The sequence below is a fragment of the Amycolatopsis acididurans genome (assembly GCF_012328925.1).
GTDB lineage: Bacteria > Actinomycetota > Actinomycetes > Mycobacteriales > Pseudonocardiaceae > Amycolatopsis_E > Amycolatopsis_E acididurans.
This window is the reverse complement of the sequence record NZ_JAAXLS010000039.1, coordinates 1-55,630: the sequence shown is the minus strand read 5'-3', so window position 1 is coordinate 55,630 and position 55,630 is coordinate 1. Positions and strand designations below refer to the sequence as shown.

The 55,630-nt window shown below is 70.3% G+C and carries 57 protein-coding genes, 2 tRNA genes and 1 other RNA gene (1 of these 60 cut by a window edge); 19 read left to right on the top strand and 41 right to left on the bottom strand.

Going from position 1 to position 55,630, the window contains the following annotated elements; genetic code table 11:
- From HFP15_RS32820 to HFP15_RS32800, 5 genes are all read right to left on the bottom strand, one after another.
- Nucleotides 1-941, bottom strand: the beginning of a protein-coding gene (locus tag HFP15_RS32820) for a serine/threonine-protein kinase (RefSeq protein WP_168520733.1). Its footprint begins 1,264 nt before the window's first position; 941 of the gene's 2,205 nt are visible here — the first part of the coding sequence; the start codon lies at nt 939-941; its stop codon lies beyond the left edge, outside the window.
- A gap of 149 nt (nt 942-1,090) precedes the next feature.
- Nucleotides 1,091-1,369 carry a hypothetical protein gene (locus HFP15_RS32815; RefSeq protein ID WP_168520731.1) on the bottom strand — a complete coding sequence of 93 codons (279 nt, stop codon included), beginning with the start codon at nt 1,367-1,369 and terminating at the stop codon, nt 1,091-1,093.
- Nucleotides 1,370-1,951: 582 nt separating this feature from the next.
- Nucleotides 1,952-2,024 (bottom strand) — tRNA-Ala (locus HFP15_RS32810).
- 105 nt (nt 2,025-2,129) lie between these two features.
- Entirely contained in the window at nt 2,130-2,909 is a 780-nt protein-coding gene (locus tag HFP15_RS32805; protein ID WP_168520729.1) for a DsbA family protein, read from the bottom strand.
- Between the two features lie 4 nt (nt 2,910-2,913).
- Nucleotides 2,914-3,426: a MauE/DoxX family redox-associated membrane protein gene (locus tag HFP15_RS32800; protein WP_312871871.1), complete on the bottom strand. Its 513-nt coding sequence runs from the start codon at nt 3,424-3,426 to the stop codon at nt 2,914-2,916.
- A 53-nt stretch (nt 3,427-3,479) separates the two neighbouring features.
- Here HFP15_RS32800 and HFP15_RS32795 point away from each other — a divergent pair, with 53 nt between their 5' ends.
- The 3 genes from HFP15_RS32795 (at nt 3,480) to HFP15_RS32785 (ending at nt 7,089) form a co-directional block, all read left to right on the top strand.
- Nucleotides 3,480-4,283 (top strand): glutamate ABC transporter substrate-binding protein, encoded by an 804-nt coding sequence (locus tag HFP15_RS32795; protein ID WP_168520750.1) that lies wholly within the window; start codon nt 3,480-3,482, stop codon nt 4,281-4,283.
- Nucleotides 4,280-6,646, top strand: coding sequence for an ATP-dependent helicase HrpB (hrpB, locus tag HFP15_RS32790; protein WP_168520727.1), 2,367 nt, complete (start codon nt 4,280-4,282; stop codon nt 6,644-6,646). The genes HFP15_RS32795 and hrpB overlap by 4 nt, the downstream gene beginning before the upstream one ends.
- Before the next feature lie 71 nt (nt 6,647-6,717).
- The gene (locus tag HFP15_RS32785) at nt 6,718-7,089 is read left to right on the top strand and encodes a hypothetical protein (protein ID WP_168520725.1); all 372 of its coding nucleotides are present in this window, start codon (nt 6,718-6,720) and stop codon (nt 7,087-7,089) included.
- A gap of 2 nt (nt 7,090-7,091) precedes the next feature.
- Here the strand turns inward: HFP15_RS32785 and HFP15_RS32780 are convergent, their stop codons facing one another.
- Both HFP15_RS32780 and HFP15_RS32775 read right to left on the bottom strand, forming a co-directional pair.
- A complete protein-coding gene (locus HFP15_RS32780; protein WP_168520723.1) occupies nt 7,092-7,874 on the bottom strand; it encodes an ion transporter in 783 nt (260 codons plus the stop codon).
- On the bottom strand, nt 7,871-8,584 hold the full coding sequence (locus tag HFP15_RS32775) for a dienelactone hydrolase family protein (protein WP_168520722.1): 714 nt from the start codon (nt 8,582-8,584) through the stop codon (nt 7,871-7,873). The genes HFP15_RS32780 and HFP15_RS32775 overlap by 4 nt, the downstream gene beginning before the upstream one ends.
- 63 nt (nt 8,585-8,647) lie before the next feature.
- Between HFP15_RS32775 and HFP15_RS32770 the strand changes: the two genes are divergently transcribed.
- Entirely contained in the window at nt 8,648-8,854 is a 207-nt protein-coding gene (locus HFP15_RS32770) for a hypothetical protein (RefSeq protein WP_168520720.1), read from the top strand.
- Nucleotides 8,851-9,459: a hypothetical protein gene (locus tag HFP15_RS32765; RefSeq protein ID WP_168520718.1), complete on the top strand. Its 609-nt coding sequence runs from the start codon at nt 8,851-8,853 to the stop codon at nt 9,457-9,459. The genes HFP15_RS32770 and HFP15_RS32765 overlap by 4 nt, the downstream gene beginning before the upstream one ends.
- On the opposite strand, the gene HFP15_RS32760 is transcribed toward HFP15_RS32765, so the two are convergent.
- The 7 genes from HFP15_RS32760 to hutH all read right to left on the bottom strand — a co-directional run bounded on the left by HFP15_RS32760 (nt 9,456) and on the right by hutH (nt 17,597).
- Complete coding sequence (locus HFP15_RS32760) at nt 9,456-9,677, bottom strand: hypothetical protein (RefSeq protein ID WP_168520716.1); 222 nt, start codon at nt 9,675-9,677, stop codon at nt 9,456-9,458. The genes HFP15_RS32765 and HFP15_RS32760 overlap by 4 nt on opposite strands.
- Entirely contained in the window at nt 9,674-10,804 is a 1,131-nt protein-coding gene (locus HFP15_RS32755; protein ID WP_168520714.1) for an inorganic phosphate transporter, read from the bottom strand. Before HFP15_RS32755 ends, HFP15_RS32760 begins: the two co-directional genes overlap by 4 nt.
- 95 nt (nt 10,805-10,899) lie before the next feature.
- Nucleotides 10,900-12,030 (bottom strand): imidazolonepropionase, encoded by a 1,131-nt coding sequence (gene hutI / locus HFP15_RS32750; RefSeq protein ID WP_168520712.1) that lies wholly within the window; start codon nt 12,028-12,030, stop codon nt 10,900-10,902.
- Nucleotides 12,018-13,307: a formimidoylglutamate deiminase gene (locus tag HFP15_RS32745; RefSeq protein ID WP_168520711.1), complete on the bottom strand. Its 1,290-nt coding sequence runs from the start codon at nt 13,305-13,307 to the stop codon at nt 12,018-12,020. The genes hutI and HFP15_RS32745 overlap by 13 nt, the downstream gene beginning before the upstream one ends.
- The gene (locus tag HFP15_RS32740) at nt 13,304-14,464 is read right to left on the bottom strand and encodes an allantoate amidohydrolase (protein WP_168520709.1); all 1,161 of its coding nucleotides are present in this window, start codon (nt 14,462-14,464) and stop codon (nt 13,304-13,306) included. Before HFP15_RS32740 ends, HFP15_RS32745 begins: the two co-directional genes overlap by 4 nt.
- Complete coding sequence (gene hutU, locus HFP15_RS32735; protein WP_168520748.1) at nt 14,461-16,095, bottom strand: urocanate hydratase; 1,635 nt, start codon at nt 16,093-16,095, stop codon at nt 14,461-14,463. Before hutU ends, HFP15_RS32740 begins: the two co-directional genes overlap by 4 nt.
- Nucleotides 16,092-17,597: a histidine ammonia-lyase gene (hutH, locus tag HFP15_RS32730; protein ID WP_168520707.1), complete on the bottom strand. Its 1,506-nt coding sequence runs from the start codon at nt 17,595-17,597 to the stop codon at nt 16,092-16,094. Before hutH ends, hutU begins: the two co-directional genes overlap by 4 nt.
- A gap of 72 nt (nt 17,598-17,669) precedes the next feature.
- On the opposite strand from hutH, the gene HFP15_RS32725 reads away from it, so the two are divergent.
- Nucleotides 17,670-18,458, top strand: coding sequence for an IclR family transcriptional regulator (locus tag HFP15_RS32725; RefSeq protein ID WP_168520705.1), 789 nt, complete (start codon nt 17,670-17,672; stop codon nt 18,456-18,458).
- Here HFP15_RS32725 and HFP15_RS32720 read toward each other — a convergent pair.
- Nucleotides 18,455-18,601: a hypothetical protein gene (locus tag HFP15_RS32720; protein WP_246272234.1), complete on the bottom strand. Its 147-nt coding sequence runs from the start codon at nt 18,599-18,601 to the stop codon at nt 18,455-18,457. The two genes, HFP15_RS32725 and HFP15_RS32720, sit on opposite strands and share 4 nt — an antisense overlap.
- 241 nt (nt 18,602-18,842) lie before the next feature.
- On the opposite strand from HFP15_RS32720, the gene HFP15_RS32715 reads away from it, so the two are divergent.
- Nucleotides 18,843-19,178, top strand: coding sequence for an ArsR/SmtB family transcription factor (locus HFP15_RS32715; RefSeq protein ID WP_168520701.1), 336 nt, complete (start codon nt 18,843-18,845; stop codon nt 19,176-19,178).
- Nucleotides 19,175-19,645: an SRPBCC domain-containing protein gene (locus HFP15_RS32710; protein WP_168520700.1), complete on the top strand. Its 471-nt coding sequence runs from the start codon at nt 19,175-19,177 to the stop codon at nt 19,643-19,645. The genes HFP15_RS32715 and HFP15_RS32710 overlap by 4 nt, the downstream gene beginning before the upstream one ends.
- A 42-nt stretch (nt 19,646-19,687) precedes the next feature.
- On the opposite strand, the gene HFP15_RS32705 is transcribed toward HFP15_RS32710, so the two are convergent.
- Genes HFP15_RS32705 through HFP15_RS32640 form a run of 14 tightly spaced genes read right to left on the bottom strand, consistent with a single transcriptional unit; the run spans nt 19,688 to nt 32,265 of the window.
- Nucleotides 19,688-20,803: an FAD-dependent monooxygenase gene (locus HFP15_RS32705; RefSeq protein ID WP_168520697.1), complete on the bottom strand. Its 1,116-nt coding sequence runs from the start codon at nt 20,801-20,803 to the stop codon at nt 19,688-19,690.
- A 12-nt stretch (nt 20,804-20,815) separates the two neighbouring features.
- Nucleotides 20,816-21,721, bottom strand: coding sequence for an MBL fold metallo-hydrolase (locus HFP15_RS32700; protein WP_312871869.1), 906 nt, complete (start codon nt 21,719-21,721; stop codon nt 20,816-20,818).
- Nucleotides 21,718-23,106: an MFS transporter gene (locus HFP15_RS32695; protein ID WP_168520696.1), complete on the bottom strand. Its 1,389-nt coding sequence runs from the start codon at nt 23,104-23,106 to the stop codon at nt 21,718-21,720. Before HFP15_RS32695 ends, HFP15_RS32700 begins: the two co-directional genes overlap by 4 nt.
- Nucleotides 23,107-23,160: 54 nt before the next feature.
- Nucleotides 23,161-23,751, bottom strand: a complete 591-nt coding sequence (locus HFP15_RS32690; protein WP_168520694.1) for a dienelactone hydrolase family protein — start codon at nt 23,749-23,751, stop codon at nt 23,161-23,163.
- Nucleotides 23,752-23,762: 11 nt separating this feature from the next.
- Entirely contained in the window at nt 23,763-25,391 is a 1,629-nt protein-coding gene (locus HFP15_RS32685) for a thiamine pyrophosphate-binding protein (RefSeq protein ID WP_168520692.1), read from the bottom strand.
- Nucleotides 25,392-25,404: 13 nt separating this feature from the next.
- Complete coding sequence (locus HFP15_RS32680; RefSeq protein WP_168520690.1) at nt 25,405-26,193, bottom strand: SDR family oxidoreductase; 789 nt, start codon at nt 26,191-26,193, stop codon at nt 25,405-25,407.
- A 10-nt stretch (nt 26,194-26,203) separates the two neighbouring features.
- Nucleotides 26,204-26,944 carry an SDR family oxidoreductase gene (locus tag HFP15_RS32675; protein ID WP_168520688.1) on the bottom strand — a complete coding sequence of 247 codons (741 nt, stop codon included), beginning with the start codon at nt 26,942-26,944 and terminating at the stop codon, nt 26,204-26,206.
- Entirely contained in the window at nt 26,941-27,735 is a 795-nt protein-coding gene (locus HFP15_RS32670) for an alpha/beta fold hydrolase (RefSeq protein ID WP_168520685.1), read from the bottom strand. The genes HFP15_RS32675 and HFP15_RS32670 overlap by 4 nt, the downstream gene beginning before the upstream one ends.
- A complete protein-coding gene (locus tag HFP15_RS32665; protein WP_168520683.1) occupies nt 27,732-28,511 on the bottom strand; it encodes an aspartate dehydrogenase domain-containing protein in 780 nt (259 codons plus the stop codon). The genes HFP15_RS32670 and HFP15_RS32665 overlap by 4 nt, the downstream gene beginning before the upstream one ends.
- Nucleotides 28,508-29,434 (bottom strand): VOC family protein, encoded by a 927-nt coding sequence (locus tag HFP15_RS32660; protein WP_168520681.1) that lies wholly within the window; start codon nt 29,432-29,434, stop codon nt 28,508-28,510. Before HFP15_RS32660 ends, HFP15_RS32665 begins: the two co-directional genes overlap by 4 nt.
- A gap of 23 nt (nt 29,435-29,457) precedes the next feature.
- Nucleotides 29,458-30,516 carry a Rieske 2Fe-2S domain-containing protein gene (locus tag HFP15_RS32655; protein ID WP_168520679.1) on the bottom strand — a complete coding sequence of 353 codons (1,059 nt, stop codon included), beginning with the start codon at nt 30,514-30,516 and terminating at the stop codon, nt 29,458-29,460.
- The gene (locus HFP15_RS32650) at nt 30,516-30,740 is read right to left on the bottom strand and encodes a recombinase-like helix-turn-helix domain-containing protein (RefSeq protein WP_168520678.1); all 225 of its coding nucleotides are present in this window, start codon (nt 30,738-30,740) and stop codon (nt 30,516-30,518) included. Before HFP15_RS32650 ends, HFP15_RS32655 begins: the two co-directional genes overlap by 1 nt.
- A gap of 48 nt (nt 30,741-30,788) precedes the next feature.
- Nucleotides 30,789-31,727 carry a PDR/VanB family oxidoreductase gene (locus HFP15_RS32645; protein WP_168520676.1) on the bottom strand — a complete coding sequence of 313 codons (939 nt, stop codon included), beginning with the start codon at nt 31,725-31,727 and terminating at the stop codon, nt 30,789-30,791.
- Between the two features lie 19 nt (nt 31,728-31,746).
- Nucleotides 31,747-32,265, bottom strand: a complete 519-nt coding sequence (locus HFP15_RS32640) for a cupin domain-containing protein (RefSeq protein ID WP_168520674.1) — start codon at nt 32,263-32,265, stop codon at nt 31,747-31,749.
- Between the two features lie 202 nt (nt 32,266-32,467).
- Between HFP15_RS32640 and HFP15_RS32635 the strand changes: the two genes are divergently transcribed.
- Complete coding sequence (locus tag HFP15_RS32635) at nt 32,468-33,952, top strand: aldehyde dehydrogenase family protein (RefSeq protein ID WP_168520672.1); 1,485 nt, start codon at nt 32,468-32,470, stop codon at nt 33,950-33,952.
- Here HFP15_RS32635 and HFP15_RS32630 read toward each other — a convergent pair.
- Together HFP15_RS32630 and ssrA are read right to left on the bottom strand one after the other, a co-directional pair.
- Complete coding sequence (locus tag HFP15_RS32630) at nt 33,949-34,431, bottom strand: MarR family winged helix-turn-helix transcriptional regulator (protein ID WP_246272233.1); 483 nt, start codon at nt 34,429-34,431, stop codon at nt 33,949-33,951. The two genes, HFP15_RS32635 and HFP15_RS32630, sit on opposite strands and share 4 nt — an antisense overlap.
- A 510-nt stretch (nt 34,432-34,941) precedes the next feature.
- Nucleotides 34,942-35,313: a transfer-messenger RNA gene (ssrA, locus tag HFP15_RS32625) on the bottom strand.
- Nucleotides 35,314-35,472: 159 nt separating this feature from the next.
- Between ssrA and HFP15_RS32620 the strand changes: the two genes are divergently transcribed.
- From HFP15_RS32620 to HFP15_RS32600, 5 genes are all read left to right on the top strand, one after another.
- Nucleotides 35,473-36,138 (top strand): sensor domain-containing protein, encoded by a 666-nt coding sequence (locus HFP15_RS32620; RefSeq protein WP_168520668.1) that lies wholly within the window; start codon nt 35,473-35,475, stop codon nt 36,136-36,138.
- A gap of 8 nt (nt 36,139-36,146) precedes the next feature.
- A complete protein-coding gene (locus HFP15_RS32615) occupies nt 36,147-37,277 on the top strand; it encodes a sensor histidine kinase (protein WP_168520666.1) in 1,131 nt (376 codons plus the stop codon).
- Nucleotides 37,278-37,322: 45 nt separating this feature from the next.
- Nucleotides 37,323-37,967: a response regulator transcription factor gene (locus tag HFP15_RS32610; RefSeq protein WP_168520664.1), complete on the top strand. Its 645-nt coding sequence runs from the start codon at nt 37,323-37,325 to the stop codon at nt 37,965-37,967.
- A 98-nt stretch (nt 37,968-38,065) separates the two neighbouring features.
- Nucleotides 38,066-38,281, top strand: a complete 216-nt coding sequence (locus HFP15_RS32605; RefSeq protein ID WP_168520662.1) for a DUF8847 domain-containing protein — start codon at nt 38,066-38,068, stop codon at nt 38,279-38,281.
- Nucleotides 38,282-38,385: 104 nt separating this feature from the next.
- Nucleotides 38,386-39,651 carry an acyltransferase family protein gene (locus HFP15_RS32600; RefSeq protein WP_168520660.1) on the top strand — a complete coding sequence of 422 codons (1,266 nt, stop codon included), beginning with the start codon at nt 38,386-38,388 and terminating at the stop codon, nt 39,649-39,651.
- On the opposite strand, the gene HFP15_RS32595 is transcribed toward HFP15_RS32600, so the two are convergent.
- From HFP15_RS32595 to HFP15_RS32560, 8 genes are all read right to left on the bottom strand, one after another.
- A complete protein-coding gene (locus tag HFP15_RS32595; protein WP_210718169.1) occupies nt 39,641-40,534 on the bottom strand; it encodes an amidohydrolase family protein in 894 nt (297 codons plus the stop codon). The two genes, HFP15_RS32600 and HFP15_RS32595, sit on opposite strands and share 11 nt — an antisense overlap.
- A complete protein-coding gene (gene smpB, locus HFP15_RS32590) occupies nt 40,534-41,010 on the bottom strand; it encodes an SsrA-binding protein SmpB (RefSeq protein WP_168520658.1) in 477 nt (158 codons plus the stop codon). Before smpB ends, HFP15_RS32595 begins: the two co-directional genes overlap by 1 nt.
- 16 nt (nt 41,011-41,026) lie before the next feature.
- The gene (ftsX, locus tag HFP15_RS32585) at nt 41,027-41,923 is read right to left on the bottom strand and encodes a permease-like cell division protein FtsX (RefSeq protein WP_168520656.1); all 897 of its coding nucleotides are present in this window, start codon (nt 41,921-41,923) and stop codon (nt 41,027-41,029) included.
- Nucleotides 41,924-42,005: 82 nt separating this feature from the next.
- Nucleotides 42,006-42,695 carry a cell division ATP-binding protein FtsE gene (gene ftsE, locus HFP15_RS32580; RefSeq protein WP_168520654.1) on the bottom strand — a complete coding sequence of 230 codons (690 nt, stop codon included), beginning with the start codon at nt 42,693-42,695 and terminating at the stop codon, nt 42,006-42,008.
- 115 nt (nt 42,696-42,810) lie between these two features.
- Nucleotides 42,811-43,911: a peptide chain release factor 2 gene (gene prfB, locus HFP15_RS32575; protein WP_168520652.1), complete on the bottom strand. Its 1,101-nt coding sequence runs from the start codon at nt 43,909-43,911 to the stop codon at nt 42,811-42,813.
- A 54-nt stretch (nt 43,912-43,965) separates the two neighbouring features.
- Nucleotides 43,966-44,466, bottom strand: a complete 501-nt coding sequence (locus tag HFP15_RS32570) for a PadR family transcriptional regulator (RefSeq protein ID WP_168520650.1) — start codon at nt 44,464-44,466, stop codon at nt 43,966-43,968.
- A gap of 152 nt (nt 44,467-44,618) precedes the next feature.
- Nucleotides 44,619-44,692, bottom strand: a tRNA-Met gene (locus HFP15_RS32565).
- Nucleotides 44,693-44,754: 62 nt separating this feature from the next.
- Nucleotides 44,755-47,739, bottom strand: coding sequence for a UPF0182 family protein (locus HFP15_RS32560; RefSeq protein ID WP_312871868.1), 2,985 nt, complete (start codon nt 47,737-47,739; stop codon nt 44,755-44,757).
- Between the two features lie 163 nt (nt 47,740-47,902).
- Between HFP15_RS32560 and HFP15_RS32555 the strand changes: the two genes are divergently transcribed.
- Nucleotides 47,903-48,445: a PPA1309 family protein gene (locus HFP15_RS32555; protein ID WP_168520646.1), complete on the top strand. Its 543-nt coding sequence runs from the start codon at nt 47,903-47,905 to the stop codon at nt 48,443-48,445.
- Between the two features lie 9 nt (nt 48,446-48,454).
- On the opposite strand, the gene HFP15_RS32550 is transcribed toward HFP15_RS32555, so the two are convergent.
- Nucleotides 48,455-49,462 carry a YlbL family protein gene (locus HFP15_RS32550; protein ID WP_376768914.1) on the bottom strand — a complete coding sequence of 336 codons (1,008 nt, stop codon included), beginning with the start codon at nt 49,460-49,462 and terminating at the stop codon, nt 48,455-48,457.
- Between the two features lie 252 nt (nt 49,463-49,714).
- Between HFP15_RS32550 and HFP15_RS32545 the strand changes: the two genes are divergently transcribed.
- Nucleotides 49,715-51,052, top strand: coding sequence for a zinc-dependent metalloprotease (locus HFP15_RS32545; protein WP_168520642.1), 1,338 nt, complete (start codon nt 49,715-49,717; stop codon nt 51,050-51,052).
- Between the two features lie 60 nt (nt 51,053-51,112).
- Here HFP15_RS32545 and HFP15_RS32540 read toward each other — a convergent pair whose 3' ends face one another.
- A complete protein-coding gene (locus HFP15_RS32540; protein ID WP_210718167.1) occupies nt 51,113-51,658 on the bottom strand; it encodes a M48 metallopeptidase family protein in 546 nt (181 codons plus the stop codon).
- A 193-nt stretch (nt 51,659-51,851) separates the two neighbouring features.
- On the opposite strand from HFP15_RS32540, the gene HFP15_RS32535 reads away from it, so the two are divergent.
- The 3 genes from HFP15_RS32535 (at nt 51,852) to HFP15_RS32525 (ending at nt 55,352) form a co-directional block, all read left to right on the top strand.
- A complete protein-coding gene (locus HFP15_RS32535; RefSeq protein WP_312871867.1) occupies nt 51,852-52,877 on the top strand; it encodes a TOMM precursor leader peptide-binding protein in 1,026 nt (341 codons plus the stop codon).
- A 57-nt stretch (nt 52,878-52,934) separates the two neighbouring features.
- Entirely contained in the window at nt 52,935-54,293 is a 1,359-nt protein-coding gene (locus HFP15_RS32530; RefSeq protein WP_168520638.1) for an ABC1 kinase family protein, read from the top strand.
- Nucleotides 54,294-54,413: 120 nt separating this feature from the next.
- The gene (locus tag HFP15_RS32525; protein ID WP_246272232.1) at nt 54,414-55,352 is read left to right on the top strand and encodes a hypothetical protein; all 939 of its coding nucleotides are present in this window, start codon (nt 54,414-54,416) and stop codon (nt 55,350-55,352) included.
- Nucleotides 55,353-55,630: the final 278 nt, after the last annotated feature.

The following is a 55,630-nucleotide window of genomic DNA, read 5'->3' as shown; positions in this document are numbered from 1 at the left end:
CCAAGCCGCGTCAGCGCCAAGTCAGCTTGGCCGCCCATCCCCGATCCGGACAAGACCCACGCATCACCGTCCGGGCCCGCCAGCAGCATCGGCATTTTGGCGAAGCCGCCACCGATCGCTTCCAGGCTCCCGTCGAGATAGCGCAGGACGGCGCCACGACACAGGACAAGGACCGATCCGTCGGGAAGAACCAGCGGCGCACCTTGGCATCCGCTCATCCGCAGAAACCACAACGTCGCTCCGCGAGCCGGGTCGACCTCCACGATGCCCTCATCGGTCGTGACCAGGAGCCTGTTCGGAGCGAGCGCCGCCATGCCGCGAGGCTGGGCCCATCCGTCATCGCCGACCAGTAAGACGTGCGCGTCGACATCGGTACCTGTCGAAATGATCACTTGCCACGGTGGAGGTAGCTGGTCGGCCCGAAACATCCGCGCGGGCGCATCCGCCAGCGGTGGTTCGGCCATCAGGTCAACCAACGCGGTAAACGAGCGTCCAGTGACGAAAGCGTGGTCGAAAGCGGCGTCCAGCAACTCAGAGAGCGTGAACAATCCACAGACCACCGCCTCCAGATGGCCACGATCGAGGAACACCGTGCCGGATCGAAGGGCCGTCTTAGCGCCAGTCGGAGGGGCCTGGAATCCAGTCATACACAGCAACGCGTGTTTCACATTGCCGTGCGTCGGGGTTGTGGCCAGGATCTGACTGAGGCGGTCTTGGCTGAGCGGTTGCTCGGGCCACACGATGTCCAGGAGGTAGTACCCGCCATCCAGGACGAACGTGACCCGGCCGCCGTCGGCGAAGCCCGGAGGCTCGTCAGAACGCGCGTGTACGGCTTGGTAGCCGAGCAGGTCTACGACGAACGCGACGAACTGCTCCTGGCGTTGATCGCCCGACAACCCGGAGTCGAGCAGTTGGCCATATCCGCCGATGAGGTTCAGCATGCTCTCCCAATGTCTGGTCCAGATAGAGGTCGAGGACTCAACAACGCGGTCGGACGGTATCGGAACGGCGGTTACCGGACGCCCGACGGGCCGACTGATCGCTGCATCGTCGCGACCATCTCGGCAGGGCAGGCGTTCAACCGGTTTACCTACGTGGTCCTACCAACGGCGGAGTCGCTAGCGGTGAGTGTAAACGCGAACGGCGACGCCTGGTCGTCGCCAATGAGGTGGCGGAACTCCTCATCAACGGCGATCAGGACATCGTCGTCTTCGGTGGCAGGCGGCACAGGGCCACCGGAGAACAGCAAGTTGGTCCAGCGATTCGCCACACGCGACCAGATCACGAGGTGAGTCTCGGCGAGGAGGATCCACACCGCGTCGATCTCGTTCGGGAGGTCGGATAGCGGCTCGAGGTGGTGCGCGATCACCGGATCGAGGATCTCCGCGTATATGTAGTCAAACGTGTGCGCGATGAGGACTACGTCAAACTCGATGAGCTCTACCTCCGCCTGTTCGTCGCCGCGCGCCGATTCTGCGCTGGCGAATGCACACCTGTTCTAGCGACAGCCGCGGACCCGGCCTGTGCACCAGCACTTCACCAGACGCCCTAACCGAACACCAAATCCAGGACCGCTAGGCACCCCGACCGTGCAGATCGGCCCGTCACGACACGTCACAACCACCAGAAACCGGTCGCCACCGCCGCCAGCCCGATCACCATTCCCAGCCATGCCCACGATGCGCGCCTTGAGCGGCCCGCGCCACACGACACACGCGAACAACGACAAACCAGCCGCCGACAAAAGAAAATGTGCAGAACCGCCCAGTTGGGTGACCCGCCTGGAGCAGTTTCCGTGACCCCGTTTGAAACGGGGTCAAAGCCCTGCTCCAGATTTGCTCCACCTACTGAACGGTAACTGAAACCGAATCCACAATGGACAGATTTTCGGCGCACCTAAAAACAACGCCCGACCTGCGGAAACCGCAGCGCCGGGCGATCAGAAAAACTGTGGAGCTAAGGGGACTCGAACCCCTGACCCCCTCACTGCCAGTGAGGTGCGCTACCAGCTGCGCCATAGCCCCGGGTGCGAAGTGAACTCCGCATCTCGTGAGTACATACGTTACATGACGCCCCGGGCCCCTCGAACGCGGGGGCCCACTCCTGGAACGGGCCCCCGCGCCGGCTGCTCAGGCCTGGTTGATCAGGTTGGTCAGCCAGTTCGGGTCGGTCCAGGTGATCGACTGGCCGTTGTGCAGGATCGTCGGCGTGCCCTGGAACGACGGGTCCGCCGAGATCTTCGTCAGGGCGTCCTGCAGTTGCGCGTTGTACGTCCCGTTGTTGACGCACGTCGCGAAGTTCGGCGCCGTTATCCCCAGGTCGGTGCCCAACTTGATCAGCTGCGTCTTGTCGTAGCCGCGCTGTCCCTCTTCGGGCTGCGACTTGAACAGGCTGTCGTGATACGGCGTGAACTTGCCCTGGTCGGCGGCGCACAGCGCGGCATTCTCCGAATCCAGGGAGTAACCGGGCGGATCCGACCTGCTGTTGAGCAGCGGGATCATGTGGTAGGTCACCTGCACGGTGCCCGCCGCGATCTGGTCCTCGATCTGCTTCCCGGACGACTGCTGCAGCTGCCCGCAGTACGGGCACAGGAAATCCGCGTAGATGTCCAGCTTGACCTTGGCATCCGCCTTGCCCGACACAACCGTGGCGCCCTGTCGCTCGCCCGGGGTGTCGAGTGCGGCACTTGACGTCTGCGGCGCGATGCTCTGGCCCGCTGTGCTGTTCTTCGACGAGTTCGTCCAGATCACCCCGCCGATCACCACGACGGCCAGCACCACGACGGCGACCACGGCGACGATGGTCTTGCGGTTGCCACCCCCACCGCGCGCCTGCGACACCACACGCGCGCCCGAGCCGCGCTGCTGCGTCTGCCGGCGCTTCCGTGCGGAACGTTCCGCTCCACCCACTGCCTCAGGTCCTTTCTGCTTCGGTCACGTATTCGCCCCGCGCGGACCCGGCGCCGAGCCAGCCGTCGACGGCGAGCCTGGTCCTCGCCCGCACGATCAGCCACCCGGCGAGCACCAGGAACCCCACGTCGCGCAGGATCTCCTGCGGGTACTGCGTCTGGCCGTCGGCGACCTGGCCACCGCCGCCGAAGCAGCCGCAGTCGATCGTCAGCCCGCGCGCCCACGACTGCGCGACCCCGGCGATGAACACCACGAGCAGCACAGCGGACACGGCGGCGGCGATCCTGGTCACGAGCCCGAACAGCAGGAACACACCCAGCGCGAGTTCGAGCAGCGGCAACGCGGTCGCCACGGGATGCACAACGCCGTCGGGCAGCACGTCGTAGGCCTTGACCGCGAGGTAGGTCTGCCCGGCGTCGGAGAGTTTGATCGACCCGGAGACCAGCCACACCGCGGCCAGACCCAGCCTGACCAGCGTCCCGACGACGTCGAGCACAGCTTGGGAGGGGCGGAACACACACCTAGGCTAGCGGCGGGTCCTGAGAAAACTGTGAGGTGACTGTGGTGCGGATGGCGGTCGTCGTGCTCCTTCTGCTCGGCCTGACCGCCTGCTCGCACCCCGCGCCGGGCACGCTGGCGGGCAAGTCCGACAACGGCACGCTGACCATCGGAATACGCTTCGACCAGCCCGGACTCGCCGAACACACCCTCGATGGGCGGTTCGTCGGGTTCGACGTCGACGTCGCCGAGTACGTCGCCAGGAAGCTGGGCGTGAAGCCGGAGAACATCACCTGGCGCGAGACCACCTCGGCCACGAGAGAGACCGATCTCACGTCCGGCCGGGTCGATCTGGTCGTCGCCACCTATTCGATCACCGACAAACGCAAGCAGCTCATCTCCTTCGCCGGCCCGTACTTCGTGACCGGCCAGGACCTGCTGGTGCGCAAGAACGACACCGCGATCACCGGTCCCGAGACGCTCAACGGACGCCGGCTGTGCTCGGTGACCGGATCCACGCCCGCGCAAGAGGTCAAGAACCGCTTCGCGCACGCCGTCGAGCTCGTCGAGTATCCGCGCTACCCGGACTGCGTGACCGCTTTGCTTGCCGGACAAGTGGATGCGGTTACCACCGATGGGGTGATCCTCGCGGGATATGTTACGCAGAACCCGGAACTGCTTCGCGTGGTCGGCAAGCCCTTCACCGACGAACGGTATGGAATCGGTTTACGCAAAGGTGATACCGCCGGACAGGCCACTGTGGACAACGCCATACAGGACATGATCGCCGGCGGCGACTGGCTGGCGTCCCTGCAGCGCAACATCGGCCCGTCCGGCTATCCGCTGCCCGCCCCGCCGGTGGTCACCGAACGATGAACCTGCCCGATCTCCCTGTCAAAGCGGTACTCGGCGAGCTGGCCGCGGCGCTGCGCGAGCACCGCACCGCGGTGCTCGTCGCGCCACCGGGCACCGGCAAGACCACCCTCGTCCCGCTCGCGCTCGCCGAGCACGCCGGTGGACGGGTCGTCGTCGCCGAGCCCCGGCGCCTGGCCGCACGGGCCGCGGCCGCGCGCATGGCTTCGCTGCTCGGGGAGCGGGTCGGCGAGACGGTGGGGTACTCGGTGCGCGGCGATCGCAAGGTCTCCGCCCGCACGAAGATCGAGGTCGTCACGTCCGGGCTGCTGGTGCGGCGCCTGCAGGCCGATCCCGAACTCCCCGGCGTGGATACGGTCCTGCTCGACGAGTGCCATGAGCGGCATCTCGACGCCGACCTCCTGCTCGCGCTGCTGCTCGACGTCCGCGCCGGACTGCGCGACGACCTCAAGCTGCTGGCCACCTCCGCCACGGTCGCGGCCGACCGGCTCGCCGCATTGCTCGGCGACGCACCCGTCATCACCGCCCACGCGCGTACCTTCCCGGTGGAACTCGGCTACGTGCCACCGGCACGCGGCGAGCGGATCGAGGCGACGGTCGCCCGCGCCGTCCGCACCGCCTTGTCCGAAGTGGACGGGGACGTGCTGGCCTTCCTCCCCGGCGTCGGCGAGATCGCCAGGACGACCTCCCTGCTGTCCGATGTGGAGGTCGTCCCGCTGCACGGCAGGCTGCCCGCGGGGCGACAGGACGCCGCACTCACTCCCGGCAGGCAAAGGCGTGTGGTGCTGGCGACCGCCGTCGCGGAGTCCAGCCTGACCGTGCCGGGCGTGCGCGCCGTCGTGGACTCCGGCCAGGCCAGGGTGCCGCGCGTGGACCACCGGCGCGGCCTGCCCGGCCTCGCGACGGTGCGGGTGTCGGCCGCGGTCGCCGAACAACGCGCCGGCCGTGCGGGCCGCGAGGCGCCCGGCAGGGCCTACCGGTGCTGGGCACGGCGCGACCAGGCGAGCCTGCCCGCCTATCCCGAGCCGGAGATCCGCACCGCGGAACTGTCCCGCCTGGCGCTGGAACTGGCCTGCTGGTCCACACCGGACGGTGCGGGCCTGTCGTGGTGGGATCCGCCGCCGGAGGGGCCGCTGGCCGCGGGACGGGAACTGCTCGCCACGCTGAACGCCGTCGTGGACGACCAGGTGACCGAGCGCGGCCGCGAGATGGCCGCGCTCGGGCTGCACCCGAGGCTGGCCAGGGCCTTGCTCGACGGCGCGGCGGAGGTCGGCGCGCGCTCGGCGGCCGAGGTCGTCGCGGTGCTCGACGCGGGCGCGAAGGCCACCGACATCGAGGCGGAACTGCGGGCGCCGCGGGACGACCGGCGCCGGACCGAGATCCGCCGGCTGACCAGACTGGTGACCGGCGCCGCGGAGAACCCCGGTCCGGCGCTGGTGGTCGCGCTCGCCTACCCGGAACGCCTCGCGCGGCGCAGGCAGCCCGGCTCGCCGGTCTACCTCATGGCGGGCGGCACCGCGGTCGAACTGCCCTCGGGCAGCGGGCTCGGCGACGCGGAATGGCTCGCGGTCGCCGAGGCCACCCGCGATCCCGGCCGCACCCACGGCGTGATCCGACTCGCCGCGCGGGCCGATCAGGAACTGGCGTTGCGTGCCGCGCCGAATCTGGTGTCCGAAATGGACGAGGTGAGCTGGGACGGCGACGTGGTGGCCCGCTCGGTCCGCCGCCTCGGCGCGATCGTGCTGAACGAACGACCGCTGCGCGATCCGGATCCGGAGCTGGTCCGGCAGGCGCTGCTGGCGGGTCTGCGCAAGGAGGGGCTCGGGCTGCTCACGTGGTCGCGTGAGGCCGAGCGGCTGCGGCAGCGGCTCGCGTTCCTGCATCGCGTGCTCGGTCCGCCGTGGCCAGGCATGGCCGACGAAGACCTGCTCGCAGCCTCCGAACAGTGGCTCACGTCCGCGCGGCGCCGGGCCGATCTGGCGCGCATCGACGTCACGGCCGCGCTGCGCGGACTGCTGCCGTGGCCGGAGGCGTCGCGGCTCGACGAACTCGCTCCCGACCGCATCGAGGTCCCGTCCGGCTCCCACATCCGTCTCGACTACGCCGGCGGTGAACCGGTACTCGCGGTGAAACTGCAGGAGACCTTCGGCTGGGTCGAGACGCCGCAGGTGGCCGGGGTGCCGGTCGTGCTGCACCTGCTCTCCCCCGCCGGGCGTCCCGCCGCCGTCACCGGCGACCTGAATTCGTTCTGGCGCAACGGATACGCCTCGGTGCGGGCCGAACTGCGCGGCCGCTACCCGAAGCATCCGTGGCCCGAGGACCCGTTGACCGCGACGCCGACCCGGCGCACCAACCGGAAGTCCTGAACGAGGGAGACTTTCGGCCCTTCCCCATCGCTCGCGCCGGGAGTGCGCTGAGCAGGGAGAAGGAGTGCGCGATGACCGATTCGAACCAGATGCTGCGCCCGAGGCCGCCGCGGCACGACGCCGGGCACCGGGACCTACACCGCGCGTGGCTGGCTCTGTTGCTCTTGCCCGTCGCCTTCGCCGCCGCGGTCGCTCTCGGCGACTGGCTGGTGTCGATCCAGGGCTACGGCGGAGCGGACACCTCGATCCCGTCCCGCGTGGCGCTGCGGGCCGCCATCCCCGCCTGCCTCGTGCTCATCGCGCCCGCGGTCGTCACGTTCGCCTTCGGTTTGCGAGCCCGGGCCGAGGGAGTTCCCGCCGGGGGCAAAGCCGCTCTCGTCGGCTTCGCGGCGGCGCTCGGCCTGGTTCTGCTGAACCTCGTGCCGCTGTTCGTTCTGCGCTGAGCTCAATGTTCGCGCAGGAGTGTCCGCTGTGGAACGGCGGGCAGGCGGCGTTCGAGATCGTCGTCCTCGGTCTCGTGCAGGCCCAGCTCCACGGCCTGCCGGATCTGCTCCCGGTTCTCCCGCACGACCTCCGCGAAGAACTCGTCGATACGCGGATCGATGAGCACCTCGAGGATGACCCGCATCGATGTGTCCAGAATGGACGTCACCACCTCGTCGTGGAACGGTAGCCGTGACAGGCGGCCCGCTTGACGATCGGCCTTGAGCTTCTCGGCGATGACGCCGCGCAGCATCTCCTGGTTCTCGCCCAGCGAGCGGGCCAGGTTCTCCGGATAGTTCCCGGTTTCGACGACCTTGACCACCTCGTCCAGCACCGCGATGGTGATCGGCTTCTTGATGGCCAGCACGATCGGCCGGGACAGCCGTTCGATGAGCCGCTGCGTGAACAGCTCGCCGAACGCGCGGTCGGCGGTGCGGGCGAGCCGCACCAGTACGGCGATCACCCGCAGGAGCCGGAAGCCGCGCAGCGCCGGGTGCGCGATCGGGATCATGCCGAGGATCTCGTACCAGTTGAGGAGCGGGAAGCGCTTGCTCCAGCCGTGCCGGTGCCAGCGCCACAGGAACTCGGCGAAGAAGATCCCGCAGATCGTGGTGTCCACTATGAACACCCGGTGCGCGGTGGCCGCCGAATGCGGGAAGAACGTGACGTAGACGAGCAGGCCGACGGAGAACACCGCCAGCACGAGCATGGCGATGTCGAGCCCGCCCGGGTGGCGTCGCGTCATCCCGTCGTCACCCGGATGAACTCCAGCACCTGCGGCCACGAGATCGCCCAGGCGTCGGCGTTCTCCGGGTTGCCCTCCTGCGGCTTGTTGCTGAAACCGTGCTCGGCGTTGGGATACACGTGCACGATGCTCGCCCCGGACGGGCGGGACTGCAACGCGGACTGCAGCCGCTGGAAGCTTTCGTGCGGCACCAGCGTGTCGGCGCTGGGGTACATCATCATGGCCGGCGCCTTGATCCGGCCGGTCTCCGCGACGGCGTCGACGGTGTGGTTGGGCGCGGGGGTGCCGGGCACCGTCGGGTGGTAGGCGACGACGTTGGCCAGCCGTTCGTCGCGACCGCCGAGCATGAGCGCGAACCGGCCGCCGAGGCACCAGCCGATGACACCGGCCTTCGCGCAGCCCAGCTCGCCGAAGAGGTGACCGAGCAACGTGTCCAGTTCGCCCAGCACCACGTCGTCGTCGAGCTTGCCCATCATCTCGAACAGTTGCTCGCGCGAGGTGTCCTCGTCGCTCGGGCCGTGCCACGGGTCCCACGTGAGCACGGTCACGCCGGTGACGGCGATGGTGGCCGCGAACTCGCGCACCCGCTCGCCGATCCCGGTGATCATCGGCAGGAGCAGCATGCCCTGGCGGGATCCCCCGGCAGGGCGAGACAGGTGGGCGGTGAGGCCGTTGACGGTGATGTTCGACGTCTCGATTTCAACTGTCATGCGTTGAACCGTAGTGAAATGAGAAGATCGTTCGACAAAGGGACACCGAGGGAAGGCACGCGCATGAGCGACCGCAGTCTCGCCGGGCAACTCGGCAACCTGCCCGACGGCATCGAGGCGTTGCCGGAGGAGCACCAGCAGGACCTCGCGGACGCCGTGCGGGAGGCCCGGCGGCGCCAGGGTGCGGCGCTGGCGAAGGCGGGCAACGACGCCCTGCGGTATGTGCCCGCGCTGTTGCGCCCCGCGGTGCGAAAGGCCGTGGGGCTGTGAGCTCGACAGACGCGGAAATCCGCAAACTCGCCCGCGTGCTCGGCGTGTCCGCCGACCGCTTCGCCTACCTTCGCGACGTGCCGCAGGCGGACGTGCGACGGCTGCGTGACCAGGTCACGACCACGCTGTTCGATGCGCATCTGAATGTGCTGGAACGGATGGCCGGGGCGAGCAGGCTGCTGCCCAATCCGCTGCTGGCCAAGCTGGCCGAGCGGGTGTTCGGGCCGCTGCTGGCGGCGCGGATCGCGGGGCTGGTCGACATCGGCAGGGGCGTGGACATCGCCAAGCGGCTCCCGCCGGGCTTCCTCGCCGACGTCGCGGCCGAACTCGACCCCCGGCGCGCGGCGGGCATCATCGCGGGCCTGCCGGAGCCCGTGGTCGTCCGCGTCGCGCGGGAACTGGCGCGGCGGGAGGACTGGATCACGATCGCGCGGTTCGTCGACACCCTGCCGGAGACGACGATCGTGGCGAGCCTCGACGTCATTCCCGACCACGGGCTTCCGCTGGTCGCCGAGATGCTGGACGAGGTGGCCCGGGTGGCCTACATCGTGGACCTGCTTCCCGACCATCGCGCCGGCACGCTGCCGGACGACCTGGCGGGTTAAGCCACGATCAGGTACACCCCGTAGACGACGACGGCGGCGCACACGGCGAAGCACACCAGCGCCCTGGTGAGTCCCGCCGTCCCCGTGCCGCCGCCTTCGCGGGCGACGGTCCTGGCCGCGAGCCCGCGCACGCCGACGGCGAACAGACCGGTGACCACGGCGACCGCGACCAGTGCGATCACGAAAACGCTGCCGAGGGCAGCCCAGTCGATCTTCATCCCACCCCCACCGGCACCGGCTGCTCCTGCTCGGGCCCGTTCACGTTGTTCGCCGTCACCGGGTTGCGGCGCGACCACAGGTAGATCACCAGCGCGAGCGCCACACCGACCACCCCGACGAGGATTGTGCCGATGCTGCCCGCTCCCGCAACCTCGGACGCGACGGCACCGATGATCGCCGCGGCGGGCAGCGTCAGCAGCCACGCGACCACCATCCGGCCCGCGACGCCCCAGCGCACCTCGGCGAGCTTGCGGCCGACACCCGAGCCGATGACGCCTCCCGCGCACACGTGCGTCGTGGACAGCGCGAAGCCGAGGTGCGAAGACGCCAGGATCGTGACCGCGGCACTGGTTTCGGCCGCGAAGCCTTGCGGCGTCTGGATTTCGGTGATCTTCTTGCCCATCGTCTGGATGATCCGCCAGCCACCGAGGTAGGTGCCGAGCGCGATCGCCAGACCGGCGCTGAGGATCACCCACACCGGCGGCGCGGAACCGCTGGCCAGCGCGCCGGAGGAGATCAGGGTCAGGGTGATCACGCCCATGGTCTTCTGCGCGTCGTTCGTTCCGTGCGCGAGGGAGACCAGCGAGGCGGAAAGCGCTTGCGCGGTCTTGAAGGACTTGGACACGACGTCCTGCCGCGCCCGGGCGGTGATCTTGTAGACGAGGAACGTGCCGACGACCGCGACGACGCCGGCCACCAGCGGCGAGGCCACGGCCGGGATCAGCACCTTCTCCACGACCTTCGAGAAATGCACCGCGTCCGCGCCGGAGGCGATCCAGGTCGCGCCGATCAGGCCGCCGAACAACGCGTGCGAAGAACTCGAGGGCAATCCGAAAAGCCAGGTCAGCAGGTTCCAGATGATCGCCCCGACCAGACCGGCGAAGATGACGACGGGAGTGATCTTGGTGTCGTCCACGATCCCGCCGGAAATCGTCTTGGCGACTTCGATCGACAGGAAGGCGCCGACGAGGTTGAGCACGGCGGAGATCCCGACCGCGACCTTCGGCTTCAGCGCTCCCGTGGCGATCGACGTGGCCATCGCGTTGGCCGTGTCGTGGAATCCGTTGGTGAAATCGAAGGCCAGCGCGGCGACGATGACCACGATGACGATCAGGGAGAGGTCCACACCTTCAGGGTATTGAGGGCTCTTGAACAGCGAGTGAACATCCACCGGTGGTTTATCCCATTTTTACCAAATCGCCGATCTTTCTGTAAGGACTCTCACGTTCGCTGACCGCGGCGCCAGACCGCCCACGTGAGTGGTACGCCCGGGCGGTAGGCCAGGTGCGTGACCGAGGGTGCGTCGAGCACCTGCACGTCGGCGCGCGCCCCCGGCCGGATCACCCCGACGTCCTCGCGCCGCAATGCCTTCGCCCCGCCCGCGGTGGCGGCCCACACCGCCTCCGCCACCGACATTCCCATCTGCAGCACGGCCGTCGCCACGCAGAACGCCATCGAGGTCGTGTAGGAACTGCCGGGATTGGCGTTGGTGGCCAGCGCGACCGTCGCACCGGCGTCGAGCAGGCGGCGGGCCGGGGCGAGCGGCTGACGGGTGGACAGGTCGCAGGCGGGCAACAGGGTCGCGACCGTGTCCGAACCGGCCAGCGCGTCCACATCCGCGTCGGTCAGGTGCGTGCAGTGGTCGACGCTGGCCGCGCCGAGCCGGACGGCGAGCCGCACGCCGGGCCCCGGCCCGAGCTGATTGCCGTGCACCCGCAGGCCCAGCCCGCGAGCGCGCGCCGCACGCAGCACGCGTTCGGACTCCGCGCCGTCGAACGCGCCTTCCTCGCAGAACACGTCGGCCCAGCGCACCTCCGGCGCGACCGCGTCGAGCATCCGGCCGCAGACCAGATCGAGGTAGCCGGGACCGGTGTCGAGGTGCGCGCCGAGGAAGGTGACCTCGTCGGCCACCTCGCGCGCGATCCGGGCCGACCGCAGTTCGTCGGCGACGGTGAGCCCGTAGCCGGTCTTGGTCTCCAGGCAGGTGGTGCCCTGGCGCAACGCCTCGGCGGCGTGGCGGCGCAGGTTCGCGGCCAGCTCGTCGTCCGTCGCGGCTCGCGTCGCCTCCACCGTGACCGCGATTCCGCCTGCCTGGTAGGGCTTTCCGGCCATGCGGGCCTCGAACTCGGCGGTCCGGTCGCCCGCGAACACCAGGTGCGTGTGGCTGTCGACCCAGCCCGGCAGCGCGGCCCGGCCCGCCACGTCGACGCGTTCGTCGGCATCCGGCGCCCGAGCCGCGGGGCCGACCCACGCGATATGCGCACCGTCGAGCACCACGGCGGCGTCGGCGAGCTCGCCCGACGCGGGATCGTTCGTGGTCAGCTCGCCGATACCGGTGATCAGGATTGCCACAGTGCCTCGATCTCCTTCGCCAGCAGGGATTCCGGCTGTTCGAGAAGCTGGTGGGTCCGGTCGCGCACGACCCAGCGGCCGCCGACGAGCACGTCGGTGACGTCGGCCGCCGTGGCCGCGAACAGCACTCCCTCGGGCTCGACGCCGGCCGTGCGGATCGAGCCGAGGCCGATGACGACCAGGTCGGCCGCGGCGCCGGGCGCCAGCGCACCGGCCTCGCCCCAGCCGATCGCGTCGTGATCGGTCGCCGCGGCCAGCAGTCCGGCGGGCGTGAACCGGCCGCGGGCCTCGGCGGCGAGCCGGTCGTCCAGCTCCAGCGCCCGCGCCTCCTCCAGCGGATCGATCACCGCGTGACTGTCGCTGCCGAGGCACAATCCGGCGCCCGCGCCGGCGAGTGCGCGAGCCGGGCCGATGCCGTCGCCGAGATCCCGTTCGGTCGTCGGGCAGAAGCACACCCTGGTGCCCATGCGGGCGAGCAGGCCCGTGTCGTCGCGGGTCAGATGGGTGGCGTGGACCGCGACCGAGTGCTCGCCGAGCACGCCGCCCTCGGCGAGCAAGGTCGCCGGCGTCCGCCCGTACCGCTTGAGGCATTCGGTGTTCTCGGCACGCTGTTCGGACAGGTGAACGTGCAGCGGCCGCTCCCCCGCCCACTGCGCGACCACGGGCAACTGGGTGCGCGGCACGGCGCGCACGGAGTGCACGGCCGCGCCGAGCCGGACGTGTTCTCCGTGCGGTGCGAAGGAATCGACGCGGGCCGCCCAGGCGTCGGCGTTGCCGTCGGAGAAGCGCCGCTGCGGCTGGGAACCGGCCGTGACGTAACACGTGTCGAGCAGCGTCAGCCGGATTCCGGCGTCGGCGGCCGCGGCGGCGAGTGCGTGGCCCATGGCGTTGGGATCGGCGTAGGGCCGGCCGCCCGGTGCGTGGTGCAGGTAGTGGAACTCGCCCACGCTCGTGTACCCGGCGAGCACCATCTCCGCGAAAACGCCGCGCGCCAGCCGCCGGTAGGAGTCCGGGTCGAGTCGTTCGGACAGCGCGTACATGCGCTCGCGCCAGGTCCAGAAGGTGCCGCGGTCGCGGTGTGTGCGGCCGCGCAGCGCACGGTGGAACGCGTGCGAATGACAGTTGGCGAACCCGGGCACCACGAGTCCGTTGAGGACTGTCCCGGCCCGTGGCGCGCCTTTGGTGACCGATGTGATCGTGCCGCGGTCGGCCTCGATCCGGACCGCCGCGGCCACCCCGTCAGGCAGCCACGCCCGTTCGCACCACAAGGTCGTCATGTCGACAAGTCCCGGAGCACGGCGGCCAGCGCTCGCGCGCCGTACTCCACGTCGGCGTCTTCCGCGAACTCCTCGGGTGCGTGGCTGATCCCGGTGGGATTGCGCACGTACAGCATCGCCACCGGAACGTGCGGGGCGAGGATCGCGGCGTCGTGCCCGGCGCCGGTGGGCAATTCCGGCACGTCACCGAGCACCGACCGCAGGGCTCGCCGCAACCCGGCGTCGAAGGTGACCTCGCCGCTGGCGGACTCCTCGACGACCGTCACCGCACATCCCTCCGCCGCCGCGGCTTCCCTTGCCACGGCGACGATCTCGTCCACCGGCACACCACCGCGGGCATCGAGCCACAGGTCCACAGTGGACGCGATGACGTTGGTTCCGCCCGGGCGCGGAACCAGCCTGCCCACGGTGGCACGTGCACCCTCGGCCCGGCAGGCCACCCGCCGGGCCGCGGAGACCACCTCGGCGGCGGGCAGCATGGGGTCGCGGCGGTCGGCCATCGACGTCGTACCCGCGTGATTTCCCTGTCCGGAGAAAGAAAACCGCCATCGGCCGTGCGCGATGACGGTGCTCCCGACGGCCACCGGGCTGCCGAGACCGACCAGCCCGCGTCCCTGTTCGACGTGCAGTTCCACGAACGTGCCGATCCGCGACAACGCCTCGTCGTCACGCCCGAACCGCGCCGGATCGAGCCCGGCGCTTCGTGCCGCTTCGGCCACGGACATGCCGGCCGGGTCCTTGAGCGCGACCGCGCGCTCGGCGTCGATCGAGCCGGTGAGCAGCCGCGACCCGAGGCACGGCACGCCGAAACGCCCGCCTTCCTCTTCGGCGAACACCACCACGGCGGCCGGACCGCGCACCGCGTGGATGGCTTCGAGCGCGCTCACCACACCGAGCGGCCCGTCGAACGCGCCGCCGCCGGGCACCGAATCGAGGTGGCTGCCGGTCACCACCGCACCCGGTCCCGGCATGCCCGACCACGCCCACAGGTTTCCGTTGCGATCGGTCTCGACGTCGAGCCCGCGCCGCCGCGCCTGCTCGGTGAACCACTCGCGCAACTCGGTCTCGGCGGGCTCGAAGACATGGCGCGAGTACCCACCGCGCCACCGATCCCGCCCCACGTCACCGATCTCGGCCAGCAACGAGACGGCGTTCATCGCGGGATCCGGATGCCGCGGTCGTGGGCGACCTGGACCGCGCGCTCGTATCCGGCGTCGACGTGGCGGAGCACGCCCATGCCCGGATCGTTGGTGAGCACGCGCTCGATCTTTCGTGCCGCCAACGCGGTGCCGTCGGCGACGCACACCTGTCCCGCGTGGATCGACCGGCCCATGCCGACGCCGCCGCCGTGGTGAATCGACACCCACGTCGCGCCGGAGGCGGTGTTGACCAGCGCGTTGAGCAGCGGCCAGTCGGCGATCGCGTCGGAACCGTCGGCCATCGCCTCGGTCTCCCGGTACGGCGAGGCGACGCTGCCGGAATCCAGATGGTCGCGGCCGATCACGACGGGCGCCTTCAGTTCGCCACTGGCGACCATCTCGTTGAACCGCAGCCCGGCCCGGTCCCGCTCGCCGTAGCCGAGCCAGCAGATGCGCGCCGGAAGTCCCTGGAAGGCAACGCGTTCCCCTGCCAGCCGGATCCAGCGGGCGAGCGAGTCGTTGCCGGCGAACAGATCCAGGATCGCCCTGTCGGTGGCCGCGATGTCGGCGGGGTCGCCGGACAGCGCCACCCACCGGAACGGGCCCTTGCCCTCGCAGAACAGCGGGCGGATGTAGGCGGGCACGAAGCCGGGGTAGTCGAAGGCCCGTTCACACCCGCCCAGCTTCGCTTCGCCGCGCAGCGAGTTGCCGTAGTCGAAGACCTCGGCGCCCGCGTCGAGAAACCCGAGCATGGCCGTGACGTGCCGCGCCATCGATTCGCGGGCGCGTTCGGTGAACTCCTCGGGTTTGTCCGCCGCGTAGTCACGCCACTGTTCGACGCTGACGCCGACGGGCAGATAACACAACGGGTCGTGCGCCGAGGTCTGATCGGTCACGATGTCGGCCTCGATCCCCCGCCGCAGCAACTCCGGCAGCACCTCGGCCGCGTTGCCGATCACGCCGACCGACAGCGCACACCCCTGGCCTTTCGCGTCCGTGACCCGCCGCACCGCGTCGTCCACATCGGACGCGAGCTCGTCGAGGTACCCGCCTTCGAGCCGCCGCCGCGCGCGCCGCGGATCGCATTCCACGACCAGCGCGACGCCGCCGTTCATCGTGACCGCCAGCGGTTGCGCCCCGCCCATACCGCCGAGCCCCGCGGTCACGGTGAGCGTGCCCGTGAGCGAGCCGCCGAACCGTTTCGCGGCGACGGCGGCGAAGGTCTCGTACGTCCCCTGCAGGATTCCTTGCGTGCCGATATAGATCCAGGAGCCGGCGGTCATCTGCCCGTACATGGTGAGCCCGAGCCGCTCCAGGCGGCGGAACTCCGGCCAATTCGCCCAGTCCCCCACCAGGTTCGAGTTCGCCAGCAGCACGCGCGGCGCCCATTCGTGGGTGCGCAGCACCCCGACCGGTTTGCCGGACTGCACCAGCAGTGTCTCGTCATCGTCCAAAGTGCTCAGGCTACGGGTGATCGCGTGAAAGCTCGGCCAGTCGCGGGCGGCCTTGCCGCTGCCGCCGTAGACGACCAGGTCCTCCGGCCGTTCGGCGACCTCGGGGTCGAGATTGTTGTGCAGCATCCGCAACGCGGCCTCGGTCTGCCAGCTTTTCGCGGTCAGCGACGGCCCCCGAGCAGCTCGTACCATCATGCCTCCCATGCCGTGAGAATCGCTCCTGACCTGACAAGCTCCTCCGCCGCGGCGATGTCCGGCGCCACGTGCCGGTCCGGCCCGGGCCCGGCGACCCGCTCGCGCACGATGTCCCGCGCGGCGCCGGTCACCGGTGCGGGCCGCAAGGGGGCACGCAGATCGAGCGCCCGCGCGGCGGTCAGCAACTCGATCGCGAGCACCGTGGTCAGGCCGTCGACCGCGCGACGCAGCTTGCGCGCGGCCGACCAGCCCATCGACACGTGGTCTTCCTGCATGGCACTGCTGGGAATCGAATCCACGGACGCGGGCACGGCGAGCCGCTTCAGTTCGCTGACCACCGCCGCCTGCGTGTACTGGGCGATCATGTACCCCGAGTCGACGCCGGGGTCGTCGGCGACGAACGCGGGCAGCCCGTTCGAGCGCGCCACGTCGAGCATCCGGTCGGTGCGGCGTTCGGCGATGCTCGCGACATCGGCGACCGGGATGGCGAGAAAGTCGAGCACGTAGGCGATCGGTGCGCCGTGGAAGTTGCCGTTGGACTCGACCCGCCCGTCGGCCAGCACGACCGGATTGTCGATGGCGGCCGCGAGCTCGCGGTCGGCGACCAGTTCGCCGTGACTCACGGTGTCCCGCGCGGCACCGTGCACCTGCGGCGCGCAGCGCAGCGAGTACGCGTCCTGCACGCGGTCGCAGTCGCGGTGACTGGCCACGATCCCGGACCCCGCCAGCGCAACGCGCATGTGCCGTGCGGACAGCGCCTGCCCGGGATGCGGGCGCAGGGCCTGCAGGTCGGCGGCGAACGCGCGATCGGTGCCCAGCAGGGCTTCCACGCTCATCGCGGCGGTCAGATCGGCGGCGTCCAGCAACCGGTGCAGGTCGGCCAAGGCCAGCACCAGCATGCCGAGCATCCCGTCGGTGCCGTTGGTGAGCGCGAGACCCTCCTTCTCGGCGAGGGTGACCGACGTCAGCCCGGTGTCGGCGGCCGGCTTGCGCTGACCGTCCACATCGAACACTTCACCCTCGCCCATCAGCGCGAGCGCGACCGCGGCCAGCGGGGCGAGATCTCCGGAGCAACCGAGAGAACCGAACTCGTGCACCACCGGGATCACGCCCGCGTTCAGCATTTCGGTAAGCGCTTTCGCCGTGTCGGGCCGGATACCGGTGCGGCCGGTCGCGAGTGTGCGTAGCCGCAGGAACATCAGGGCCCTGACGACCTCGGCCTCGACCGCCGGTCCCGCACCGGCCGCGTGCGAGCGGATCAGTGACCGCTGCAGCGCGATGCGGCGGTCCTCCGGGATGTGCCGGACCGCGAGCGCACCGAACCCGGTCGAGATTCCGTATGCGGGATCGGGAGCGTCGGCGAGCGCGTCGATGTGCTGGCGCGTCGTGGCCAGGTTCTTGAGCACGGCCTCGTCGAGCACCACGTGCGCGCCCCCGCGCGCGACCGCGACCACGTCTTCCCGGCTGACCGGTTCCGAGGTCAGCCGCACTGTTGGCACCATCAGCCTATTGCACCTCCGCGCGACCGCGCGCACGATCACCCACCGGACGGTTGTGTCTGGTATCCCAGACATATGGGCGAAAGCAGCGATGTACCGGCGTTGCGGCGCGGCCTCGCGGTCCTGCACGTGCTCGCCACGCACGCCGCCCCGGTCTCGGCGGCGACGATCGCCCGTGAGCTGGAGCTGCCACGTTCGACCACGTACCACCTGCTCGCGGAGCTGGAAGCGGCCGGTTTCGTCGCGCATCTGCCCGCGGAGCGCCGCTACGGCCTCGGGATCGCCGCGTTCGAGCTGGGCTCGGCGTACCTGCGGCACGATCCGCTGGAACGGCTGGCGGCGCCGCTGCTGCGCGCGCTGGCGGACGAGGTGGGGCACACCGCGCAGCTGGGCGTGTTGCACGGCAACGAGCTGGTGTACCTCGTCAAGGAGCGTCCGGCGCGACCCGAGACGCTGGTGACCGAGGTGGGCGTGCGGTTACCGGCGCATTTGACGGCTTCGGGGCGCGCGATGCTGGCCCAGCTGCCCGCCGCGCACGTGCGGGCGCTGTTCCCGAGTACCGCTTCGTTCGTGCTGCGGACCGAGCGGGGGCCGAAAAGCCTCGCGGAGCTGCGGCGGGCGCTCGCGGTGGAGCGGCGGCGGGGCTGGGCCGTGGAGGACGGCCACGTGACCGCGGGATTCGCGTCGGTGGCGTATCCGGTGTTCGACCACGGCGGCCGTCCACTCGCGTCGGTCAGCGTGACACTGCGGCACCACTGCGCGGGCGAACGGACGCCGTGCGAGCAAACCTGGCCCGGTCTCGCCGGGCGCGTCCGGCGCGCGGCGGACGAGCTGACCGCCCGGATCGGCGGTCGCCGGAGCTAGACCCGGACCTTGCCCTGTCCTGGCTCGAGGCCGAGCATTTCGAGCAGTTCGGCGCACTCGGCGGCGTTGACCGAGTGCCCGGCGACGGTGCGCGCCGCCTTGCTTTCCTGGGCGTCACGCTGGACCTTTTCCTCCGCGCGCACACCCGCGAGCCACCCGGTCGGAGCTTCCTCAGCGCTTCTTGCACGGCTTGCACGGGCCATCTGGCACCTTCTTCCGGCTTCGCGTAGTCATCGGCCAATCGGCCACACGCGTTAAGAGCATCGCAGTCAACGCTGACCGGCGTCCAGCATTACCACGTTGCGTAACAAACCGGCCACGAGCCCGGCGATCGAGAACACTTAACCCTTGCGCTAAGTGTCGCCCTCCTGAATACTTAGCCGCATGGCACAGTGTTTGGCGGAACTCGACGGGCTCTTCCTCGCCCTCTCGGACCCGACCCGAAGGGCCGTGATCCAGCGGCTCGGGCGCGGACCGGCGAGTGTCGGCGAACTGGCCGGCGAGGCCACGATGACCCTGCCCTCGTTCATGAAGCACGTGCGGATGCTCGAGTCGAACGGGATCATCCGCACGGCGAAGTCCGGCCGCGTGCGCACCTGCGTGCTCAACCGGGAACGGCTCGCGGCCGTCGACGACTGGCTGGCCGAGCAGCAGCGGGTCTGGACGGAGCGCACCGATCGCCTCGAACAATTCGTCACCGATTCCAAGGAGCAGCAATGAAGCCGGACCTCGACCTTTCCATCGAACGAATCATCCGCGCACCCCGCAAGACGGTCTGGAATGCGTGGACCGACCCGGACAATCTGGCGCAGTGGTGGCTGCCCGCCCCGGCGCTGTGCCGCGTGGACAGACTGGAAGTCCGCCCCGGCGGCGGTTTCGTGACGCGGATGAGCGAGGACGGCGAGACGTTCGTGCCACACCTGAACGCGTGTTTCCTGGTGGCCGACGAATTCGAGCGCATCGTCTTCACCAACGCCATCACCAGCGACTGGCGCCCCGCAGCTCCGGAACCGGTCACGCTGACCGCGGAAATCACGCTCGACGATCACGCCGAGGGCACCGATTACCGGATTCTGGTGCGGCACGGCGATCGCGCCGCGAAGGACCGCCACCTCGAACTGGGCTTCACCGAGGGCTGGGGCACCGTCCTGGGCCAGCTGGCCCGGTTCGCGGAATCCGTCCAATGAGGATCGGCCTCGGCCGCCGCCGCGGCCGAGGCCCACCCGGGCTCACACGGGAGCGCGCCAGGCGTCGTAGCCGTAGATCGCGTCCGCGGCCGCCGAGCCGGTGCCCTGCTTCAGCCAGTTGTTGCCGCGCGAGCCCAGCTGCACTTCCCGTGTCCGGTCCAGGCGCGCCGCCTGGTACGCCTTCAGCGCCGGCTCCGCGTCCGGGTACTCGGCCAGCGCGCGGGCCAGCACCACGCCGTCCTCGATCGCCATGCCCGCACCCTGTGCCATGAACGGCATCATCGGGTGGCACGCGTCGCCCAGCAGCGTCGCACAGCCGGACGACCACGACGGCAGCGGATCGCGCACGTACAGGGCCGATTTGAGCACCGAGTCGCACGCGTCCAGCAGCGCCCGCGCCTCCGGGTGGAACCCGCGGTACAGCTCGCGGAGTTCGGCCACTTCGCCCGGCGTCGTCCACGACTCGTGGCGCCACTGGGTCTGCCGCGTCGTGGCGAAGACGAACACGTCCGCGCCGCGGTTGAGCGGGAACGTCACCAGCTGCGTGTCCGGGTCCGGGCCCCACCACTTGGTGAAGCAGTCCCGGTTCGGCACGTCCACCGCACCCGCGGGCACCACCGCGCGGTAGGCGACGACGCCGGTGAACTCCGGCTGCTCCGCGCCGAACAGGGCGGTCCGCACGGCCGAGTGGATGCCGTCGGCACCGACCACGACGTCCGCCTCGGCTTGGTCCGGACCGAACTCCAGGCGGATCCGGTCCGTTGTGGACAGTCCGGCCAGCTTGTGCCCCAAGCGAAGCACACCGTCGGGCAGCACCCGTTCCAAAGCCGCCAACAGGTCCGCGCGGTGCATGGTCAGCTGCGGCGAGCCGTAGCGGCGTTCGGCCTCGTCGCCCATCGGCAGCCGGGACGTCTCCTCGCCGGTGTCCCACGTGCGGCTGATCCGGTACTTCGGCCGCGCCGCGGTCTCCCGCAACTCCTCGCCCACGCCGAGGCCGTCGAGCGCGCGTACGGCGTTGGGCGTGAGGTTGATGTCCGCGCCGACGCGTCCGAACCCGGCCGCCTGCTCGTACACCACCGGGTCGAACCCGGCCTTCCGCAGAGCGGCAGCGGCGGCCAGACCACCGATCCCGCCGCCCACGATCCCGATTTCGGGCACAGCGAAGCTCCTTCAGCTACCGACCGCGAGGTCGATGAGGTCGTGGCCCACGACAGCGGGGCCGGAGTAGTGCGGGCGGACGCGCCGCAGCCAGCCCTCGTCGTCGAGCTGGGCCGGGTCGGCCGGGCCGAGGTGTGACAGCGCGACCCGCCGGGCCCCGGCCGCGTCGGCGACCCGGCCGACGTCCGCCGGGGACGTGTGCGACGCGGCGAGGAAGTCCAGCAACTGCGGCGAATACCCGATGCGGCGGTAGAAATCCGGCTCCATCGCCTCGTGCACGAGCAGGTCGGCACCCGCGGCCAGCGCGCCGACCGCGTCGCTGCGCGCGGTGTCGCCGGAGAAGGCGACCACGCCGTGCTCGGTCTCGAAGCGGTAGCCCAGCGCCAGCCGCAGCGGCGGATGCGGGACGGCCCGTGCGGTCACCCGCACCCGGTCGTCCTCGTGCACGACGAGTTCCGCGCCGGGCGCCACGTCGAGGTCGGCGGCCCGGATCAGCCCGGCCAGCGGCGGCCGGGTACTGGTCCGTTGCCGCACCGCGACGTCCTGACCGAACGCGGCGAGGCTGCCCGCCACCAGCGCCTCCGCCCCGGCGGCGGGCGGCCCCGGGTCGGTGGGATCCGGGCCGGGGCCGTAGACCCGCACCGGGTCGACGACGCCCTGGTTGGCCGGGCCCCAGCCGAGCAGGAACAGCGTGAACAGCTCGGCGACGTGATCGGAGTGCAGGTGCGTGACGAACACCGCGGCCAGGTCGCGCAGGGACAGCCCGGCGGAGACGTACTTGCCGAGCGTCCCGTAGCCCGCGTCCACCAGGTAGACGCGCCGGCCGACGACGACCGCGTTCGCGCAGCCCTGCCGGCCCGGCGCCGGGTACGGCCCGGCGGCCGTGCCGAGCAGGACCACGCTCAGCGCGTCCGTCACGGCGAGACCTCTTCGAGCGTGCGGCCCTTGGTCTCCTCGGCGAAGAACCCGGCGACCAGCGCCCCGGCGAAGCAGATCGCGCCGAGCACCAGGAACACGGTGCCGAGGCCGGTGCCGCCCGCGTAGAGCGCGCCGACCAGGATCGGGCCGAGGATGAGGCCGAGCCGGTTCAGCACGCCGCCGAGGCTGACGCCCAGCGCGCGGCTGCGGGTCGGGTACAGCTCCGGCGTGTACAGGTACAGGCTCACGTTCACCGCGAAGTTGAACATCGCCGCGAGCGACGACCAGACGAGCAGCTGCGCCGGGGTCCCGGCGCCGAGCGCGCCGAGCACGACCAGCATCGCCGTGGTGCCGCCCAGACCGGCGGCCAGCACGAGGCGGCGGCCCAGCTTGTCGACGACCAGCGCGGCGATCAGGCATCCGGCCAGACCGGCGACCGACGTGGCGGTGCTGTACCACAGCGCCTGGCCGATCGAGAGGTGGAACGAGCCCTTGTACAGCGTCGGCAGCCACGAGGTGATGCCGTAGTTGGCGAGGTAGCCGACGAACCAGATCGTCCACACCACGAGCGTGCGGCGCCGGTAGCGCCCGGCGAACAGGTCACGCAGGGAGCTGCGCTTCGCGGGCACGGCGTCCGCGGCCGGCGGTGCGGCGTTCGCCGCGGGAGCGGGCAGCGGGTGCCCGATCGAGGCTTCGACGCGTCGTTCGATCAGCGCCATCGAGCGTTCGGCCTTCTCCGGGTGGCCGTGTGCGGCGAGCCACCGCGGCGATTCGGGGATGCGCAGCTGCAACAGCACTGCGGCGATGCCTGGCACCGCGGCGAGCGCGTACAGGGGGCGCCAGCCGAAGTGCGGGATGATCCAGGCGGCGACCAGCGCACCGACCGCGAGCCCGGCCGGGAACACGATCTCGTACATCAGCACGAAACGACCGCGGCGGCGGGCGCGGCTGATCTCCGCGATGTAGGCGGCCGCGGTGGGCACCTCACCGCCGATCGCGAGCCCCTGCACGAAACGGAGAATGAGGAACGGCAGCAACGCGGTGCTCAGTGTCATCGCGAGGCTGCACAACGCGGTGCCGGCCACGCACAACGCGATCACCTTGACGCGGCCGATGCGGTCGGCGGCCCAGCCGGACGCGAGCGCGCCGATCAGCATGCCGATCGAACCGATGGTGAGCGTGGTCGTGCTCGCGGTGGCGCTCATGTGCCACTCGCGGCCGATGACGGGCAGGGTGTAGGCGATCAGCAGCTGGTCGAACGCCTCGAAGAAGGTGACGACGCCGATGATCAGGCGGATGGAGACCTGCCATCGCGACATCGGCAGTCGTTCCAGCCGGGCGGCGATGTCCCGCTGGGTCGTTTCGGGGCTGGCGGCGATACTCATGGGCCCTCCTCGGAGCCGGGTCACGCCGGAGCGTGGAGTCGATCGTAGGTGGTCTCACGCGGCCGGCGGGATGTCCGGCAGCTCGGCGTCCAGGAACCGGACCAGGTCGTCCACTGCGGACGGCCCGGCGGGCAGCGCGAGCCGGTCCGGCGCACGCGGGTCGAATTCCGGCATTGCGGCCCAGGGGGCGGGCTCCGGGTCGAAGGCCGCGGCCAGCGCGCACCCGGCCAGTTCGGCGAGGTGGGCGGCGGCGCCGAAGCCGACGGCGGCCACGCGGTGGCGCGGCAGTCCCAGGCGGAGGCCGAGGTGGTCGAGCGCACCGGCGAGGTCGGCTTCCAGGTCGGCCGGTGCGAGCGCGGCGAACGCGGCGTCCGCGCGTCCGGGGCCGAAGGTGCGGCCACCGGTCTCGTAGTAGAACAGCGGCGCGACGGTGACGTAACCGCAGGTCGCGAGCGTGCGGCAGCACTGTTCCACCGGTTGGTCGAGCCCGGCCGCGCCGTGCAGCACCAGCACCGCGCCGCGCACGCGGCCGGACGGGTGGCGCACCAGCAGCGGCGCGGACGTTCGCAGCACCCGACGGCGCCGGTTCGCGGGCCCGTGCCCGTGGTGGTGGACTTCGGCGGCAGCTTCGATGATGCCTCCCACGTCTGGTCTCCTCAGCTCTCCGGTACCGGCACCGGCGGCACGAACGGCCGCGGCACCTCGGGCAGTGCGGTCACGTCGACCTCGATCACGAACGGCCCGTGCTGGGCCACCGCCTTCGCCAGCGCGTCGGCGAACTGGCCCGGTTTCGACACCAGCACGTGCGGCAGGTCGAGCGACTGCGCGAGCCGCGCGAAGTCCGGGGTGTACAGATCGACGCCGGCGCGCCGCCCGCGGTGGTGGTCCTGCATGTTGCGCAGCACGCCGTATCCGCCGTCGTTGAACACGACCAGCGTCAGCCACGGCCGTTCCTGCGCCAGTGTGCACAGCTCACCGAGGTGCACCGCGAGACCACCGTCGCCGACCATGACCGCGGTCGGCGCGTCCGGCGTCGCGAGCGCCGCCCCGATGCCGGTCGCCAGGCCCTGGCCGATGCCGCCGCCGACGGGGAACACGTTGCTGCGCGGGTCGTAGATGTCCAGCAGCCGGTTCCCCCACTGGCTGGAAGGGATCGTCACGTCCCGCGCGATCACCGACTCCGGCGGCAGCCCGGCGCGCAGCGCGGCGCAGATCTCCGCGTACGGCCCGATGGCCTCGATCAGGCGCGCCCGTACCGTTTCCCGGGTCTCAACGACGCGTTCGCGCCAGCCCGGCTCCCCTGCTACGTCCATAGTGGACAATGTGGTGAGCACGTCCACCGCGTCGCCGCGCACGCCGACCGTGGCCGGGTACACGCGGCCCAGCGCGGCCGGGTCGACGTCGATCTGGAGATGCCGCGCGGGCAGCTTCAGGTGGTAGTGCTTGGTCTCGTTGGACCGGAAGTGGGTGCCGATCGAGACGAGCAGGTCGGCGTCGGCCAGCAGCGACGCGGCCGCGTCGTGTGCGGCGAAGTTCCCGACGACCAGCTCGTGATCCTCCGGCACGGTGCCGCGGCCGGAGTTGCTCGTGAACACCGCCGCGCCGAGCCGTTCCGCCAGTGCACGCACCTCGTCGCGTGCCCCGGTCGCGCCTCCCCCGGCCCACAAGACCGGACGGCGCGCGGTGGCGAGCAGGTCCGCGGCCTCGGCGAGCGCGGCCGGGTCCGGCGGCAGGACCGGCACGGCCTGCTCCGGCGTGCCGGCACGGAACTCGTGCCGGGCGTACTGCAGGTCGATCGGCCATTCCACGCTGGCGGGGCCACTCGGCACCGACAGCGCGTGCCGGATCGCCGTGCGGAGGGTGTCCTCGGCGGTGTCGGCCGAGGTGATCGTGGCCGCGTGCCGGGACACCGCGGTCAGCATGCCCAGCTGGTCGCGGGTCTCGTGGATGACCCCGCGGCCCTGGCCGAGGAAGCCGGAGTCGATCTGCCCGGTGACGTGCAGGACGCGGCTGCCCGCGGTCAGCGCCTCGACCAGCGCGCCCGCCGCGTTGCCCGCGCCGGTGCCGGTGCTGGTGATCGCGACGCCGAGGCCGCCACCCGCGCGGGCGAAGCCGTCGGCGGCGTTGACCGCGGCCGCCTCGTGCCGCACCGGCACGAAACGCAGGTGCTGCGAGACCGCCTCCACCAGCGGCAGGTTGTGCACGCTCACCACCCCGAAGGCGGTGTCCACACCGGCTTCGGACAGCAGGCGCACCAGAAGTTCGCCACCGTGGCCGTGGTTCATGGGTCCGTCCCTTCTAGACATAGCGGGCGATGCCGCCGCCGACGTCGATCGTCGCGCCGGTCACGTAGGAGGCACGCGGCGAAAGCAGCGTGACGATGGGAAAAGCGACCTCGTCGGCGGTGCCGAGGCGGCCGAGCGGGATGCCGCGGTCCGCGGCCAGTTCCGCCGACCAGTCCGCGAAGGACAGTGCGCGACCGGAGGCTTCGTAGCGCCGCCGCCACTGCCCGGTGTCGATCAGGCCGAGGCAGACCGAGTTGACGCGCACGCCGTCCCCGGCCAGTTCGGTCGCCAGCGTCGTGGACAGGTTCAGCAGCGCCGCCCGGGCCGCCGACGTCGCCGCCAGCCGGGGTTCGGGCTGCCGCGCGAGGATCGCGTTCACGTTCACCACGGCCGGGTCGTCCGCCTCGCGCAGCCACGGCAGCGCCGCGCGAACGACGTGCAGCACGCCGAAGATCTTCAGTTCCAGCTCCGCGCGCCACTGGTCGTCCGTGGTCTGCGCCAGCCGCGCCATCAGCGACCGGCCCGCGTTGTTCACCACCCCGGCCAGCCCGCCCAGTTCGCGGGCGGCGTCGGCGGCGAAGACCTCCACCTGCACCTGGTCGAGCACGTCGCACGCCGCCGTGTACAGCCGGGCACCCGCGGCCCGCGGCAGGTCGGCGAGCGCCTTCTCCAGCCGGACGCCGTCGCGGGCGCACGCGGCGACGTGCGCACCCTCGGCCAGCAGCGCGGCCGCGGTCGCGAGCCCGACTCCGGAGCTGGCGCCGGTGACGAGGACCGCGCGGCCTTCGAGTCCCAGATCCACGGGTTTCCCTTCAGTTGCAGACGAATCCGCCGTCGACCACGAGGGTCTGGCCGGTGATGTAGGCGGCCGCGTCGGAGAGCAGGAAGGCGACCGCGCCGACGACGTCCTCCGGCCGTTGCGGCCGGGTGAGCGCGCGGTTCGCCGCGTAGAGGTCGTGTCGTTCCCGCGGAATGCCCGCAGTGGCTTCGACCTCGGTCAGCCCGGGTGCGACCGCGTTGACGGTCACGCCGTCCGGGCCGCCGTCGCGGGCCATCACCCGGGTCATCGCGATCACCGCGCCCTTGGACGCCACGTACTGCACCAGCCGCGGCGAGCCGTACAACGCCGCGTCCGATGCCAGGTTCACGATGCGGCCCCCGGTCTGCGCGAGCTGCGGGTACAGCGCGCGGGCGACCAGCCAGGGCCCGCGGGCGTTGACGGTCATCAGCGTGTCCCAGGCTTCGACGTCCAGTTCGGCGAAGTGCTTGCCACCGACGCCGTCCGCCATCGCCGCGTTGTTCACCAGGCCGTGCACCGGCCCGAGCCGCGCGACGGTGTCGGCCAGTGCCGCGACGGAATCCGGGTCCGCGACGTCGGTGTCGGCGCGGTACACCTCGACACCTTCCGCGCGCAGCCGGGCGACGCCGTCCGCGGCCCGCTCCGGCGACCGTTCGGCGACCACGACCCGGCCTCCTTGCCTGCCGATCTCGCGGGCGATCGCCCAGCCCAGACCCCGGCCGGCTCCGGTCACGACGTACAGGCGGTCCTTCACCGCGCCACCTCCACGGTCTCGTCCACTTCAGACAGAAAGGCCGCGACTTCGGCGCAGAACCGGTGCGGGAACTCCTGATTCGCCGCGTGCCCGCCGGGCAGCACTTCCAGCCGCGCACCCGGGATCGACGTGGCAAGCCGACGGGACTCGGCGACCCCGGTCACCTGGTCGTGCTCGCCGACGAGCACCAGCGTGGGCACGGAGATCCGGGACAGCCGCGGGCCGTGGTCCGTCTCGGCCATGGATTCGGCGGCCGAGGCGTATCCGGGCAGCCGGATCCCGGCCATGACGTCCTCGACCCGTCGCGCCACCGCGGGATCGGCACCGGGCGCGAGCAGCCGAGGCGCACGGCGGCGGGCGAATTCCGCCGCCCCCAGCCGGTTCAGTTCGTTCGGCCGGGCCCGCATCGCGGCGGCCCGCTCCGCGTCGATACCGGAGCCGCGCGTGGAATCGGCCAGTACCAGGGACCGCACGACTTCGGGGTGCTCCAGCGCGACGCGGGTCGCGATGACCCCGCCCCACGACACGCCGACGAGGTGCGCGGGCACGGCGTCGAGTTCGGTGAGCACGCGGGCGACAAGCCGCGCGTACCCGGCCATGCCCAGCGGCCGCTCCGGATCGGCCGAACCGCCGTACCCCGGCGCGTCCCACGCCAGCACCCGGTGCTTCGGCGCGAGACCCGTCAGCTGTGCGTCGAACGACGCGCTCGCACCACCGATGCCGTGCAGCAGCAGCACCGGGCTGCCGTGCCCGGCGGTCCGCACCTGTACACCGTCCACAATGGACGTCATCGGAACACCGCCCTCGGCGATGCCAGCGCTTCGAGCGCGGAGAGCACGGCGTAGGGCACGACCCGGCTGGAGGTCGGCGTCCGCGGCGAGGGCCGGTTGCGGATCTCGAACCGGTACTGCCCCGCCGGCCCGGCCGCGGTGATGACGTGCGAGGTGGCCGGCGCGGCCGGATCGGCGATGACCGCCGCCTCCACGACGTCCCAGTTCCGCACCGCCAGCGCGACGGACGCCGCGACGTTCGCCGACTTCGGGAACGCGGCGGTGATCTCCCGCGCCGGCCCGCGGCGCAGCTCGACCGGCGAGCTCGTCCGCCGCAGCGCGTCCGCCTCCGCCTCCGACATCCACGGCTGGACCAGCGACGACGCCTTCTTCGTGGTCTCGATGACGACCCGTTCGAACGGCCCGAGCAGCGCCGCCGAACGCAGCAGGTCGAGCCCGCCGATCGCGCCGGTGGACAGGTGCACCGCACCGGGCCCGGCCGCGAGCAGCTTCTCCAGCAGCCCGTCCGCGGCCAGCGCGCCCACGGACACGACCAGCAGATCGCATCCCGCGGACAGCACCTGCGCTCCGGCCTCCGCCAGCGCCCGCTGGCCCGCGCATTCGACCACCAGGTCCGAAGTGGACAGCAGTTCCGGCAGCGCGCACATCGGCAGTCCCGCCACCGCAGGCGCCGGATCGACCACCCCGGCCAGCTCCGCGCCCGGTACGCGCCCGTCGCGCAGCGCCTCGGCCACGATCGCGCCGATCGACCCGGCGCCCAGCACTCCCACCCTCATGACCGCCACCAGGCCGAGTAGCCGGGATCGGGCACACCACGCATGTGCGCGCGCACGTCCTTCGACGGCGGACCAGCGGTGCCCCACAGGTCGGACAGTTCCGGCGTGCGCCGCCAGACCCGGCACAGCCACGCGTCCTCCTCGACCTGCGCGACCTCGGAGGTGTATTCGCAGACGAGCCCGGCCGGGTCGGCGAAGTAGCCGAAGGTGTTGCTGCCGGGGCCGTGCCTGCCGGGCCCCCACAGCGGGGTGATGCCGTTGTGCTTGAGCCTGCCGATGCCGCGCATGAAGTGGTCGATCGAGTTCATCTCGTAGGCGATGTGGTTCACCGACGCGAACTCGGCCTGGTTGAAGGCGATCACGTGGTGATCGGCGTTGCAGCGCAGGAACGCCATCTGGTGTTCGGACCAGTCGGAGATCCGCATACCGAGCACCCGCGTGTAGAACTCGCAGGCCGCGTCGATGTCGACGGTGTTGAGCACGACGTGCGCCAGCTTGCGCGGCACCGCGGCGTGGCCGTACGGATCGCCGGGGACGACGGCCTCGACCTCGGCCGACAGCTCGACCAGCCGGCCCTCCGGGTCGGCGAAGCGCAGGCCGTAGCCGCCGCCGACCTGGTCGAGTTTGCCGGGTTCGGTGACCAGGCCGACGCCGTGCGCGGCCAGCCGGGCGGCCGCCGCGTCGATCTCGCGCGGAGTGGCGACGGCGAAGGCGATCTTGCCCAGCGCGTTCTGCTCGGCCTGCTGGAGCTGGAGTACGTGGTGCTCGTCGCCGGAACCGCGCAGCCACACGGCATCGCGGTCGGTTTCGACCTGCCGCAGCCCCCAGACTTCGCGATAGAACTCGCCGGAATCGGCACACCGCGTCGAGCGCAGCGTCACCGCGCGCAGGGCGCGCAGCCGCGCGATGGGTTCGGCGGACATGGGGCCTCCTGGAACAGGGGTGGTCAGCGGGTCGGGGCGGGTACGGGCGCGGCGGGCGCCGGCGTGGCCACGGGGGCGGCGAGCGCGGCGGCCTGGCGGCGGGCTTCCGAGCGCAGCAGGCGGCGCATCCGGACCAGGGCGATGTCGTGCTGGTACAGGTTTTCCCGGTCCCACGCGTCGAGCGGCATCGCCTCGGCCATCTCGCGGTCCTGCTCGAGCACGGCCCAGTGCCGCTCCTCGAGCCGGTTGCGGTAGAGCACCCGCCAGCTGTCGCGCTCCCAGCCGGAAACCTTGCGGCAGCGCCAGAAAAAGGCCGCGTGCTGGCTCTCGTTGATGGCGCACAGCGCGGCGACGATGGTGAACGGCCCGCCGGGTCCCGCGGTGTCCGGGTACGGGATGTCGAGCGTGATCCACTGCGCGCCGGCGTCGGTGAGCGCCACCCAGTCGAAGTTCACGCCGCGCTGGTCGGTTTTCTCGAAGACGAACCCGTCCTCGAGCGCGCGGATCTGGAACACCGCCTCGCGCTTGCCGCCGAACATGGTGTGGCTGTTGCGGTGCAGGAACGCCCCGTGCATCGGGTCGAGCAGGTTGTCCAGCGAGTAGCCGTAGGGCGCGTCCCATTCGACGTAGCAGAGGAAGTTGTCCCACTCGCCGCCCGCGACCGGGTCCGGCACGTGCAGCGGCGCGGGTTCGGCGTCCTCGTCCAGTCCGAACCAGGCGAACACGGCACCGGCGTGCTCCTGCGCGGGAAACGTCCGCAGCGCGCGGCGGCCCTCCAGCGCACAGCCCGGGCTGCCCGGCACGGACACGACGACACCCTCGCCGTCGACCTGCACGCCGTGGTAGTTGCAGGCGACCCGGTCACCCATGTGCACGCCGAGCGACAGCCGCGCGCCGCGGTGCGGGCAGCGGTCCTCCTGGACGTGCACCGCGCCCGCCGAGTCCCGCCAGAGCAGCAACTGTTCCCCGGCGCGGTCGATGCGCATCAGCTCGCCGCGGCGCACCTCGCTCGACGGGCACAGCGGGTACCAGCGGTCGCGCAGGCCCAGTGCCAGCAGTTCGCCGGCGGTCTTCGTCGCCATCACGCCTCCCCTGCGGACAGCCGAGCGAGCTCGGCGGTGAACGTCTCTTCGGTCCAGTCGGCACCGTCCGCCGGGCGCAGGCCGCCCGCGTTGAGCGCGGCGACCACCCCGGCCAGGTCGTGCACGCCCCGGCCGTAGACGGCTTCCAGCTCGTCGGCCAGCGCGTTTTCGTAGCTCGTCGGCGGGGCGGTGCGGCTTTGCACCGGCCGCAGCTGCAGCGGCATCGGCGTTCCCTTCGGTTCGTGGTGGGTGTGCCCGGCCTTGGCGGGCTGCTAGAGATCCAGGACGAGTTCGGCGGAGCGGCACCGCGACACGCAGAGCATCATGGTTCCGGCGCTCGCCTTCTCGTCGTCGTCGAGCACGAAGTCGCGATGGTCCGGCTCGCCGGAGAGCACCTTCGTCTCGCAGGTCCCGCACACGCCCTCGCGGCACGAGGTCGGCACCGCGATCCCGGCGCGGCCAAGGGCGTCCACAATGGACTCGCTCGCCGCCACCGCGACCCGGGTCCCGGAACCGGCGCAGACGACGTCGAATCCCGCCGCCGGCCCGGACGCGGCAGGACCGGGCGCGCGGAAACGTTCGACCCGCAGCTGGACGCCGTGCGGCAGCGCCGCCTCGACCGCGCGGATCAGCGGTTCGGGACCGCAGCAGTGCACGACCGTGCCCGGCCCGAGCCCGGAAAGCTTCGCGGCCAAGTCGGGCGGGCCGCCGTGCTCGTCGTCGGCGTGCACCTCGAGCCGGTCGTCGGCGAGCCCGGAAAGCACATCCAGGAAAGCCATCCCGGTGCGAGATCGTCCACAGTAGAGCATGGACCACGGCGAGGGCCCGGTCGCGAGTTGCCTGGCCATCGCCAGGATCGGGGTCACGCCGATGCCGCCGGCGATGAGCAGGTGCTCGGGAGCGTCGAGGAGTTCGAACGTGTTCCGCGGCCCCTCGACCGGGAGTTCGCTGCCCGCCGTCAGCCGCTCGTGCACCCAGGCGCTGCCGCCGCGTGAAGCGCTCTCGCGCAGCACCGCGATCGTCCACGTGTGCGTGTCGGCCGGATCCCCGCAGAGGGAGTACTCGCGCACCAGCCCGTTGGGCAGATGCAGGGACACGTGCGCACCCGGTTCCCACGCCGGTAGCGGCGCCCCGGTCGGGTCCCGCAGTTCCACCTGGGTCACCCGGTCGGCCAGCCACGTCGTCCGGTGCACCCGCAGCGTCGTCGGCATCGTGTTCACCCGCCGGTCGTCAGCGCTTGACGCCGTGCATCGGCGAGGTGGGCGGGTAGGTCGGCAGCTGCGGCTTCTGCGCGCCGATGATGACGCAGAACAGGGCGTCGCCCTCGCCGGCGTTGCGCAGACTGCGCGGCACCCCGGCGGGCACGCGGATCAGGTCGCGGTAGCCGAGCACGCGGGTGGCGGTCTTGGTGCCGTCCTCGACGTCGTGCACGGTCACCTCCAGCGTGCCTTCGAGGACGAAGAACGCCTCCTCCACGTCGTGGTGGGTGTGCTCGGGGCCGATCGCGCCGGCAGGCAGCCGCATGTTGGAGAAGGTGAAGTGCTCCGAGGGCAGGATCCGGGTGTCCGTCTCGTGGTTACCGGTGGCCCCGGAGCCGATGTAGCGGATCTGTGCGCGGCGGAACTGGTCACCGGCGGCGGCCGCCTGGAAGCCGAGGGTGTCCCAGTCCTCGTGCCGCGTCTCGCGGGCGGCGATGCACGAGTCGATGAGCTCCTCGAGGTGCTGGTGCTGCTGTTCGGTGGTGGTCATCGCGGGGCAACTCCTCCGGTGCTTCAAAGGCTTACTTCTAAGAGACTTACCGTTAAGGTTTGTACCCGCGAACTGTGATCAGCACAACCCTTAGTCCTAAGATTTTTTCGCGAGACCCGACCACAGGCGCCTGCCTTGACGAAATCTTAGATCTAAGGTTTTCTCGGTGGCACTCCCGTTGGTTCGCCGAAAGGACGCCGTCATGCAGCCCTTCCCCGTCCCGCCCGACGAGATCCCGGTCGGCGGAGACTGGCAGCGCGGTGCCGGGCCCACCTCCGCCTGCGTCGATCCGGCCGACGGCGAGGTGATCGCGACCGTGCACGCGGCCGACCCCGCACAGGTCGACGCGGCCGCCCGAGCGGGAGCCGGGGCCGCCGTGGATCCGGCCTGGCGGGATCTGCTGCCGCACCAGCGCGCCCACATGCTCGACCGGGTCGCCGACGCGATCGAGCACCACGCCGAACAGCTCGCCCTGCTGCAGACCCGCAACACGGGCAAGACACTCGGCGAGACGCGCGCACTGGTCGCGAGTGCGGCCGGAACGTTTCGCTACTACTCGGCCGCACTCGAAACACTCGAAGGGGAACTGCCGCCGAGCCGTGGCGCGCATCTGACGATGAGCGTGCACGAACCGATCGGCGTGGTCGGCGCGATCACGCCGTGGAACTCGCCGATCGCCAGTGACGCACAGAAGATCGCGCCCGCGCTGGCCGCGGGCAACGCCGTCCTGCTGAAGCCGGCCGAGGCGACTCCCCTGGTTTCCCTGGCACTGGCCCGGCTCGCACACGACGCCGGGGTGCCGCCCGCCTTGCTGTCCGTGCTGCCCGGCCCCGGCGCGGTGGTCGGCGACGCGATCGCCCGGCACCCGCTGGTGGGCAAGCTCGCCTTCACCGGCGGTACGACGACCGGGCGGGTGCTCGGCCGGATCGCGGCGGAGCGGATCATCCCGGTCACCATGGAACTGGGCGGCAAGTCGCCGACGATCGTGTGCGAGGACGCGGATGTCGACGAGGCCGTGGCCGGGATCCTGTACGGAATCTTCTCCTCGACCGGGCAGAGCTGCGTCGCGGGTTCACGGATTTTCCTGCCACGCAAGCGTTACGAGGAACTGGCGCAGCGGCTCGTCGCCGGCGCGACGGCGTTGCGAGTCGGCCCGGGCACCGATCCGGCGACGCGAATCGGGCCGCTGGCGACGTTCGCGCACCGCGACAAGGTGGCCGCGATGGTCGATCGTGCCCGCGAAGAAGGCGCGCGTATCCGTTGCGGCGGCACGATTCCGGACGAGGCACGCCTGGCGCGTGGCGCTTTTTACCCACCGACTCTGCTGGACGGTCTCGCACCGGATGCCAAGACGTGCCAGGAGGAGATCTTCGGCCCGGTCGGCGTCCTGCTGCCCTACGACGACGAGGACGACCTGGTGACGCAGGCGAACGCGACGGTGTACGGCCTGGCGTGTGGCATCTGGACCGCCGACTACCGTCGGGCGCTCCGGCTGGCGCGGCGAATCGAGGCGGGCACGGTGTGGATCAACACGTACAAGCAGTTCAGCATCTCGACGCCGTTCAGCGGGGTGAAGGACAGCGGCCTCGGCGCGGACAAGGGGCGCGCCGCGATCCGCGGCTATCAGCGGCAGAAGAGCCTGTATCTGAACCTCGCGACCGAACCCATCGCGTGGGCTGGGGCCTAGTATCCGCGTTCGGCCGCCTCGAGCGAGCGCTCGAGGCGGCTCAGCAGCTTCGCCAGTTGCGCCCGCTCGGCCGCGGTCAGGCCGGCCAACATGCGATTCTCGTTGGCGAAGTGCTCGTTGACGATCTTGTCCGTGGCCGCGAGCCCCTCGTCGGTGAGGCCGATGAACACGACGCGGCGGTCCTCTTCGTCACGCTCGCGCCGCACGAGGCCTGCCTGGACCAGCTTGTCGACGCGCTGCGTGATGCCGCCGGTGGTGAGAAGGTTGGTGTCGGCGAGGTCCCCGGCTGTGCGCCGGTAGGGCTCGCCGCCCCGCCGGAGCGCGGCGAGGATGCCGAAGTCCGCGACGGTGACGCCGTGCCGCCCGAACACGCGCACCAGCTGCCGCTGGTACCGGTCGAACGCCCGGTGCAGCCGCCCGAACACGGCCAGCGGTGACGTGTCGACGTCGGGCGTCTCCGCCCGCCACTGCGCAAGCATCCCGTCAACAGCGTCCGGCCCAACCGCACCCCGCCGAGACATCCGCCACCCCCTCAAGAAAAACCTTTCCCCTAAGAATAGCACCACTAAGCTATCTGATGGCGATCACGGACGGGACTCCGCCGCGAAGTGAGGATCAGGGATCTGGGCGCCCTCGAAGCAGTGAAACCCACAGATGGCCGCGCTATCGCATGGCAGTTCGGGGAGCCCCTCGAGGCAGGCGACCACCACCAGCGACCACACAACCCGGCACCGGTCAAAGAAGCCCCGCAACCACGCCAACCACCACCGGCAGCCACGCAACCCCGGCACAGGTCAAGAAAGCCCCACAACCACGCCGACCACGACCGATGAGGGCCCGGGGCTCTCCCCGGAGCCCGGCGCTGGTCACCAACCAACCCAACCACGCCGGTACGAAAGGAGCTCGCACCGTAGGGGGCATGGGGGACTCGGTCCCCCAAAACAATCCGAAACGACCCGGTCCGCGCCTTCCGCGGACACGGGTCGCCAGAGTGGAGGTGCCGGGAATTGAACCCGGGTCCTCTGGCGCCTCACCAAGGCTTCTCCGTGCGCAGTTCGCTATGCCTCTACTCGGCCCCATCGGTCACGCGAACAAGCCGATGTGACGGGCCCAGCCGCTGTGGTTTTCCCTTCCGGACCCCGCGGCCGGGTCCGGTAGGTGAGCCTCCTAGCTGATGCCGGCTACCGGGGCGGAGGCACCCCCGGGCCGACAGACACGCACTCGCTCAGGCGGCGAGGGCGTAGTCAGCGCGACTATTCGTCTTGGCGCTTATTTTTGTGCGATGACGCTTACGGTGGTCTCTCGCCTGCACCGGCACGCTTCCCTTGACTCAACGTCCAGAGTCGAAACCGTTCACCCCCTTGTTGGGCTTGCAACCACTCCAGTTTAACGCCCTGGGCAACCTGGTTTGTCCCAGCCGGGGGTAGGGCTGGCCCCACCTCGTTGACGCCCGTGTTCCCCATGGTTCCCCGGCCTCGCCGAGGCCATGCTGGGCTGGTGGCAAAGAAGGGAACAAGACCATGACCTCGGCGTATTCCGACGGCAGCGACCCGCATCCGCCGGTCGGCGGCTCGCTGGTGTTTCTGCTGCTGAGCCTGCCGGTGGGGATCGCGGGGTTCGTGTCCGTGGTCACGCTGGCCACGCTCGGCCTGGCCACGGTGATCGTCTGGGCGGGCCTGCCGGTGCTGGCCTTGCTGATCCTCGGTGCCCGGGTCGCGGCGCGGCTCGAACGGGTCCGCGTGCACGGCCTGCTCAGCGTCTACGTGGCGACGCCCTACCGCCCGATCCCGGCCGCCGGTCTGCGTGCGCGCTGGCGGGCCCGCCTCGCCGACGCCGCCACCTGGCGCGACCTGGCCTATTTCGTGCTGCTGTTCCCGATCGGTATCGCCGAGTTCGTGGTGGTGGTGACCCTGTGGTCGGCCGGGATCGGCCTCGCGGCGCTGCCGGTGTACTTCCAGTCCCTGCCGCCGGACGCGCACGTTTTCGGCTACTTCAGTCCCGGCACTTTCGTCGAGACGTTGCCGTGGGCGGCACTGGGCGTGCTGGTGATCGCGGTTTCGATCGCCGCCACCCGCAGCATGGGCATCCTGCACGCCCGCTACGCCCGCGCGGTCCTCGGACCCGGGCGCCGGGCCCGCCTGCTCGCCGAGAAACACGACCCGACGCCGCTGAGCACGGTGGCATGATTACGGACATGACCGACGACCGCGCCCCGTTGGAGCAGTCGCGGCCCGGCGTGGTCGGCACCATCGCCTACATGATCCTGGGGTTTCCGCTGCGCCTCGCCGCGTTCATCCTGATCGTCGTGGGGCTGGTGGTCGGCGCCGCCACCACGGTGATCTGGGTGGGCATGCCGCTGATGATGTTCACCACGAGCCTGATCCGCGGTTTCGGCAACGTGGAGCGCCGGTTCGCCAAGCGCATGCTCCGCACCCCGCTGCCCCCGCCGCGTCGCGCCCCGGTCGAGGGCGGGATCGTGCGCCGCTGGCGGTACCGGCTGGTTGACCCGACGACGTGGCGGGATCTCGGCTTCGTGTTGCTCTCGTTCCCGATCAGCATCGCGGAGTTCGCGATCGGCATCGCGGCGATCGTGCTGGTGCCGGTCGCGGTCTGGGTCGCGCCGTGGATCGGCTGGATGCACGGTTCGCTGGCGATCGCGCTGCTCGGCCCGGACAAGGCGGAACGGCTGGCCCGCAAGGCGCAGCACCTGCAGGCCTCGCGTGCGCGCGGCGTGGACGCGGCCGAAGCCGAGCGCCGGCGCATCGAACGGGATCTGCACGACGGTGCGCAGCAGCGCCTGGTTTCGGTCGCGATGACCTTGGGGCGCGCGAAGAACAAGCTGGGCACCGACCCGGCGGCGGTGCGCGCACTGCTCGAGGAAGCACACACCGATGCCAAACTCGCCGTGTCCGAACTCCGCGATCTGGCCCGCGGCATCTACCCCGCCGTGCTCGGCGACCGCGGTCTCGACGCCGCGTTGTCGGCGCAGGCGGCGAAATCGCCGGTGCCGGTGGACGTCTCGGTCGACGTGGATCCGCGCCCGCCCGCCGCGGTGGAGTCCACGGCGTATTTCGTCGTCGGCGAGACGTTGACGAACATCGCGAAACACTCGGGCGCGAGCGAAGCCGCGGTCAAGGTGTGGCGCACCGACGACAAGGTGATCGTCGAGATCACCGACAACGGTCACGGTGGTGCGGAAGTCCGTTCCGGTGGCGGGCTGGCCGGGCTCGCGGACCGCTCCGCGACCATCGACGGCGTGATCACCGTGGTCAGCCCCGCCGGCGGCCCGACGGTCATCAGGGCCGACCTCCCGTGCACGTGGTAATTCCCTTATGAGTGAATAGGTTGTTCACTCATACTGGGGGCTGCCATGCGAGTCGTGATCGCCGAGGATGCCGTGCTGTTGCGCGCGGGTGTGCAACGCCTGCTCGCGGACGAGAACATCGAAACGGTCGAAGCCGTCGACAACGGCGACGATCTGGTCAAAGCCGTTGCCGCGCACCGGCCGGACCTGGCGATCGTGGACGTGCGCATGCCGCCGACGTTCACCGACGAGGGCCTGCGCGCCGCGCTGGCCGCCCGCGAAACAGTGCCGGGCCTGCCGGTGCTCGTCCTTTCCCAGTACGTCGAGGAGAGCTACGCCGTCGAGCTGCTTTCCGGCGGCGCGGGCGGGGTCGGTTACCTGCTCAAGGAACGCGTCGCCGACGTGTCGGAGTTCCTCGACGCGGTGCGCCGGGTCGCGCGCGGCGGCACGGCGATCGACCCGGAGGTCATCGCCCAGCTCATGGCGCGTGGCCGCCGCAATCCACTCGACGCGCTCACCGCACGCGAGTCCGAGGTGCTCGGCCTGATGGCGCAGGGCCTTTCCAACACCGCCATCGGCGGTACGCTCGTGGTTTCGCAGGGTGCCGTGGAGAAGCACATTGGGAATATCTTCGCCAAGTTGGGCCTTGAAGCCAGCGCGGAAGAGCATCGTCGTGTACGCGCTGTCCTCACTTACCTGGGTCGCGCTTGAGAGCCTCACCCGATCTGACGGACGCGAACGGTCGAAAGCTCACCTACCATTGGCGGACGTTGGTGCCGCGAGAACTCTTGCCGAAGGGGGCCGAGAAGATGACCGAGGTTAGCGTGCGGTTCTTCGGCGGGCCCCTGGACGGCCGGGTCCAGACCCTCGGCGATGTCGAACCGGTGTCCGGCACGGTGATGCGCCATGTGCACCTGCACGACGGTCCGAAGATCGAGACGCACTACCAGCTCGGCTACACCGAGGAATCCGGCTGGGAGTACCGGCTCTGCGGCCTGTCCACCTCGGACGTGGACGAGGTCTGAACGCCGGTAGGGCGCGCCCCACCACACACCTGGGCTGAACCCCCGCCCGAAGACGGCGGCTGGCATGGCTGTGCGAAAATCCCTGCGCGAGCAGGCTTTTCGCCATGCCACCAAGCACTCCCGGTCACCGGGACACCTTCCTCGACGTGATCCGCGCCGGCGCGATCCTCGCGGTGATCTCCCAGCACTGGCTGATGCCGGTGCTCAGTTACGCCGACGGCCACATCGCCACCGGGAACGCGCTCGCCACCCCGGGCTGGGCGCCCCTGACCTGGCTGTCGCAGGTGATGCCGCTGGTGTTCTTCGCCGGTGGAGCGGCGAACCTGATTTCGTTGCGCCGTGCGCCTTCCACGCGCGACTGGCTGGCCACGCGCATGACGCGCCTGCTGCTTCCGGTGCTGCCGCTGGCCGCCGTCTGGCTCGGCGTGCCCTCCCTGTTGCGCGACTTCGGCGTTGCCGAGCAACCGCTTGAGGTCGCGGGCGCCATCGCGGGCCAGTTGCTGTGGTTCCTCGGGGTGTACCTGCTGACGGTGCTCGCCACGCCACCGCTGGCCGCCGCGCATCGCCGCTGGGGGTTCGCCGTCCCCGCCGTGCTGGCCGCGGCCGCCGTGCTCGTGGACGTCGCACGGTTCGACGGGTTCGGTTTCGCCGGCTACGCCAACGCGGTGCTCGTGTGGCCCGCGGTGCATCAGCTCGGTTTCCATTACGTGGACGGGAAATTCCACCGCCGCGCGGCGCTGCCGATGCTGCTCGGCGGGTTCGGGGTGACCGCGCTGCTGGTCGCGTTCGGCCCGTACCCGATGAGCATGATCGGCATGCCCGGCGCGCCGGTGTCGAACATGAGCCCGCCGACCGCGGTGCTGGTGAGCCTCGCGATCGGCCAGATCGGCCTGATGCTGCTGCTGCGCGACCGGATCACCGCGCTCGCCGCACGCCCCGTCGCCGGGAAGGTGCTGGGCTGGCTCGGTTCCCGGTTCATGAGCGTCTACTTGTGGCACATGCCCGCGCTGGTCGTCGTCACCGGGGTCACCGTGCTCGGCCTCGGCTACGCCACACCGGCACCGGGCACGCCCGGCTGGTTCGCCGCGGCGCCGTTCTGGCTGGGGTTCGCGGGGCTGGTCCTGTTCGGTCTGCTGCGGGTGTTCGGCCGGTTCGAGACGGGACGGGTCCCGGTGCACACGGCACCGGCGATGACCCAGCTGATCCCGGCCGCGTTGCTGGCCGCCACCGGCCTGCTCGGACTCGCGGCCCGCGGTTTCGCTCCCCCGCCCGGCAGCAGCCTGCTCGCCGGTCCGCTGGTGTGGTCGGCGCTGGTGCTCGGCGGGCTGGTGCTGGCCGTCAAACCGGTGGCGGCGCCGGTCAGACGCTGAGCAGTTTCGCGGGCGTGTCGTACAGGACGGCGCGCAGGAAGTCCGCGCCGAGGCGATCGTCGGCGGCCCAGCCGGCGATCGCCCGCAGCTGGGTCGCGTAGTCGTACGGGATGTTCGGGAAATCGGTGCCCAGGGCGATCCGGTCCGCGATGTCGGCGATGCGGGCCGTCCAGTCGCGCGGCGAGGGCATCAGGCTCTCGGTGAAGGGGACCCCGACCATTGTGGTGTCGATGTGGACGCGCGGGAAGCGGTGCACGAAATCGAGCGCGGCCTCGTACTCCGGCATCCCCGCGTGTGCGAGCACCGCGACCAGACGGGGATGCCGCTTCAGCACCTCTTCGAACACGTCCAGCCCGGTATGCGGCCCGCGTTCGGGACCGTGTCCGGCGTGCACCACGACCGGCACCCCGGCCTCGGCGAGCAGTCCCCACACCGGATCGAGCAGCTCGTCACGCGGATCGTAGGCGCCGACCTGCACGTGAGATTTGAAACAGCGCGCACCGGCCGCCAGCGCCGATTCCACATAGGACGCGGCCTCGGGCTCCGGGAAGAACGTTGCGGTCAGCACGGCGGCGGGCACCCGCTCGGCGAAGTCGGCCAGCCAGCCGTTGAGCCACTGCGCCATTCCCGGCTTGTGCGGATACGCCAGCGGCGCGAACTTCAGCACGCCGAAGGACTCCAGCGTCGCGAGCCGTTCGCTTTCGGACGTGCGGTACCAGACCGGCCACGGCTGCCCGAGCCGCTCCTCGACGGCGTCGAAGTAGGCCCAGACCTTGGTCAGCATGCGTTCCGGCAGGAAATGCAGGTGCAGGTCCACCAGCCCGTCCAGGCCGAGACCCGCCACCCACTTCTCGATATCGGCGTCGCTTTCGGGGCCCACCATCAACGGCGGCCCTTCAGCGCCCTGCCCATCGCGCGCGTCATCTCCCGCTGGGCGTCGCGTTTGGCCAGGTCCTGCCGCTTGTCGTAGGACTTCTTGCCCTTCGCCAGCGCGAGTTCGACCTTGACCTTGCCGTCCTTGAAGTACAGCGACAGCGGGACCAGCGACAGCCCGCTCTCCTTCGTCTTGCCGATCAGCTTCTCGATCTCGCCGCGGTGCAGCAGCAGCTTGCGGTGCCGCCGTGCCTCGTGGTTGGTCCACGTGCCGTGCTCGTACTCCGGGATGTGCAGGTTGCGCAGCCACACCTCGCCGTCGTCGACCGTCGCGAACGCGTCGGCCAGCGACGCCCGTCCGGCGCGCAGGCTCTTCACCTCGGTGCCCACCAGCACGAGACCGGCCTCATAGGTGTCGAGGATCGAATAGTCGTGCCGCGCTCGGCGGTTCGACACGATCACCTTCTGGCCACGTTCCTTGGGCATACCATCCAGCCTAACGTCAGTGCCGGACGTAAAGCCTCAGAGTTACGTAGCCCGTACTGGCGGAGATGATCAGCGAGGCCAGCAGCAACCACGGTGACACGACGACGACGTCGAGCACTTCGATCTTCGGGATGATGCCGGAGGCGACCTCGAGGATCCGGTCGACGAAGACGTACTTCAGCACGATGAGCCCGGCGATCGACAACACCCAGCCGACGATGCCGGTCATAACCGCCTCCAGCAGGAACGGCAGCTGGGTGTACCAGCGTGTCGCGCCCACCAGTCGCATGATGCCCACCTCGGTGCGCCGGGTGAACGCCGAGATCTGCACCGTGTTGGAGATCAGCAGCAGCGCGGCGAGCGCCTGGATGAGCGCGATGACGAACGTGGCGTCGCGGACAGCGCCGAGCAGGCCGAAGAAGCGGTCGAGGAACTGCTGCTGATCCTCGACGCGGTCCACGCCGGGGTGGGTGCCGTACTGCTGCTGGATGATCGCGCTGCGGCTCGGGTCGTGCAGTTTGATCTGCAGGGACGCCGGCAGCGCCTCGGGACGCGCGGACTGCACCAGGATCGGGTTGTCCTGGAAGATGCGCTTGAACCGCTCGTAGGCCTGGTCGCGGTTCTCGAACACCACGGACTCGACGGCCGGGTTGTTCTGCACGTCCTGGCGCAGCGAGCGGCACGGGTCCTGCGAGCAGGTCTTGTCGTTGGCGCTGACGTCCTGCGTCAGATAGATCGACACCTCGACGTCGGCCATGTAGTTGACCTGCATCTTGTCGATCGTGCGCACGATCAGCAGGCCACCGCCGAGCATGCCGAGCGAGACGGCGGTGGTGATGATCATCGCGATGGTCATCGTGACGTTCCGGCGCAGGCCGGTGAAGACCTCGCTGAACACGAAGCTTGCGCGCATCGGGGGTTCGATCCTTGGGTCGGGGGCGGTGAAATCCTGCGGCGCGAGGCGCCTCGATCGGGCGGAACCGGAGGCGGGGGAACTACCGGCCTACGCCGTAGACACCTCGAGCGTCGTCGCGGATCACGCGGCCGAGCTGCAGCTCGACAACGCGGCGGCGCATGGAGTCCACGATGGAATGGTCATGGGTGGCCATCAGGACCGTGGTGCCGGTGCGGTTGATGCGCTCCAGCAACAGCATGATGTCCTGGCTGGTGTCGGGGTCCAGGTTCCCGGTGGGCTCGTCGGCGAGCAGCACCAGCGGCCGGTTCACGAACGCGCGGGCGATCGCGACACGCTGCTGCTCACCGCCGGAGAGCTCGTTGGGCATCCGGTCGGCCTTGCCGTCGAGGCCGACGAGTTCGAGCACCTCGGGCACGACCTTCTTGATGGTGTGCGGCGGCTTGCCGATGACCTCCAGCGCGAAGGCCACGTTCTCCGACACCGTCTTGTTGCCGAGCAACCGGAAGTCCTGGAAGACGCAGCCGATGGTCTGGCGCAGGCGGGGGATCCTGCGCCGGGCCATCTTGGCCACGTCGAAATTGGACACGTACACCCGGCCCCTGCTGGGCACCTCCTCCCGCAGCAGCAGCCGCAGGAATGTGGACTTCCCGGAGCCGGAGGGGCCGATCAGGAAGACGAACTCACCTTTGTCCACGTCGACGGACACGTCCTGAAGGGCCGGACGGGTCGACGTCTTGTAGACCTTGGAGACACTATCGAGCCGGATCACGGTGGGCCATCCTACTCAAAGCCATCGTTAAGCCTGGGTAGGTATGGGGCCGTGCGGGTGATGGGAACGCTTTCACCCGGACACGCTCCGTAGCGAAATGGGGCTGTTCAGCTGTTCAGGCGGCAGTTTGCTTGCGCCAGCGGATGCCCGCCTCGAGGAAACCGTCGATCTCCCCGTCGAGCACCGCGGTCGGGTTGCCCACCTCGAACTCGGTGCGCAGGTCCTTGACCATCTGGTACGGGTGCAGCACGTAGGACCGCATCTGGTTGCCCCAGCTGGAGCCGCTGTCCTTGAGCGCGTCGAGCTCCGCGCGCTCCTCTTCCTTCTTGCGCTGCAGCAGCTTGGCCTGGAGCACCTTCATCGCGGCCGCCTTGTTCTGCAGCTGCGACTTCTCGTTCTGACAGGAGACCACGATGCCGGTGGGGAGGTGGGTGAGCCGCACCGCGGAGTCGGTGGTGTTGACGCTCTGCCCGCCGGGACCGGAGGAGCGGAACACGTCGACCCGGATGTCCTTCTCCGGGATCTCGACGTGGTCGACCTCCTCGACCTCGGGCAGCACCTCGACGTGCGCGAACGACGTCTGGCGGCGGCCCTGGTTGTCGAAGGGCGAGATGCGCACCAGCCGATGGGTGCCCTGTTCGACCGACAGCGTGCCGTAGACGTAGGGGGCGGTCACCTTGAAGGTGGCCGACCGGATGCCCGCCTCTTCCGCGTAGGAGATGTCGTAGACGTCGGTCGGGTAGTCGTGGCGCTCCGCCCAGCGCAGGTACATGCGCATCAGCATCTCGGCCCAGTCGGCCGCGTCCACGCCGCCGGCCTCCGAGCGGATGGTGACGACGGCGTTGCGGTCGTCGTACTCGCCGGACAGCAGTGTGCGGACCTCGAGTGCGTCGACGTCCTTGGTCAGCTGCGTCAGTTCCGTCTCGGCCTCGGCGCGGCTGGAGGGGTCGCCTTCGGACTCGGCGAGCTCGTGAAGCACGCCGAGGTCGTCGAGGCGCTGCCGGAGGTCGGTGACCCGGCGCAGCTCGGCCTGCCGGTGCGAGAGCTGACTGGTGACCTTCTGCGCGCCCTCCGGGTCGTCCCAGAGGTTGGGCTGGGAGGCCTGCTGCTCCAGGTCGGCAACCTGGGCTCGCAGGCCGTCCAGATCCATGACGGTCTCGACCTGCGTCAGCTTCCCGGCGAGGTCTTTCAGGTCGGTTTCGAAGTCAGCACTCACAACCCTCAAGGTTACGGCAAGCGTCACAGCACGCTGAGCCGCACCGAGTCAACCTCAGGATGCGGGGATCGCGTCCACGAGCTTGAGGGCCGCCCTGGCGTGGGCCTGGCCGAACTCCGCCACCGCCTTGGTGTACGGGTCGTCGGCCGCCTTGACCGCCGCCCTGGCCTCGTCCAGCTCCTGGCTGTAGGCCGCCCTGGCCGACTCGATGAGCGTGGAACGCTGCTTCGCCGTCAGCGAACCGGCGTTCACGAGCCGGAGAATGAGCGGGCTACGGAGGTGGTCGGGGCCGGCGTCGGAGGAGAGCCACGCCTTGAAGGCCTTCTTGCCCGCCGCCGTGATCGCATACTGCTGGCTGGATCGCGGCCCTTGCTTGCCGAGCCGGACGAGCCCTTCCTTGGCCAGTGCCGGGAGCTCGCGGTACACCTGGCTGCGCGTGACGCTGAAGAAGGCACCGAAGCGTTCCTCAGCGCTGGCGACCAACTGTCCCCCGGTGGCCGGGCCGTCCTGGAGCAGGCCTAGCAATGCCGCTGCTGTCGCATTCAGTTCAGACACACTCTCACCGTCCCACTTTTCTGTCGATCTGTCCACAGTGGCCAGCCGGTCCGTCCACAATGGTCACTGTAATGAGCCATCCGGCGCAACCCCGTGTACCCCACTCGCACGAAAAAGGCCCGATCCGGCAGGATCGGGCCTTTCGACTCTAGTAGCGGGGACAGGATTTGAACCTGCGACCTCTGGGTTATGAGCCCAGCGAGCTACCGAACTGCTCCACCCCGCGTTGCGCCTCCAAGCTTACGCCTTGGTTTCGGCGGGGTGTTAGGGGGGTGTCCTTGACGCTCGTCACCCTCCTGGCGGGGGCGCGGTCGTCGTGGTCGGGGCGGCCGACTTCTGCGCCGCCTCGTACTCCTTGGTCGCCGCGTCCAGGGCCGCCAGCGCCTGGCCCTGGGCGGTGAAGTCACCGTTCTGCTGGGCAGTGCGCAGCTGCGAGAGTGCGGCCTGGATGTCGGCGACCGCCTTGTCCATCGCCGGGCTGGTGCCACCGGAGGCCGGTGGTGCCGCGGTCGTCGGGCTGCTGGGGCTGCTCGGCGTGGTGGGCGTCGTCGGGGTACCGCCTTGCGTCGGCGGGGTGGCCGACTGGTTGGCGCCGTCCCCGAAAACCTGTTTCAGCGCGTCGCCGAGGGTCGAGGCGAACCCGACCTTCGACCCGTACGACACCAGTACGCGGGCCAGCTGCGGGTAGCTGTTCTGGTTGCGTTGCTGGATGTAAACCGGTTCCACGTAGAGGAAACCGCCCTCCAGCGGCAACGTGATCAGGTTGCCGAAGATGACCGTGACGCTCTGGTTGGAGAACAGGGTGCGTTCCTGGGCGAAACGTGAGTCACTCTGGAACTTGTTCTGCACCTGTACCGGCCCGTCGACCTGGCTGGCGCCACCCGCGGCCGTGGGTAGTCGCAGCACCCTGATCGTGCCGTAGTCCTTCGGATCCGACGACACCGACATCCACGCCGCGAGGTACTGCCGCTGCAACGCGGTGAGCGGGCTGGTCAGCTGGAACGTCGCCGAGTTCTCTCCCGGTGCTTGGGCGAGCACGTAGTAGCCCGGCTGGTTGGCCAGCCCCGAGGCGTCGAGGTTGGTGCCGCCCTCCTGTGTCGGGTCCTGCGGCACGTTCCAGAACGTGTTGGTCGTGTAGAACTCCTGCGGGTCGCCGACGTGGTACTTGGCGAGCAGTTCACGCTGGACCTTGAACAGGTCCTCCGGGTACCGGAAGTGCGCGCGCAGGTCCGGCGAGATGTCCGAACTGGGCTTCACCATTCCCGGGAAGACCTGCTCCCATGCCTTGAGCACGGGGTCCTTGTCGTCGACCGAGTACAGCGTGACCGTCCCGTCGAACGCGTCGACCGTCGCCTTCACCGAGTTGCGGATGTAGTTGATGTTGTTGTTGGCCTGCTTGGCGGTGCCCACCAACGAGTCCTCGGTGGCCTGGCCGAGCTGGGTCTGCTGCGAGTACGGGTAGTTGTTCAGCGTCGTGTAGCCGTCCACGATCCACTGGATCTTGCCGTCCACGACGGCCGGATACGGGTCGCCGTCGACGGTGAGCCACGGCGCGACCTTCTGTATCCGCTGCCGGGGGTCGCGGTTGTACATGATCTTCGAGCCGTCGCTGATGGCATCGGAGAACAGAATGTTGCGTTCGCCGTACTTGGCGGCGAACGCCAGCCGGTTGAACCAGTTGTCGATGGGCACGCCGCCGGTGCCGTCGTAGCGGTAGTCGCTGTTGGACGCGCTGTCGTACTCGCCGGGCGCCTTGCCCGCCTGGCCGCCGACGATGGCGTAGTCGTTGGTCAGCTCGCCGTAGTAGACCCGCGGCTGCTTGACCGGGATGCCGGGCGCGTTCGGGTTCGCCGGGTCGAGGCCGGCACCGGTCGGGTTCTGCGTGTCGCTGGTGGCCGCGATCGGGTAGCCACCGTCGCTGTTGGCGCTGGACACCGCACGGTCGATCGTGTTGGCCTGCGCCGCCACGAAACCGTTGCCGTGGGTGTAGACCATGTGCTTGTTGATCCAGTTGGTCTGGTTACCCGTCAGGTTCGCGGTGTTGATCTCGCGCGCGGCGACGATGTAGTCCTGCGTCTTGCCGTCGACGGTGTACCGGTCGATGTCGAGTTTGGCCGGGAATCCGTAGAAGTTCTCCCGGCCGACGCGCTGGGTGAACGTCGGCGAGAGCACGTTCGGGTCGAGCAGGCGGATGTTCGGCACCGTCGTGGTATCGGCACTGATTCCCGCCGCGTTCGCGGTTCCGGTGCCCGAATAGTCCTCGTACTGAACCTTGTTGAGCCCGAACGCGTCCTTTGTCGCCGCCATGTTGCGGCTGATTGAAAGCGCTTCCTTCTGGTTGGCGTTGGGTTTGACGGAGAACTGTTCGAGCACCGCGGGCCAGGCCGTGCCGACCAGAATGCCGGACAGGATCAGCAGCACCAGCGCGATCGCGGGAAGCTGGATGTTGCGCAGGAAAGCGCCCGCGAAGAACGCGATCGCGCAGATCGCGGAAATGCACAGCAGGATCAGTTTCGCGGGCAGCACCGCGTTGAGATCGGTGTAGGTGGCGCCGTAGAACAGCGGTGCGTTGCGGTCGGAGAAGAGCAGGTTGTACCGGTCGAAGAAATAGTCGACCGACTTCAGCAGCACGAACACGCCCGCCGTCACGGCGAGCTGTACACGGGCCGAGGCAGCGAGCTGACCGCCGCGCCCGGCGAGCCGGATGCCGCCGAAGATGTAGTGCGCGATCAGCGCCCCGATGAACGAGATCGTCACGGCGACGAACAGCCAGCCGAGCAGCCACTGGTAGAACGGCAGATCGAAGGCGTAGAAGCCGATGTCGTTGCCGAACTCGGGATCGGTCTGGCCGAAGCTGGTGCCGTGCAGGAACAACTGCACGCGCTGCCAGTCGCCCTCGCCGGTCGCACCCGCGATCAGGCCGGTGACGACCGGGATGCCGATGCCGAACAGGCGGATCCGGCCGACGATCGCCGACCGGTAGCGCGAGAGCGGGTCGTCGGTGCCCGACACCGGCACGAACACCGGGCGGGTGCGGTAGGCGATCCACAGGCTCAGTGCGAGCAGTCCGCCGACCAGAAGCCCGACCGCGAAGAACAAGACGATGCGGGTGAGCACCGTGGTGCTGAACACCTCACGCGCGCCGACCTCGCCGAACCACAGCCAGTCGACGTAGGTGTCCAGCAGTCTCGCGCCGAGGAGCAGCGCCAGTACGATCACGGCGGCGATGATGAGCAGGATGCGGCTGCGACGAGACAGCTTCGGCAAGCTCACAGGGGGCCGGTTGGCCACTGCACACGCTCCTGTAGTTCGCGAGGTCGTTCCAGGGTGCTCGGGGTCGCACGCTACCCCTGGTTACCTAACTCTACGAGCAGCGCTATTGGTTCCCCACGCGCCCCAAATCGGACATGCCCCGCAGCCCTGACACGATGACCGCATGGCATCCCCTTCACATGAGGCCCCGGCCGTCGCCGCCGCCGCGCGCGAGGTCGAGGAGTTCGTCGCCGCGGGCGGGTGGGACCAGCCGCCCCAGCTGTTCGCGCTCGTGCCGACGGCGAGTCTGTTGCGCGAACAGCCCGAGCTCGCGGGCCAGCTGGACGCGGCGAGCCCGCTGACGCCGGTCGCGCAGGAGGACCTCCCGGAAGGCGACCTCGCGGAGGCACTCGGGCGCATCGCGTGGCCGGAAGCCGTCGTGGGATGCGCGGTCGCGCAGGAGATCATCGTGCTGCCGCCGAGTGCGGAGGAAGCACTGCCGTCCGACTCGCTCGACGTGGACCGGCTGCGGCGGGCCGCCGCCGACCACCCGGACCGCACCGAGGCGCGGCTCGTCGCGGCGGTCGTGCGGGACGGACCCGGGGCGTGTGTGATGCGCCTGCGCGGCTACACCCAGACCGAGGGCGAGCCGGTCGACGAGATCATCGAGCACCCCGACCTCGCCCCGAACCTCATCGAGGCGCTCCGCGCCACGCTCGCGCCCTGAGCGCGAGCCTCAGCAGGACGGGGTGGGCTTGCCGGTGCGCAGGTCGTCCAGCGCGGTCAGCGCACTGTCCAAGTTGGTCACCTTGACCAGTTTGAGACCCGAGGGAGCGGCGGCCGCGGCCTCGGAGCAGTTCTGCGCCGGGGTGAGGAACACCGAGGCCCCGGCTTCGCGTGCGCCGACGACCTTGAACGAGATGCCGCCGATCGCGCCGACGTTGCCCTTCTCGTCGATCTCGCCGGTGCCCGCCACATGGGTCCCGTTGGCCATGTCGCCGGGGGTCAGCCGGTCCACGATCGCGAGCGCGAACATCAGGCCGGCGGACGGGCCGCCGACGTCCTGCAGCGAGACCTTCACGTCGAACGGCACATCCGAGCGGTCGATCGGCTGCAGCCCCATGAAGCCCTGCGACTGCGACTTGTCCGGGTTCGCGGCGAGCGTAAGGGAGGCGGTGCGCGGCGCGTCGGTGCCGTGCTGGAAGGTGATCGGGATCGTCTGCCCCGGCTTGGTTCCGGCGACCGCCGTGCGGACGTCGTCCTCCTGCGTGATCTGCTTGCCGTTCACCGACAGCAGCCGGTCGCCCGCGGCCAGCACGTGGTCGGCGGGGCTGCCCGAGACGATCTCCTGCGCGAGCACCTTGATGGGGTAACCGAGGTGCCGTAGCGCGGCGACCTCGGCGTTGCTCTGCGAGTCCTGGAACTCCTTGACGTTCTCCTGCTGGACCTGCGCGTCGCTCTCCCCCGGCTTGAAGTACTCCTCGCGCGGGGCGAGCGCGTAGCGGCCGCTGGCCCACAGACCCAGCGCACCGAACAGGGTGATCTCGTCGTTGAGCGAGACCGTGGTCATGCGCAGCTCACCGGTGGTCGGGTAGGTCCGCTGGCCGTTGATCTCGATCACCGGAGCACCGCCGGCCTGGCCGAGTGTGTCGTAGGTGGGGCCGGGGCCGATGGCCACGTAGGGCACCTTCACGAACGCGCCGGCCAACCCGAACGCCACCACCAGCACCCCGCTGAGCAGCACGGTCCAGCCGCGCCTGCTCAGCCGCTTGTCGCCGCGCGACGGCGTGCTGCGAGCGTGCTTGACGCGTGCGGCGTCATCGGGCGGGACCTCCGCCGCGCCGGTACTGCGGGTAGTGGTTTCCTCGCGGGACTCGCTCACCCGAGACAGCGTACGGTCACCTGCGTAAGCTCCGGATCACCAGCCCTCGCCGGGCGTGTACACACCCTCCCGGCTGGCGCGGTACACGAGGCGACGGCCGCGTACGGTGGTGTTATGAGCAATCTCCCGTTCGGCTTCGGAATGCCCGATCCCGACAAGCGCGGCGAAAACGAGCCGGAAGGCGGCGGCCAGCAGTCCGGTGCCGACGCGTTCAACCAGCTCGGCCAGATGCTCAGCCAGCTGGGCCAGATGCTCAGTCAGGCGGGCAGCTCGACCGGGCCCGTCAACTACGACCTGGCGAAGCAGATCGCGCTGCAGAAGCTCAGCGGGAGCGCGAGCGGCAAGATCGGCTTCGCGGCTGGCGACAACTCCGACACCGCGGTGCGCGACGCCGCTCACCTGGCGGAACTGTGGCTCGACGCGGCCACGATCCTGCCCGCCGGCGCCAGCCAGACCGTGGCCTGGTCGGCCCGCGACTGGGTGCAGAAGACGCTGCCGACCTGGCAGCGGCTGTGCGATCCGGTCGCCCAGCAGGTCTCCGGCGCGTGGGTCGAGGCGCTGCCCGCCGAGGCCAAGCAGGCGGCGGGGCCGCTGTTGTCGATGGTCGGCCAGATGGGGGGCATGGCCTTCGGCTCGCAGCTCGGCAACGCGCTCGCGCAGCTGGCCTCGGAGGTACTGACGTCCACCGAGGTGGGGCTGCCGCTGGGGCCGGACGCCACGTCCGCTCTGCTTCCCGCGAACATCGAGAAGTTCACCGAGGGACTCGAGCTGCCCAACAGCGAGGTGCTCGTGTTCCTCGCGGCGCGCGAGGCTGCACACCAGCGGCTGTTCGCGCACGTGCCGTGGCTGCGGCAGCGGCTGCTGGCGACGGTCGAGGAGTTCGCGCACGGCATCAAGGTGGACACCTCGGCGCTGGAGCAGCTGGCAGGCCAGGTCGACCCGAGCAACCCGGCGAGCATCGAGGAGGCCATGTCCTCCGGCCTGCTGGAGCCGAAGACCACGCCCGAGCAGCAGGCGGCGCTGGCCCGGCTCGAAACGCTGCTGGCGCTGGTCGAGGGCTGGGTGGACGTCGTGGTCGCGGAGGCCGTCGGCGACCGGCTCCCCGGTGCGGACGCGCTGCGCGAGACGCTGCGGCGCCGGCGCGCCACCGGTGGTCCCGCCGAGCAGACCTTCGCGACGCTGGTGGGTCTCGAGCTGCGGCCGCGCCGCATGCGCGCGGCGTCGGCGCTGTGGAAGCTGGTCGGCGATCAGCACGGCATCGACAAGCGCGACGGTCTGTGGTCGCACCCGGACCTGATGCCCACCGCCGAGGACCTCGACGACCCGATGGAGTTCAGCGAGCGGCTCGGCGACCAGGCGAGCATCGACGACCTCGACCCGATCGCGGAGCTGGAACGCACCCGCAAGGCCGAGGACGAGTCCGGCTCGGACGACAAGCCCGACCAGGACTGAGCCACGAACACACGGCGAGGGACGTTCGCGTCGAACGTCCCTCGCTTTAGCTGGCCTGTGCTACTCGTCCGAGTCGATCTCGCTGATCCCGAGCCCGGCCGCGGCGGAGAGCCCCTCCAGATACCCGATCGCGCGCTCGGCCTTCGGGTAGTTGCGCACCAGCGACCAGAACTGGGCATCGTGCCCGGCCACCCGCAGATGCGCGAGTTCGTGCACCAGCACGTAGTCCAGTACCCACGAGGGCACGTTGCGCAGCCGCTCGCTGACCCGGATGGTCGCGTCGGTCGGTGTGCACGACGCCCAGCGCGTGCGCATCGGCGGCACCCAGCGCACGCTCCTCGGCAGCGCCGACTGGTCGAGGTAGCGCGCCGACAGCTGCGCGCACCTGGCCATCAGCGCCGCGTCGGACTCGCGTGCCGGTGAGGCCCGCCGCGACTCCTTGCGCTGGAGTTTGCGCTCCATCTCCGCGACCCAGTGTTTCTCCTCCGCCCTGCTCATCCCGGCTGGGATGAGCACGATCAACGTGTCGCCGTCCCGGTACGCCGTCACCGTGCTCTTGCGGCGTGGGCTACGGCGCACTTCGACCTTCTGCTGAGCGGTTTCCAACTGCTCGATTCTGTCCCGGCCCCTGGGTGAGGGCACCCGTGCGTTCGCCACGAGTCCACGGTAAAGCCAGGCACCGACAACTCGGGAGACTTGACTATCGCGACGGTTGAGTTATCCACAATCAATTCAACCTGTGGATAACTCGGAATCCTGATTAGCGGATTCTTAGTGGCGTGCTGCCAGGCTGATTCGCGTGACCAGACAACTACCCAAACGCGCGAGGCTGCGACCTGGGCTGGAGGTGTTCGACCGCAGGCCGGGCGAGATCCAGATCGGGCTCGACCCACGGCACGCCATGGTCGCCTCCGGTCTGCCGCCGGATCTCGTGAAAGCGCTGCACCGGCTCGACGGCAGCCTGCGCACCGACGAACTGCTCTCGATCGCTGAGAGCGAACATGTCGATCAGCTCCACGACCTTCTCACCCGGCTCACCCGGCTCGGGCTCGTCGAGGAGGCCTGGTCCCCGGCGGGCCGGGGACGCACGGCGGGCGAGGTGGGCCTGTGGGCACTGCGCGCCCGGCAGCCGGTCCGCGACGCCTACTCGCGGCGGGCGCACAGTGCCGTCGTGCTGCACGGCTCCGGCAGGCTGACGATCGCGGTGGCCACGATGCTCGCGGCCGCGGGCGTCGGGCACGTGCGGGTCGAGGCAGAGGGGTACGTGACCGATCAGGACACCGGCAGCGGCTATCTGGACAGCGATATCGGCAGGCAGCGGCGGGTGGCCGCGGCTGAAGCGATCCAGCGGGCGAACCCGGCGGTGCACACGAAGCGGCTGAGCCGCGACCGGCGGCCCGAGCTGGCCGTGCTCGCGGATGCGATCGTGCCCGCGCCCGAGCTGATCCGGATGCTGTTTCATGAGGGCGTGCCGCACATGCCGGTCCGGGTGCGTGAGGGGCTGGGCATCGTCGGCCCGCTCGTCTACCCCGGCCGCAGCACCTGCATGCGATGCGCCGACCTGCACCGCAGGTCGATGGACTCGCGGTGGCCCGCCGTCGCCGGGCAGCTCGCAGGCCGCAGCCAGCAGGCCGATCTGTCGAGCGTGCAGGCCGCCGCGGCGGTCGCGGCGGCGCAGGTGCTGCGGGCGCTCAGCCCAGGTGAAACCCCGCCTCCGGTGTGGAACACGACGATCGAGATCGACACCCACGAGGGCACGATCGAACATCGTCCGTGGCCGCCCAATCCGGAGTGCGGCTGTGGTGCACCCGCAGGCGGGTACTGACCGGCTCCCTCCACGGGCGGCTGCGCGAAGGATCATTCACAAGGCACAATCGTTCAGGTGACTGACTTTCGCGATCGCAGCGACGACCGGGACGACGACCCTGGCATCCCCCGCCGGACCGCGGCGCGCACCGCGAAGCTGGCCAGCCTGCCGCTGGGCATCGCCGGTCGCGCGGTCGGCGGCTGGGGACGGCGGCTGACCGGGCAGAACGCCAAGGACGTCAACGCCGCGCTGTCCGCGAAGGCTGCCGAGCAGCTGTTCGAGGTGCTGGGCACGCTCAAGGGCGGCGCGATGAAGTTCGGGCAGGCGCTGAGCGTGTTCGAGGCCGCGGTGCCCGACGAGATGGCCGCGCCGTACCGGGACGCGCTGACCAGGCTGCAGTCGGCCGCCCCGCCGATGCCGGCGCGGCAGACCCACCGGATGCTGGCCGAACAGCTCGGCCGTTCGTGGCGGCAGCGGTTCGCCGACTTCGACGACGCGCCCACGGCTTCGGCCAGCATCGGGCAGGTGCATCGCGGTGTGTGGCACGACGGTCGCGAGGTGGCGATCAAGGTGCAGTACCCGGGCGCGGACGAGGCACTGCGCAGCGACCTGCGCCAGCTGCAGCGGTTCAGCAGGCTGTTCCAGGCGCTCGTGCCGGGCACGGACGTCAAACCGCTGCTCGCCGAGCTGGCGGCGCGGATGGACGAGGAGCTGGACTACCGGCACGAGGCGGACAACCAGCGCACGTTCGCGCGGGCGTTCGACGGCGACGAGCAGTTCCTGATCCCGAAGGTCGTGGCGAGCGCGCCGAAGGTGCTGATCACCGAATGGGTTTCCGCCACGCCGCTGGGCAAGATCATCGCGGGCGGCGACACCGAGACGCGCAACGTGGTGGGCAGGCAGCTCGCCGAGTTCCACTACTCCTCGCCCGCCAGGGCGGGCTTGCTGCATTCCGATCCGCATCCTGGCAACTTCATGATCGTCGACGACGGACGGCTCGCCGTGATCGATTTCGGCGCCGTCGCCGAACTTCCCAACGGCATCCCCCGGCACCTCGGTGAAATGACCAGGCTCGCACTCGAAGGCCGGTCCGCGGAACTGATGGATTTGCTGCGCACAAACGGATTCATTCGCCCCGGCAATGACCTGCAGGCCGAGGACGTGCTCGCCTATCTCGCGCCGTTCACCGAGCCGCTGGCCACCGAAACCTTCCATTTCACGCGTAAGTGGATGCAGCGCCAGGCGATGCGCGTCGGCGATTCCCGCGGGCAGGACTTCCGTATCGGTCGGTCGCTCAATCTGCCGCCGGAATACCTGATGATCCACCGGGTGACAGCGGGTTCCACCGGAATCCTGTGTCAGCTCGGCGCGGAGATTCCCGCGCGCGCCATCGTAGAGCGCTGGCAGCCGGGATTCGCCGATACGGCCATTTGAACCACGCAGTTGTCCACAGCTCGCGGCATTTTCGCTTGATTCCACCAACCGCACACGAGAGTTGTCCACAATTCCCGAGTCCGGGTTCCCAGGTGCTGTTCGCCCCGGCACTCTGGGTGCATGGTCAGAACACCTGACGCCGACCTCACGGCACTGAACGAAGCCGACGACGGCATAACCACGCGCGCAGTCCTGCGAAGACGGGTCACGCCGCACGTCATCACGTCGCGATGTCGTCCCGGTGGCCCATGGCGACGGCTGTTGCCCGGAGTGATCATGCTCGACGACGGGGAGCCCACCCGCCGTCAGATGTTGCGCGCCGCCGCGTACTACGCCGGTGCGGGCAGCGTCATCAGCGGGGTCGACGCGCTGCGGGCGTACGGCGCGAAGCTGACGTCGTCTCGCCGGGTGCACGTGCTGGTCCCGTTGCACCGGCGCGTGCTGTCGCAGGATTTCGTGAAGCTGGAGCGCACTTCGCGGTTACCGGAGCCGGTGATGCGAAACGGCATTCCGTTCGCGCCGCCCGCACGCGCGACCATCGACCTGGCCCGTCACGAGGCGGCGCCGGACCGGCTGCGGCGCCTGCTCGCGCTGCCGGTGTACTACGGCCTGTGCACCGCGAACGACCTGCGGCACGAACTCGAGGCGGGCAACCAGCGCGGTACCGCCGCGGTGCGCGAGATGCTGCGCAACCTGGGCACCATGGGCAACACGTATCTGCAGGGCGTGGCGCGGGAGTTGCTGGAGTACGTGCCGCTGCCCGCGCCGGTGTGGAACGTGACGGTCTGCGACGTGCTCGGCCGCCCGATCGGCGTGGTCGACGCGTGGTGGGACGAGGTCGCGATGGGTTGGCAGTTCGGCGGCACCACCGACCGCGGCCCGAAGATGAACGACTTGGCCCTGACCGCCGCCGGCGTGGCGCTGGTCCGCACACCCCCGCTCGAACTGCGCACCGATGTCGCCCGGGTGGCCCGCGACCTGACCAGCGCCTTCGCCAACTCCGCGAAGCGCCGCCGCCCCAAGGTCCAGGCCCTCGGCACCGTCCCCGCAACGGTCTGAGATGCCGACCTCCCCACGCACCGCGCAGCACCCGCCGCATCGAACCCGCGGAGCAGCCCCCACCACGCACGCCCACAGCCCGGTGCTGCCGAGGCGCCCCGCTCATCCGAGCACGAACCACCCCAGGCCCAATCCACCGCCGGCACCGCGGTCCCAAGGTCGAGGCCCTCGGCGCCATCCCCACAGCCGACGCCCTCGGCACTGTCCCCGCAGCGGCCTGCCATGCCAGCCAGCCCACAACGACGCGACACGCCGGCCACCCCTCCAGACCAAGCAAC

Bases quoted from the DNA above. Each gene is read 5' to 3' on its own strand.
- HFP15_RS32795 (WP_168520750.1), top strand. From the start codon at position 3,480: ATGGCGGTCGTCGTGCTCCTTCTGCTCGGCCTGACCGCCTGCTCGCAC.
- hrpB (WP_168520727.1), top strand. From the start codon at position 4,280: ATGAACCTGCCCGATCTCCCTGTCAAAGCGGTACTCGGCGAGCTGGCC.
- HFP15_RS32785 (WP_168520725.1), top strand. From the start codon at position 6,718: ATGACCGATTCGAACCAGATGCTGCGCCCGAGGCCGCCGCGGCACGAC.
- HFP15_RS32780 (WP_168520723.1), bottom strand. From the start codon at position 7,874: ATGACGCGACGCCACCCGGGCGGGCTCGACATCGCCATGCTCGTGCTG.
- HFP15_RS32775 (WP_168520722.1), bottom strand. From the start codon at position 8,584: ATGACAGTTGAAATCGAGACGTCGAACATCACCGTCAACGGCCTCACC.
- HFP15_RS32770 (WP_168520720.1), top strand. From the start codon at position 8,648: ATGAGCGACCGCAGTCTCGCCGGGCAACTCGGCAACCTGCCCGACGGC.
- HFP15_RS32760 (WP_168520716.1), bottom strand. From the start codon at position 9,677: ATGAAGATCGACTGGGCTGCCCTCGGCAGCGTTTTCGTGATCGCACTG.
- HFP15_RS32745 (WP_168520711.1), bottom strand. From the start codon at position 13,307: ATGACGACCTTGTGGTGCGAACGGGCGTGGCTGCCTGACGGGGTGGCC.
- HFP15_RS32740 (WP_168520709.1), bottom strand. From the start codon at position 14,464: ATGAACGCCGTCTCGTTGCTGGCCGAGATCGGTGACGTGGGGCGGGAT.
- hutU (WP_168520748.1), bottom strand. From the start codon at position 16,095: ATGATGGTACGAGCTGCTCGGGGGCCGTCGCTGACCGCGAAAAGCTGG.
- hutH (WP_168520707.1), bottom strand. From the start codon at position 17,597: ATGGTGCCAACAGTGCGGCTGACCTCGGAACCGGTCAGCCGGGAAGAC.
- HFP15_RS32725 (WP_168520705.1), top strand. From the start codon at position 17,670: ATGGGCGAAAGCAGCGATGTACCGGCGTTGCGGCGCGGCCTCGCGGTC.
- HFP15_RS32715 (WP_168520701.1), top strand. From the start codon at position 18,843: ATGGCACAGTGTTTGGCGGAACTCGACGGGCTCTTCCTCGCCCTCTCG.
- HFP15_RS32710 (WP_168520700.1), top strand. From the start codon at position 19,175: ATGAAGCCGGACCTCGACCTTTCCATCGAACGAATCATCCGCGCACCC.
- HFP15_RS32695 (WP_168520696.1), bottom strand. From the start codon at position 23,106: ATGAGTATCGCCGCCAGCCCCGAAACGACCCAGCGGGACATCGCCGCC.
- HFP15_RS32685 (WP_168520692.1), bottom strand. From the start codon at position 25,391: ATGAACCACGGCCACGGTGGCGAACTTCTGGTGCGCCTGCTGTCCGAA.
- HFP15_RS32670 (WP_168520685.1), bottom strand. From the start codon at position 27,735: ATGACGTCCATTGTGGACGGTGTACAGGTGCGGACCGCCGGGCACGGC.
- HFP15_RS32665 (WP_168520683.1), bottom strand. From the start codon at position 28,511: ATGAGGGTGGGAGTGCTGGGCGCCGGGTCGATCGGCGCGATCGTGGCC.
- HFP15_RS32660 (WP_168520681.1), bottom strand. From the start codon at position 29,434: ATGTCCGCCGAACCCATCGCGCGGCTGCGCGCCCTGCGCGCGGTGACG.
- HFP15_RS32655 (WP_168520679.1), bottom strand. From the start codon at position 30,516: ATGGCGACGAAGACCGCCGGCGAACTGCTGGCACTGGGCCTGCGCGAC.
- HFP15_RS32650 (WP_168520678.1), bottom strand. From the start codon at position 30,740: ATGCCGCTGCAGCTGCGGCCGGTGCAAAGCCGCACCGCCCCGCCGACG.
- HFP15_RS32645 (WP_168520676.1), bottom strand. From the start codon at position 31,727: ATGCCGACGACGCTGCGGGTGCACCGGACGACGTGGCTGGCCGACCGG.
- HFP15_RS32640 (WP_168520674.1), bottom strand. From the start codon at position 32,265: ATGACCACCACCGAACAGCAGCACCAGCACCTCGAGGAGCTCATCGAC.
- HFP15_RS32635 (WP_168520672.1), top strand. From the start codon at position 32,468: ATGCAGCCCTTCCCCGTCCCGCCCGACGAGATCCCGGTCGGCGGAGAC.
- HFP15_RS32630 (WP_246272233.1), bottom strand. From the start codon at position 34,431: ATGCTTGCGCAGTGGCGGGCGGAGACGCCCGACGTCGACACGTCACCG.
- HFP15_RS32620 (WP_168520668.1), top strand. From the start codon at position 35,473: ATGACCTCGGCGTATTCCGACGGCAGCGACCCGCATCCGCCGGTCGGC.
- HFP15_RS32615 (WP_168520666.1), top strand. From the start codon at position 36,147: ATGACCGACGACCGCGCCCCGTTGGAGCAGTCGCGGCCCGGCGTGGTC.
- HFP15_RS32610 (WP_168520664.1), top strand. From the start codon at position 37,323: ATGCGAGTCGTGATCGCCGAGGATGCCGTGCTGTTGCGCGCGGGTGTG.
- HFP15_RS32605 (WP_168520662.1), top strand. From the start codon at position 38,066: ATGACCGAGGTTAGCGTGCGGTTCTTCGGCGGGCCCCTGGACGGCCGG.
- HFP15_RS32600 (WP_168520660.1), top strand. From the start codon at position 38,386: ATGCCACCAAGCACTCCCGGTCACCGGGACACCTTCCTCGACGTGATC.
- HFP15_RS32595 (WP_210718169.1), bottom strand. From the start codon at position 40,534: ATGGTGGGCCCCGAAAGCGACGCCGATATCGAGAAGTGGGTGGCGGGT.
- smpB (WP_168520658.1), bottom strand. From the start codon at position 41,010: ATGCCCAAGGAACGTGGCCAGAAGGTGATCGTGTCGAACCGCCGAGCG.
- ftsX (WP_168520656.1), bottom strand. From the start codon at position 41,923: ATGCGCGCAAGCTTCGTGTTCAGCGAGGTCTTCACCGGCCTGCGCCGG.
- HFP15_RS32555 (WP_168520646.1), top strand. From the start codon at position 47,903: ATGGCATCCCCTTCACATGAGGCCCCGGCCGTCGCCGCCGCCGCGCGC.
- HFP15_RS32545 (WP_168520642.1), top strand. From the start codon at position 49,715: ATGAGCAATCTCCCGTTCGGCTTCGGAATGCCCGATCCCGACAAGCGC.
- HFP15_RS32525 (WP_246272232.1), top strand. From the start codon at position 54,414: ATGGTCAGAACACCTGACGCCGACCTCACGGCACTGAACGAAGCCGAC.